Here is a 47,242-nt window from a genome sequence, read left to right on the forward strand (position 1 = left end):
TGGCGGTGGCGGTGGCGGTAATGGTGGTGGCCACGGTGGTGGCGGCAATGGCAGTGGTCATGGCGGCGGCAACAGCGCCGGCCACAGCGGCGACAATGGCGGCGGTGACGGCGATGGCAATGGTCACGGCAACGGCAAGGGCAAAGGCGCTCTTGGCCATACGAGTGCCCCGTCCGACGGTACCTCCGGCATCCGTGGTGCGAAGCGCAATGGCAAGGTCGAAGGTATCGACCATGCTGGCAAGGCCACCCGCGACCACGGCGTGAGCGGCAAGCACAGCGGCACTGCCAGGAACGACAGCAAAGGGCATGGCGCGACGACTGCGTCCGTAGCTCATTCGAAGGATACCCGTGGCCTCTCCAAGGCAACGGCGATCTCCGATACCACACCGGGAACCCACAATACCAAGGGCCTGGACAACGCGGCGGATTCGTCCTCCAAGAACGATCGCTGATCTGCTGCCTTAGCGCACCGAAAGGGCCGGCCTGAACAGGCTGGCCCTTTTTATTCGCCCTCCGAATCGGCAATCGCTTCGCGAACTCCTTTCGTGCACTGGCGATCCACACAGAATTCATAACCCCGCGTACTCGCCCTGCAATTCGTCCGCAGTTGACGAACGACTCCCCTCACCCATGCATTTATCGTAAACAGGACTACGCTCCTCCCATTCCAACCTGGAGCACCCGCGATGATCCGAGCCCTGCTGATCGCATCCCTGCTGTCTGTCGTCAGTCTCCCAGCGCTTGCCGACGTGACGCCGTTTCCGGCGTCGTTCAAGACGCAGGACATCGCGGTCGAAGGCGCCAAAATCCATGTGCGTGTGGGTGGCAAGGGCCCCGCCGTTGTGCTGCTGCACGGGTTCGGCGACACCGGCGACATGTGGGCGCCGCTGGCCGCCGACCTGGCCAAGGATCACACCGTCGTCGTGCCTGACCTGCGCGGGCTGGGCTTGTCGTCGATGCCGGAGAGCGGCTACGACAAGAAAACCCAGGCGGGCGACGTGCATGCCGTGTTGACCGCGCTCGGCATCAAGAACGCCGTGATCATCGGCCACGACATCGGCACCATGGTCGCTTTCGCCTATGCCGCGCGTTACCCGCAACTGACCGACAAACTGGTGGTCATGGACGCCCCCGTCCCCGGCATCGCGCCGTGGAACGACATCGTGCGCTCGCCCATGTTGTGGCACTTCGACTTCGGCGGCCCGGACATCGAGCGCCTGGTGGCCGGCCGCGAACGCATCTACCTCGACCGCTTCTGGAACGAATTCGCCGGCGACCCGGCCAAGGTCGATGAAGGCATTCGCCAGCACTACGCCAAACTGTACGCCCGCCCCGGCACCATGCACGCTGCCTTCGCCCAGTTCCGCGCCATCCGCCAGGATGCGGTCGATAACGAACCGGTGATGAAGGCGAAACTGACGATGCCGGTGTTGGCCATCGGTGGGGAGAAATCGTTTGGGGCCAATGAGGCGATTGTGATGCGCAATGCCGCTGTCGATGTGAAGGAACTGGTGGTTCCTGGGGCGGGGCATTGGTTGATGGAGGAAGCGCCTGGAGTGGTGGTTGGGGCGGTTCGGGGGTTTGTTGGTAAGGGGTGAATGGCATCTTTCGGCTAGAAACGGACGTTTGGAGTGAAGAAAATAAATCCGTCCCCCTCATCCTTTACAGATTAGAGCATCCATCCGTCGGCCTAAAGTCAAAACCAAACGCACTCAAACTACGAGATCAGTCGACACTAGAGTCAAAATAAAAAACGTCCTTGTAGATCGACTCATACTGAAGCACAAGCCTAGTGCGCTTCGACAGCGTCTTTTTCACCTCATCTGGTGTTAAGTCCCCCATACAGCTTATCGTTACAATTTTTATCACAGCTCCAACAGGTATAAATGACCCAACTGCGACTACGTGATGACCAAAATTACCACGAGGAAGACTGGGAAAAATCTCAACAACCATGTCAGAAATCAACTTTTCAGGGGCCATCAAAACATCATCAAAATACAACTCAACCGATTTAAGTATCGCCGGCCCCACGCCATTATTGGTTATCGTGTACACATAGGAATTTTGTTGTACATCCTCATGAGTAACCCCATCAAGATTTGGAGTCACCATCAATCTATTGTGCCTTCGCTGCTGCATAACTTGGTAGATCGTAAAGCAAACCGCCGCTAAGGCAATTACCGTCGCCGCATAATCAGTCCAATCCTTTTCGGGCGAGACACCGTAAATTATGTACTCAATATATTGTTCCACGGACATCACCTGATGCACGATGGCATTAGACTCTCCTGTACGAGTGAAGCAACCATCGCTTCGTTCGTATATCAAGAGTGGACTTAAATTGCAGGTTGTCAAAAAAATCTGCCTAAAATCAAACAGAAAAACTCGACTCGAACGTATGCAGAAAACGCAATTTCCTAGGGTGCTACAGGTCGTTGATGACCGACTGTCTCTCTTTATAAAACACAAGATTGACCGCTTTTGGCCGTTTGCTACCAGTCAAGATCGACCCAAGACCGCCCCCCCCCACAAGTCCGCCTCCCCTCGCCTCCATCCTCCTCAATACAACAAAGCCCTGATCACTCAGGGCTTTGTATTGTCTGGCACGCTGAAAACCTCTCACCTAGCCAAATCTGCAAACCTACAGTTCGTCACCCTCCTCAGCCCCCCTCACAAACACCCTCGAATCGCCTCAGCCCTACGGTCGCGCCGCGTTTCGAAGACGTTCGCCACGAAGTAAACCTTAACCTCGGAGCCCGAAGCCGTCGGGATGAAATCAGCGAACTCTGGTTGTCCGACACTGACAATCGTTTTACCGCCACCCTGAAGCGGCTGGATAGTGACTTCATGAATCACCCCCGCCCACTTCTGGCTCTGCCAGGCGAAAAGCGAGCATTCGGCGACGGTCGCTGCGTCCTTGTTGCTCGTGAAACTGCGCGCCGGCCCTTCTGCTCGCTTTTCTTCCATCGTCGAACAACCGGTCAACAACAGCGCGCCCACTACTCCTAACAGAATTCGCATGTTTCACTCCCTATGAAAGAGCGAACTGTAGCGCCTTCCTCACGCCGATGTCGAAGCCTCCGGCAACTTCGCGATCACCTTGATCTCAAAATCAAACCCATACAGCCATGTCACCCCCACCGCCGTCAGCGTCGGATGGGGTGCCTGGCCCCAGTACTCGGGCACGACTTCCCAGATGGCTTCGAACTTGTGTTCGGGGTCGACGATGAAGACGGTCACGTCGATCACATCGTCGAAGGTGCAACCCGCCGCTGCTAGAATCGCATTCAGGTTGGCGAACGCGCGGTGGACCTGGGCTTGCAGGTCAGGCTCGGGCGTGCCGTCCTCGCGGCTGCCCACCTGCCCCGAGACGAACAGCAAGCCATTGCTGCGGATCGCCGGCGAGTAGCGGTTGCGCTCGTACAGCGCCTGGCGGCCGGCGGGGAAAACTACATTGCGTGTTGCCATCGACTTTCTCCATCAAGGGGCCGGTGCGACCCCGGTTTCAACGATGGGGCAACGTTACGGTGGCGCCTTCGGCGGATAAACGGGCAATCTAGGCCATCACTGTTTTCAGATTCCAAACAATCCACCGGAGCCCCCATGGACCGTTTTGATGCGATGCAAGCGTTCGTGCGCGTGGTGGACACCGGCAGCTTCACCAAGGCTGCGGAAACGCTGCACATGAGCAGGACCAGCGTGACGCAGTTGGTTCAGCAGTTGGAGGCGCGGCTGCGCGTCCGGCTGATCAACCGCACCACGCGCAAGCTCAACGTGACCGCCGACGGCGCCGCCTACTACGAGCGCGCGGTGCGGTTGCTGGCCGACCTGGACGACGCCGAAACCAGCCTGTCCACCGCCTCCGCATCGCCCAGGGGCCGGCTGCGGATCGACGTCCCCAGCCCCCTGGCCCGCATGATCCTGGTGCCTGCGCTTCCGCAGTTCCACGCGCAGTACCCCGATATCCAGATCGACTTGGGCGTCAGCGACCGGATCGTCGACCTGATCGATGAAAACGTGGACTGCGTGATACGCGGCGGCGAACTCACCGATCAATCGCTGATTGCCCGGCGGGTCGGCGACCTGCAGTTGGGGGTGTTCGCGGCACCGGGCTATCTGGAGCGCGTCGGCGTGCCGGGGCATCCGCTTGAGCTGGAAGACGCTCGCCACCGCATCGTGGGGTTCATCTGGGCCCGCAAGGGCAAGGTCGTGCCCTACGCGCTGCGCCGTGGCGACGAGTCCGTCGAGGTGCACGGCCACTACGCGCTGGCGGTCGACGACGGCAATGCCTATCTGGCGGCGGGGCTGGCCGGCATGGGCGTGCTGTGGTTGCCGCACTACATGTCCCAGGCCCATCACGCACGCGGCGAATTGGTCCAACTGTTCACCGACTGGACACTCGACCCCATGCCGCTGTACCTGGCGTTCCCGCCGAACCGGCACGTGAGCACCAAGCTGCGCGTGTTCATCGACTGGGCCGTCGAGCTGATGGCCCGGCACGCGCCTGTCGCCGCTCCGTCCGTGTGACGCCATAACGAAGAGGTTGACGCCCTGCATGAAGCCCTTGGACCTGACGCGTTTCGATCTCAACCTGCTGGTCGTGCTGGAGGCGCTGTGGGCCGAAAGGCATGTGGGCCGCGCCGCCGAACGGTTGAACCTGTCCCAGTCCGCCACCAGCCACGCCTTGTCGAGGTTGCGCGGCGCGTTTGACGATCAGCTGTTCATCCGCAACCCCCGCGGCATGGCGCCGACGCCGCTGACCATCGAGCTGATGCCGAGGGTGCTGGCGGTGCTTGAATCGATCAGGCTGGTGGCCAGCCCACGGGGGCCGTTCGATCCCGGCCGTTTGCAGGCGACCCTGTCCGTGGCGGCGACCGATCACGCGGTCGTGACCGTCATCGCCCCGGCCCTGGAGAGGATTCAGGCTGCGGCGCCGCACCTCGTGCTGAAGCTTCGGCCGGCGGACGCCGAATCCGCCCTGCGCCTGCTGGACGCCGGCGAGGCCGACATCGTGCTGGGCTCGGGCTCCTTTGCCCAGCGTCCGCAGCGCTTCGATTGCCGGCGGGTCCGTCAGGAGCGCTTCGTCGGCATCGCGCGCCAGGGGCACCCTGCGCTGGTCAAGCGCGGCAAGACGCTGCGGATGGAACTGGAGGACTTTGTCCGCCTGCCGCACATCCTGGTCTCGCCACGGGGCGATGCGCGCGGCGCGGTCGACGAGGCGTTGGAGCTTCTGGGCCACACCCGCCAGGTGAGCGTCACCTGCCCGAACTTTTTGGCGGTGCCGTTCTTGGTCGGTGCTTCGCAGTCGATTGCCGTGGTGGCCGAGCAGGTCGCCTTGCAGATGCAGGAGGCGGCGCAACTGAGCCTGTTCGAGTTGCCTGTGACGCTGCCCGCTTGGGAGGTGTTCGTCATTCGGGCGCAAGGGCGCGCCAACGAGCCGGCCATCGAGTGGCTGACCGAGATGCTGACCGCCGGTTGAGCCTCGCCGGCGTGATGCATCCCGTGCATCGAGTTGCTGCGCCGATGCCATTGGATCGCAGGCCTCGGTTCTCCTAGAGTCCGGTTGCCGTTCATTCAACCGCCTGGAGTGCCCCATGAACACCGCGCCCACCCTGGTCATGATCCCTTGTTTCGCCGGAGCTCCGTGGCAACTGGACCAGTTGAGCGGCTTGCAGGATCGCCCCATGCGCACCCTTCGGTTGCCGGACGACGTGCGCGAACTGGAGACACTGGCCGACTTCATCATCGACCAGGTGAAGGACCTCAAGAGTTACGTGCTGGTGGGCGATTCCTACGGCGCGGTCTCATCGATTGCGGTGGCGACGCGCCGCCCGAAAGGCCTCAAGGGCCTGGTGCTGTCGGGCGGATTTGCCAAGAGCCCGATCACCTCGCCCCTGCTCAAGGCGCTGGCGGCGTTGGCGCCGTTCTTCCCCGGGCCCTTTTACCGGCAGACGACCCTGCGGATTCACGCCGCCCAACTGGCGTCGTCGTTCGACAAGGAGGGGGAGATTCCCTGGTCGGCCCGAAAGAGCCGCGCGTTCTTCCTCAAGGAGACCCCCCACAAGGCTTACGTCAACCGCATACGCTCCATCGAACAGGTGAACTACACGGCCAAACTGAAGAACATCGACGTGCCCACGCTGATCCTGACGCCCGAGGAAGACAAGCTGATCGGCGAGGAAGCCGCCGGGATCCTGCTCAAGGGCATACAGGGCTCGCAGGAAGTCATCCTGCCGCGCAGCGGCCACATGTTCAGGTTCTCGCACCCCGGCGCCTACTCGCGCGAGATCAGCAGGTTTCTGGATCAGGCCTCGCTTTGAGCGGGCCCGTCCCTGCCCTGCTCCCTAATTGACCTCGTCCGTGTGATCAAAGAATGCACGAAGCAAAGCCTGTCTCTTTTCGTCATCGGAATCGTAGCCGCGCGGCCCCGCCAGGGAGCGTTCCATGCGGGAGACGATTTCGGCGTTCAGGCTCCGCTGGTTCTGCTTCGCGATGCGTTTCAGCGTCTGGCGCAGGCCTTCGGGCAACCGCAGCACGAATCTGTCGACTGTCTCAGCCACCCGCCACCTCCGCAAAACCTGCCTTTGGATCGTTGATCTGGGTCATGTTTCCCTCACTGGATCGAGGTGGTCAGCGGTGCCGCGGGCGATGCCAGCAGCCCTTTGACGGCGGCCGAAAAGCACTCCACCTGCAACGGATATTCCTGCCCCATCAACCGCCCCTTGCCGTACCAGACGATGCCGCCCTGACTCAGGATCAGGCCGTTGCGGCCGAACTCGAAGACACTGCCCACCGAGCTGCTGAACACAAAGCGGTTGTCGTCCATCTGCAGCAGTTTGTACTGGGTGTTCGCCGGCGGCAGCTGTTCCTTGATGCGTTGCAGGTACGTCGGGGCCAGGCGGACAAACAGCTGCCCGGCCTGTTCGCGGTACTGCGGGATCGTCAGGCCAGGGCTGCGCTGCAGCTCCACGGCGATCAAGGCGAAGACATCGGCATTGGCCCGCGCCACTGCCAGTTTCACCGCCAGCGTCGAGGTCAGCAGCGCGTTGTCTATCTGCAGCGACGACTTCTCAGGCTGGCCGTTGGCGGCCGGCACGGTGACGGGGCGCATGAACTCGGCCACGTTGACGGTCGACAGCACCGTCGTCGCCAGGTACGCCGCGCAAGCCGAGGCCTGTCCGGCCCGGTCGCCGTTGATCAGCAACGAGAGCGGGCTGCCCTGCCGGGGCAACGTCTGCGCGTCGATCCCCTGCTGCGTGAGGAACGCGTTGACCTGTTCCTGTTTCGCCTCGCCGCGCGCCAGCCCGCAAAGCTGCTCCATCATCAGGGTTTGGCGCGGCTCGTCGAACCTGGGCGACAGCTGGAAGACCGCCTCCTGGATCACCGGCAGCGCCGGCGTGCGCAACCAGATGCGCGGCGCGTCGGCCGGCTTGCCGCTGAGGAACTTGTCGTAGCCGGCCAGGGCCACGAGCAGGATCAGAATGGCGACGAAAACGGATTTCATGTTCATGGTTGTTGCCTCAAGAGTTTGATCATGACCTGCACAAGACCCATCTGCGGGTCACCACTGATAACCGATGCCCACCGCCACCCCGACCTTGCGCTGGGTGTCGGTGCTGCCCTGCAGCTTCGTCACCCAGCGGCCGTTGGCGGACATATGCGATACGCCGAAGGCCAGCGACGACTGGCCGCGATAAGTGCCCGCAGCGGCCACCGTCATGCTGGAACCCGGCGAATACGACTGCGGCAGGCTGGCCATCGCCATCGCACCGGCGATGCCCGCGCTGAGGATTTCGTCCTGCTGCTTGAGGTCGTTCTTCAGTTCCATGTAGCGCGAGTCGGTGTAGGCATTGGCATTGGCGGTGATGTCCGCCACGCTGCTGTTGAGCTGGTCGAGGTTCACCGCATCCGTGCCGCGGGTGCCCGCCGCGAGGTTGGTGAGCTGGCGCTCGTTGCCGCTGCTGCCGAGCGAAACGCTGTTGTCGCGGTCCGCCACCGAGTTGGCGCCCAGCGCCGTGGCATTTCTGGCCGACGCTTTGGCGCCGTTGCCCAGTGCCACCGAGTTCTCCCCGCTGGCTTGGGACCGCGTGCCGACCGCCGCGCTGTTCTTGCCGGACGCCACCGCCCCCGCGCCCCCGGCGAGAGAATCGGCGCCGGTGGCTTTGGGTTTGGCTGCCGCACTGCCGTTGCTCACCTGGAACATGCCGTCGGTGCCGTTCTTGATGTTGGCGACATCCCCCTCCACCGAGGTGATGCGGCCGTCCTGCTGACCGGCGTTGGCCCCCAGGTTGGCGATGGAGTCGTCGGTGTATTGCTTGGCTTCGGCCACCGCGCCGTCGAGTTGGCGCACGTTGACCGCATCGTTGGCGTTCTTGCCGTCGGCGACGTTGCTGACCGTGCGGGTCTCGCCGGTCGCGGCATTGCCCACCGATACGGTGCCCGACGTCACGTTGTTCGCCCCGGAATACTGACCGCTGTAGGTTTCGGCACCGCGTCCGCCATCGCTGGCGCCGCTGCCGAGGGCAACGCTGCCGGCGGCGGTCGCCGTGGCGCCGCTGCCCGCCGCCACCGAGCCGGTGCCCGACGCCTGGGCCTGGGCGCCCAACGCCATGGCGTCGGTGCCCGTGGCGCTGGAGTCTGCCCGGGTCGAGTTGACGTGCAGGTACTTGATGCCGCCTCCCGCGCCGATCAGGGTTTCAAGCCCGCCGACTCGTCCGCCCAGGTTCGTGATGTCCGTGGTGTTCTGGTCGACCTGGTCGCCGACCGCTTTGAGTTGGGCCACGTTGACCGCGTCGTTGTCCTGCGTGCCGGCCGCCAGCCCGGTGATCTTGCGGCTGCCCAGGGCCGTGCCGATGCCGACCTCGCCGACCGATGTCTGCGGGCCGGCCAGCCGATAGGCGCTGTAGCCCGTCTCGGCACCGACCGTGGTGAGCGAGCTCGAACCCAACGCCACGCTCATGGCATGGCTGGCATTGGCGCCGGCGCCCAGCGCCACCGCCTGCTCCGCCGCCGCCTGAGCCGCGCTGCCCACCGCAATGCCGGACGCCAGCAGCACCTGCGTGTTACGGCCGATGGCGATGCCGCCGGCGGCGGCCTGACTGACATTGGCCTGGTTGCCGAGCCCGATGCCGTTGTCACCGTTGACCACGGTGCCGGGACCGACGGCGACCGATTCCGCGCCGCTGGCGAGCGAGTCCGTGGGGTTGGTCGAATTGGCGTGGAAGTACAGCGTACCGGTCGAACTCAGCGAGCCCATCGCGCCGGTCAGCTGGCGCAGGGTCACGGCGTCGTGGTCTTCGGTGGCGTCCGCCACGTTGGTGATCTGCCGGTAGCTGCCGGCCTTGCCCACCGACACCGAGCCCAGCAAGGTGGCATCCGAGGTGTCGTAGATGATCGTCCCGGCGCCGGCGGCAATCGAGCCGGTGGTCGGTGCCAGGACCCGGTCGGCGACCGAACCTTCGCCCAGCGCGATACCGCCCGCCACCTGCGCCTGGCTCAGACGGCCCAGCGCGAGAGCACCGTCCGCGCTCGCGCTGGCGCCGGAACCGGCCGCGAATGAATTGACGCCGGCGGCGATGGATTGCGGCCCGATCGCGATGCTGTCCTGACCGTTGGCTTGCGCGTCGGCCAGGGTCGAGTTGCTGTGGAAGTACTTGATGCCGGCGCCGTTGTTCACCAGGTTGTCGACGGTCTGGTTGGTCGCGAACAGTTGCGAGCCGTTCACCGCGTCGGTGCTGGTGGCGTTCAGGGCGCCGGCTGCGACGTTGGTCAGCTTCACCGCCGTGCCGGCCGGGTTGAAGGTCACCTGGGTCTTGGTCGCGGCATCGTCGTACTTAACCGCTACGGCGGCCGTGTTGGTCACGCTGGTGTTGAGGTTGGTCAGCGCTGCGCCAACGTTGTTGCTGACCAATGGGCCAGTGTTGGCGCCCGTGGTGCTGATGCTGTTGGTGGAGTAGCTCGGTGCCGTCCATGCACCGGTGTTCGCATCCAACGCTGCGCCGCCGCCCAGTGCGGTCGCGGTGTCCTGCCCTGCCTTGTTCAGTTGGCTGACGTTGACGGCATCGGTGGCGCTGGAGCCGGCGGCAAGGCCGGTGAGGCGACGGCCATCGGCACCGTTGGCGATGTTCACTTCGCCGCCCGCCGTCGCCGTCCCGCCGACGCCATAGGCGGCGTTGCCCAGCGTGGAACCTGTCGCCGACGAGCCTGCGCCCAAGGCGATGCTGTTGGCGAAGCTGGCGGTGGCGCCATTGCCTAACGCAATGCTGTTGATGCCGCCGGAGATGGCGCCCGGGCCCATCGCCACGCTGTCCTGGCCGTTGGCTTGCGCGTCGGCCAGGGTCGAGTTGCTGTGGAAGTATTTGATGCCGGCGCCGTTGTTGACCAGGTTGTCGACGGTTTGGTTGGTTGCGAACAGCTGCGAGCCGTTCACCGCATCGGTGCTGGTGGCGTTCAGGGCGCCGGCTGCGACGTTGGTCAATTTCACCGCCGTGCCGGCCGGGTTGAAGGTCACTTGGGTCTTGGTCGCGGCATCGTCGTACTTCACGGCCACAGCGGCGGTGTTGGTTACGCTGGTGTTGAGGTTGGTCAGCGCTGCGCCGACGTTGGTGCTGACCAGCGGGCCGGTGTTGGTGCCTGTGGCGCTGATGCTGTTGGTGGAGTAGCTCGGTGCCGTCCATGCACCGGTGTTCGCATCCAACGCTGCGCCGCCGCCCAGTGCGGTCGCGGTGTCCTGCCCTGCCTTGTTCAGTTGGCTGACGTTGATAGCATCGGTTGCGCTGGAGCCGGCGGCGAGGCCGGTGATGCGGCGGCCGTCGGCGCCATTGGCGATGTTCACTTCGCCGCCCGCCGTTGCCGTCCCGCCGACGCCATAAGCGGCGTTGCCCAATGTCGCGCCCGTGGCGGACGAGTTGGAGCCCAGTGCCACACCGTTGGCAAGGGTCGCACTCGCCAGCGGCCCGATAGCCACGCTGTCCTGGCCGGTCGCGCTGCTGTCAGCGAGGGTCGAGTTGCTGTGGAAGTATTTGATGCCCGCGCCGTTGTTGACGAGGTTGTCGACGGTCTGGTTGGTCGCGAACAGTTGCGAGCCGTTCACGGCGTCGGTGCTGGTGGCGTTCAGGGCGCCAGCTGCGACGTTGGTCAGCTTCACCGCTGTGCCGGCCGGGTTGAAGGTCACTTGGGTCTTGGTTGCGGCATCGTCGTATTTCACCGCCACGGCGGCGGTGTTGGTCACGCTGGTGTTGAGGTTGCTCAGCGCGGCGCCCACGTCACTGCTGGTCAGCGGGCCGGTATTGGCGCCCGTCACGCTGATGCTGTTGGTGGAATAGCTCGGCGCTGTCCACGCACCGGTAGTCGCGTTGACCGCCGCGCCACCGCCCAAGGCCGACGCCGTGTTCTGGCTGTCGGCGAACAACTGCGAACCGTTCACCGCATCGGTGCTGGTGGCGTTCAGGGCGCCGGCTGCGACGTTGGTCAGCTTCACCGCTGTGCCGGCCGGGTTGAAGGTCACTTGGGTCTTGGTCACGGGATCGTCGTACTTCACGGCCACGGCGGCGGTGTTGGTCACGCTGGTGTTGAGGTTGGTCAGCGCTGCGCCGACGTTGTTGCTGAGCAACGGGCCGGTGTTGGCGCCCGTGGCGCTGATGCTGTTGGTCGAGTAGCTCGGCGCTGTCCAGGTTCCGGTATTCGCATCCAGCGTTGCGCCGCCGCCCAACGCGGTCGCGGTGTCCTGCCCTACCTTGTTCAGTTGGCTGACGTTGACAGCATCGGTTGCGCTGGAGCCGGCGGCGAGGCCGGTGATGCGACGGCCGTCGGCGCCATTGGCGATGTTCACTTCGCCGCCCGCCGTTGCCGTCCCACCGACGCCATAAGCCGCGTTGCCCAACGTCGCGCCCGTGGCGGACGAGTTGGAGCCCAGCGCCACACCATTGGCAAGGGTCGCGCTCGCCAGCGGCCCGATAGCGACGCTGTCCTGGCCGGTCGCGCTGCTGTCAGCCAGAGTCGAGTTGCTGTGGAAGTACTTGATGCCCGCGCCGTTGTTGACGAGGTTGTCGACGGTCTGGTTGGTCGCGAACAGCTGCGAACCGTTCACCGCATCGGTGCTGGTGGCGTTCAGCGCGCCGGCTGCGACGTTGGTCAGCTTCACCGCAGTTCCGGCCGGGTTGAAGGTCACCTGGGTCTTGGTCGCGGCATCGTCGTACTTCACCGCCACGGCGGCGGTGTTGGTCACGCTGGTGTTGAGGTTGCTCAGCGCGGCGCCAACATCACTGCTGACCAGCGGCCCGGTGTTGGCCCCCGTCACGCTGATGCTGTTGGTGGAATAGCTAGGCGCCGTCCACGCGCCGGTGGTCGCGTTGACCGCCGCCCCGCCGCCCAAGGCAGACGCCGTGTTCTGGCTGTTGGCGAACAACTGCGAGCCGTTCACGGCGTCGGTGCTGGTGCCGTTCAAGGCGCCGGCCGCGACGTTGGTCAACTTCACAGAGGTGCCCGCCGGGTTGAAGGTCACCTGAGTCTTGGTCACGGGATCGTCGTACTTCACGGCCACGGCGGCGGTGTTGGTCACGCTGGTGTTGAGGTTGGTCAGCGCTGCGCCGACGTTGGTGCTGACCAGCGGGCCGGTGTTGGCCCCTGTGGTGCTGATGCTGTTGGTGGAATAGCTCGGCGCCGTCCACGCACCGGTTGCCGCATTGACCGCCGCGCCGCCGCCCAAGGCAGACGCCGTGTTCTGGCTGTTGGCGAACAACTGCGAGCCGTTCACGGCGTCGGTGCTGGTGCCGTTCAAGGCGCCGGCCGCGACGTTGGTCAACTTCACAGAGGTGCCCGCCGGGTTGAAGGTCACCTGAGTCTTGGTCACGGGATCGTCGTACTTCACGGCCACGGCGGCGGTGTTGGTCACGCTGGTGTTGAGGTTGGTCAGCGCTGCGCCGACGTTGGTGCTGACCAGCGGGCCGGTGTTGGCCCCTGTGGTGCTGATGCTGTTGGTGGAATAGCTCGGCGCCGTCCACGCACCGGTTGCCGCATTGACCGCCGCGCCGCCGCCCAAGGCAGACGCCGTGTTCTGGCTGTTGGCGAACAACTGCGAGCCGTTCACGGCGTCGGTGCTGGTGCCGTTCAAGGCGCCGGCCGCGACGTTGGTCAACCTCACAGAGGTGCCCGCCGGGTTGAAGGTCACCTGAGTCTTGGTCACGGCATCGTCGTACTTCACGGCCACGGCGGCGGTGTTGGTCACGCTGGTGTTGAGGTTGGTCAGGGCTGCGCCGACGTTGGTGCTGACCAATGGGCCGGTGTTGGCACCCGTGGCACTGATGCTGTTGGTGGAATAGCTTGGCGCCGTCCAGGCACCAGTTGCCGCGTTGACCGCCGCACCACCGCCCAGGGCCGACGCTGTGTTCTGGCTGTTGGCAAACAACTGCGAACCGTTCACCGCATCGGTGCTGGTGGCGTTCAGTGCACCGATAGCGATGTTGGTCAACTTGACCGCCGCACCCGCCGGGTTGAAGGTCACCTGGGTCTTGGTCGCGACATCGTCGTACTTCACCGCCACGGCGGCGGTGTTGGTCACGCTGGTGTTGAGGTTGGTCAACGCTGCGCCGACGTTGGTGCTGACCAATGGGCCGGTATTGGCGCCCGTGGCGCTGATGCTGTTGGTCGAGTAGCTCGGCGCCGTCCATGCACCGGTGGTCGCGTTGAGTGCGGCGCCGCCGCCCAGGGCCGTCGCCGTATCCTGGCCGACCTTGTTCAGTTGGTTGACGTTGACGGCATCCGTTCCGCTGGAGCCGGCGGCCAGGCCGGTGATGCGGCGGCCGTTGGATCCGTTGTTGATGTTCACCTCACCGCCCGTCGCCGTGCCGCCGACACCGTAAGCCGCATTCGTCAGTGTCGAGCCCGTGGCGGACGAGTTGGAGCCCAACGCCACGCCGTTGGCGGAAGTCACCGAGGCAGCGGAACCCAGCGCCAGGCCGGCTGTGCCCGCCGATGTTATCGATGCATTCACACCCAAGGCCGTCGCGTCCGTGGCAGACACGCCAACGCCCCAACCGATACCGGTGGCGTTGTTGCCCGTGACGTTGATTTGTCGTCCAAGCGCGATGGAGTTGCTTCCCGTTGCCTTGGCGGCATCGCCTATCGCGATACTGATGTTACTGGCGGTGGTGATCGATCCCCCGCTGATCGCAATGGAGTTGTCGGCTGCGCTGGAACCGCCACCCAGGTTGGCGGCGGCCATTACGCCAGGGCTGAGGGTGCCCGACGACAATGCGACCACCACAGCGGCCATTGTCGCTCGCTGAGGTGCCGGACCGCTTCGTGTCTTCTTGTCAGCCAGTTCCGACGCCACTACCCAGCAGCGCAACGAGGTATTCCAGACCACCGAAAATATTCTGTTCATCACTGAACTGGCCTCAAGCCAGCCTCCGAAACCCGCGTCATCCATGGCGTGATGACTTCCGCCTTCAACTCGATTGCGGATACGGAGCTTTGCCGACAAACATCGAATCTCGTCATTGGCCGACGGGAATTCAAACTTCGTTTGACATAGCGAACAGGCATCACAATGGAATCAAGTGAATGTATTGTCTCGACTCGCCCCGCGGATTCAGTTAGGAAATTTCCTGCTGTTTGTAGGAAATTTCCCAAGTAACAAACATCAACAAACTCATTTAAACGCCCATAAAAAAACGCCAAAGAACATGAATAACTGTCTTTGGCGTTTTGCACTTGCAAATGAATTTACACATACATTCAACCACTGGCCTCAATCCCCCGCTGAAGGTCCAGCCAGTTCAACAGACTGGCGGCCGACATCGGCCGCGCGCACAAATAACCCTGCCCTTGGGTACACCCCAGTTCCAGCAGCACGCTGCGTTGCTCTTCGGTTTCGATCCCTTCGACCACCACCGACATGCCCAATGCCTCACCCAACGCGAGGGTGCTGCTGATCACGGCCCGGCGACGCGGCTCATGCCTGAGCCCGCGCACGAACTCGCCGTCCAGTTTGATTTCGTTGAACGGCAACTGACACAGCCGCTGCAGCGAAGAGAACCCCGCGCCGAAGTCGTCGATGGACAGACTGCAGCCCATCATCCGCAGGCGCACCAGGCTTTCCAGGCTGATCGCCGGGGCTTCGAGCAGGCCTGTTTCGGTCAGTTCGAAAGTCAGCCCGGAACCGGGCAAACCGTGCGCCGCCAACATCGCCTGAATCCGGCCGGTCAGCACCGGATTGACCAGTTGCCCGGCGTGCAGGTTGAACGCGACATTCAGGGCGACGCCCTGATCGAGGGCCTGGCGCTGGAGCCTCAGCCCCTGTTCCAGTTGCAGGAACAGCAATTCGTCCAGCAGCCCGCAACGCTCGATGACCGGCATGAACACCGAGGGCGGCAAGACGCCTTTGAAAGGATGGTGCCAGCGGGCCAGCGCTTCGATGCTGCACACGTCACCGGTCTGCAAATTGAACTTGGGCTGAAAGTAGGTGTGCAACTGATGGTCGGCGAGCGCCTGGCGAACCTCTTCCTCGGAGGCCGGCACGACAGGCAGCGCATCCGCTTCGTTGTCGAGGTCGCTCAGGTGCCTGGCCAGCAGCAGCTGCAACGCCTGCGGTTGCGACAGCTTGCCGGCATCCTCCTGCAGCGCCATGCCCAGCAGCGAAATCAGTTGCCCCGCCACACTGCCCGCCTCGGCCGCCAGGCCATCGCTGATGATGATCGCCCCTCCCTGCCCGAAACGTCCCAGGGTCTGCAACAGACCCGGAACATCCGGCCGCCCCTGGCTCAGCACGCACAGCGTCACGTCCACCGGGCCGAACTGTTCGAGGTCCGCGAACGCCTGACGGTCATCCGCGACCACCAGGATCTCCCGACATCCGCCCTGGCGCAGCCTGTTGGCCACCCTCAACGTGCGGGAAGCGTTGTCGCCGATAACCAAGACGCGAAGTGGGAGCATGGGCATGGAAGCAGCTCACTCTGGAAGGAATGGGCCCATTGTCCGGCGTTGATCCACCGGTATCTCTAGGAAACGTCCTTTTGAATGTAGGAAATTTCCGAAAACCGATAGGGCATCCAAACTGCTCACGACAGAGGACTCAAGACTCCACCGTGCCCGGATCGCCGATCCGGTGCTCCAGCGTGTGCGCCAGGCGCTCCATCGCCTGCTGCAACGCATCCACCGCCTCGGTCAGGGCGGCCGCATCGGCCCCCATGCAGATGGCCTCCAACTGCTCGCAGCATTGAATCAGGCCGCCCGCCTTGATGATCCGCGCCCCGCCCTTGACCCGGTGGGCTAGGTCGGAAAGCCCCGACAGGTCGTGTTCGCCGAACAGCTTGATGAGCCGCAACATGTCCTCTTCGTTGCTGCTGGCCAGATCCCCCAACAGTTTCCTGACGGCGCCCTGATCGCCCCGGGTCAACTGCTGCAGGCTGTTCAGGTTGATGTCGCCTTCCGCCGCAGGGCTCACGGCACCCTGCGCGGGTGACTGCGCCGCGGACTGCACCGACGCCAGCCGGGTGCTCAGGTCACCCAGGCTGATCGGTTTGAAGAGGCAGTCGTCCATCCCCTCCGCCAGGCAGCGGTCTTTTTCCTCCGGCTGGGCATTGGCGGTCAGTCCGAGGATCAAGCAGGGCCCGGCCCCCGTGGATCGCTCTTCGTCGCGGATGGCCCGCGTCAATTCATAGCCGTTCATCACCGGCATGTTGCAGTCGGTGATCACCACATCGAAACGGCCGTTGCGCCAGGCGCGCAGGCCATGGGCGCCGTCCTCGGCGTCGCTGACGCTGTGGCCCAGGTAGGACAGCTGCTGGGAAAGCAGCAAGCGGTTGGCCGGGTAGTCGTCGATCACCAGGATGTTCAGCACGCTTGCCTGGTCCGTGAGCTCGGCCGCCGGCAGCTCGGTGGCCGGCACCGGTTGCAGGATCAAAAGATCGAGGCAGATGTCGATCTGCGTGCCCTTGCCGGGGGCACTGGTCAGGTGCAGCTCCCCGTCCATCATTTCGCACAGGGTGCGGCTGATGACCAGGCCCAGGCCCGAACCGCCCCGCGCCGACTGATGATTGTTGCGGGCCTGGCCGAACGGGTTGAAAAGCAGCGCCTGGTCTTCGGGCGAAATGCCGATGCCGGAGTCCTTCACCTGAACGTGGATCCTCAGGCGTTCGCCGCACGCGCCCAGCACCGCCTGAACGCTCAGGCGCACTTCGCCTTCGTCGGTGAACTTGATGGCGTTGCTCAGCAGGTTGGACAGGATCTGCTTGAAGCGCAGGGGGTCGATCAGCACGTCGCGACTGGCCTTGAGGTCGAAGTCCAGCAGCAGCCTCAAGCCCTTCTGCCGGGCCACGCCTTCGAACATGCGCACCACCGACTCGACCAGCTCGCGCAGGCTGGCCCGTTGCGGGGTCAGGGACAGCCGGCCGGACTCGATCCGCGCGATGTCGAGGATGTCGCCGATCAGGTCCAGCAAGCCCCTCGCCGCCCCCGAGGCGACCTCGATGGCGAAGCGGTCCATGACGCCTTGGTCAGCCTTCTTCATCGCCAGTTCGAGCATGCCGATCACGGCATTCATCGGCGTGCGGATCTCGTGGCTCATGGTCGCCAGGAAGGTGGTTTTCGCCCGGTTGGCGTCATCCGCGCTTTTCTTGGCGCTCTGCAGCTGGTCCATCAGGCGCTGACGGTCGCTGATGTCGATCCAGCCGGCGATGATGCCCATCACCACGCCTTCGCTGGTGTGGTACGGCAGCATCCAGTGATACACCGTGTGCACCACGCCGTCGCTGTGGATGTAGGTGCGGTCCTGGATCCAACGCGTGCCGCTCTCCATGACCTTGATGTATTCGGCCTGGAAGGTCTGGGCGTCGGAATGCCCGACCACCGAGCTGTCGGTCAGCCGCTTGCCCATCACGGCTTCGCGCGGCAAGCCCAAGGCGTCGAGGTAGGCCGAGTTGCAGCTGATCAGCCGGCCCTCGCGGTCGCGCACGTAGATCGCGTGGGGCGTGCCGTCGATCAAGGCGCGCATGAATTCCATCTGGTCGTTGAGCGCCCGCTCGGCCTTTTCCCGGGTGGACACCAGTTTGCGCAGATGAATGATCCAGACCGCCGCCAGCATCAGCAACAGCGCAAAGATGACAAACCCCTGAATGACCGCCGAACGGTGGTGCAGCCAGCTGTCGTTATCGATCACCACGTCGTGGCGCCAGCGGCTCATCAGTTCGTCCAGCTCTTCCGGGGGAATGCTTTGCAGGGCCTTGTCCAGGATCGAGTACAGCTCCAAAGCCCCGCGGTCGGTGGCGAACCCGGTCGGCGCCGACAGCGGGCCGACGACTGCGGCCACCCGCAGGCGGTCGCGGTACTGGCGCAGGATCATGTAGCGTCCGTTGATCAGCGAATTGAGCGCACCGTCCGCGTCGCCCTTGTCCACCAGCGCCAAGGCCTCGGCCGACGTCGTGGTCTCGATGAGCTGGATGCCCGGAAAGGACTCGCGGAGGTAGTCTTGCAGCGCATTGCCGCGGCGCATCGCCAGCCGTTTGCCGACCATGCCTTGCAGCGATTGCGCCCTGTCCGGCAGGTCCCGAGTGATCAGCACGAACGGGCTGGTCAGGTACGGCCGGGTGAAGCGCAGCTCGCCTTCTCGGGCCGTGCTGGGGGTGAAGGCCGCGATCAGGTCCGCCTTGCCGGCCCGAATCTGCTCGATCAGCTTTTCCATCGAACTGCTGCGCACCACATCGAACTTCAGCCCCGTGCGCTGGCTGACCTTGGCCAGCACCTCGGCGCCGATGCCCCGGAACTCGCCCTGCCCGTCAAAGAAGGAGACCGGCGGAAGGCCGTCGTTGACGGCCACGGTCAGGCGCGGATGGCTTTGCATCCAGCGCTGTTCGGCGGCGGTGAACGGGAGCGGATCCAGGCCGGCGACATTGAGATCCCCCGCCCCCCAGCGACGCAGGATCGCCATCCGGTCGCTGATCGGGATCACCTCCAGCGCGGCATTGAGAATGTGCAGCAGCTGACTGTTGCGCTGGTTCAGGGCGAAGGAGAAATGCGTGCTGAGCACACCCGACAACGTCGTCAGGTAGACATCGTTGAGGAAGTACTTGCCCACCAGATAATGGGTGCTGACGGCATCGCCCAGGTAAGCGTCCGCCTGATTGAACGCCACGGCGCCGATGGCGTTCTGGGCCGACGTGTGGAACTGAAGCACCGATTTGGGGTAGTTCGCGACGACCGCATCCGTCGGCTGGAGGTGATCGACGATAGCGAGCCGTTCGCCGGCCAGGTCCGGCGCCAGCGCCTTGCTGGCGCCGCTGCGCGTCACCAGCACCGACGGGGCCTGCACATAGGCCGTGGTGAGCGCAAGCTCAGGGTCGGTGCCGTCGAAACTGTTGACGGCGCCCACCAGGTCCACCTCGCCGTCCCTGAGCGCCTGCATCGCTTCGTTCCGGGAATCGTAACGAAACACATCGATCCTGATGTGCAGCATGCCGGCCAGCAGCGCGGCATAGTCGGCCGTGATGCCCTCGTAGTCCTGGCCCCCGGTGATCATGCCGAAGGGCGCATTGTCCGGCAGCGCAGCCCCCAGGCGCAGCGAGCCCTTGTTGCGCAGCCAGCGCCAGTCCGCCTCCTCCAGCACGACCGCCGGCAGTTCGCCGGTCGAGCGGCCGAACAGGTTCAGGGCCTGCACCGCCGCCTGCGCCGGCGAAACGCTCCCCCACTGGCCGAGCAGACAGACAGCCAGTGCGCAGCAACGCAGAAGAGTCTTCATCTAGATGAGGTTGTTGCGCTTGGCGAAGTCGGCCAGGTACACCACCGACTTCACATTGAGCTTTTCGATGAGGCGGGTCTTGTAGGTGCTGACCGTCTTGTTGCTCAACAGCATGGCGTCACCGATCTCCTTGTTGCTCAGGCCCCGGGCGAGCTGCTGCAGAATGACCAGCTCCCGGTCCGACAGGCCGCGGATCATCTCAAGCTCAGTGGAGTCGATGTCGCTGCGGCGTACGGAGTTTCCGGCAAGGTTGGGAAAAAAGGTATAGCCGGCCATCAATGCCTTGATGGCCTTGCTCAGTTCGCTCAGTTCATCGGTTTTCGAGATGTAGCCCGCCGCGCCCGCCTTCATGCAGCGCATGGCGTAGAACGCCGCCGACTGAGAGGTCAGCACCAGGATCTTGCTCGACAGTTTCAGCGCACTGATCCGGTTGATGACTTCCAGGCCGTCGAGGCTGGGCATGGCGATGTCCAGCAGGATCAGCTCCGGCTGGTGCCTGCGCGCCATCTGCACGGCATCGGCGCCGTTGTCGGCCTCGGCGACGACTTCGAACTGCTCGCGTTCAAGCAGCACCTTCACTGTCGCCCGGATGAACGGATGATCGTCTACAACCAACGCTTTATGCATTTGAACCTCACTGCGGTACGCACAGGAAATACCAGTGACGAATGGGCCATGCATCACAAAAGTATGGAACAAATCACTGGCTAATGCTGCCTGCTTGATTCAGTCATCAGGCAGTTGAATCGGACAATTCATGAAGCGGGGCTGCCACGCTCAGGCGGGTGACTCCGGCGCTTGCAGCCACCGCAGCAGCCGCCCGGCCTCCATAGGGCGCGCCAAGTGGAAACCCTGGCCGAACGAACACCCCATCGCCACCAGGCCGTCGCGGATGGCGCGGCTGCCGACGCCTTCGATCACCAGGCTCATGTTCAGCGCACGCGCCAAGGCCACGGTGCTGCTGACCATCGCATGGGTGCGCGGATCGTCGATGGAGCGCACAAGCTGGCCGTCGAGCTTGAGCTGGTTGAACGGCAGCTGGCAGAGCAGCGTCAACGACGAAAAGCCCATGCCGAAATCATCGATCGACAGGCCGCAGCCCATCATGCGCAGGCGGATCAGGTTTTCCCGGGTGGTTCGCGGAACATCCAGCAAGCCGTTTTCGGCCACTTCGAACAATAACGTCGCCCCCGGGAAACCATGGACGCCCAGCAGCCGATCGATGTGATCGATCAGGTCGTTGCGCGCCAATTGCGAGGCATGGAGATTGAACGCCAGTTCCAGGCGCAGGCCGGCGTCGTGCAAGGCATGCAACAGCGCCATGCCTTGCTCCAGCAGTTGGCGGAGCATTTCATCGATCAGGTCGTAGGCCAGCACGGCGGCCAGGAAGTCCTTGGGCAACAGCAGCCCCTTGTCGGGATGCTGCCAGCGCACCAGGGCCTCCGCCCCGGCCAGCTCGGCGGTCTTCAGATCGAACTTGGGCTGGAACCAGGCCTTGAACTCACCCTGGGCCAGACCCCGGCGCACGTCCTCTTCGCTCGGCAGCCTGGCGGGCGGCACCGGCTCGGCTTCGGCGGCCAGCCACCGACGGGTGTAGCGATTGAGGATTTCCTGCAACGCGTACAGTTGCGTGGGCTTGCTCAGGACGCCCAGCATCTGCATCCCCGACAGGCAGGTCATCTGCTCGACCGCACGGCGCAGCTCCGGCCGCAGGTCGCTGCACAGCGCCACCGCCCGCGCCAATCCGCCTTCGCCGACCCGGGTCAAGAACTCCAGACCGTTGATGGCCGAATGGCTCAGGTCGCACAGCACGATGTCGACGCCCCCCACCCGGCTGATCTGCACCATCGCCTGTTCGCTGTCGCTCGCCTGCAGAATGTCGTTGACGCCCAGATACTGGAGAGCCTTCACCAACGTGCCACGCTGAAACGATTGACCCTCCAAAACCAAAACGCTGGGTACACACATCTCGTCAACTACTCGCAATGACTTGAGGTGAAAATTCTCGCAAGTGCGTTTAACCGGCAGCGAAGGATTTATCTCGGCGATTTGTAGGAAATTTCCTAAAGCCGATCCGCAAGCCGTGCCTGTCATGGGCGAGGCGACAGGTCGGCGCGTTCTCACTGTTTCTGTGCCTTTGCCTTGATCCTTCCCGCCCCTGACCTACACTCCCCCACACTGACCGTAGGGTCATATCCGTGTTTTCCCGGATGCCCCGTTCCACCACATGCAGGGGCGCACGGAAAACCTTCAGGACATGGATGCCGGAAACCATTGAATAGACGGGGCGAACTCCGAAAAGCCAGACGAGTAGGAACTTAAATATGGAGATTTAATTCATGACAGCTCAAGCACATCTCGTTGGTGGATGGACTCCGTACCACAAACTGACGCCGAAGGATCAGGAAGTGTTCAAGGAAGCCCTGGCCGGATTCGTCGGCGTGAACTACGCGCCCGAAGAGGTTTCGACCCAGGTCGTCAACGGCACCAACTACCGTTATCTGTCGAAAGCCACGCTGCCTGGCTCGCCAGGCAGCTGGCAAGCGATCGTGGAGATCTACGCGCCGATCAACGGCAAGCCGCACATCACCCAGATCCACCGGATCTAGTCTGAACCCTCGCATCCGGAGGCTGTAGGGGGCCGGCCGCGTCTGCTGTGGCCGGCCGCCCTCACGCGATCTACACAACGATACACAACCCCCCCCTGCGCGACACATCCCCAATACATGCCGCTGCCAGAGTGTGCCCCATCGAAGCCGACCGGCTTCGACTCACACAGAGGCGAACATCCCATGACCCATTCCAACGACACCGTGCTGTACACCGGCAAGACCCGCACCACCGGCGGCCGTGACGGCGCCGCGCGCAGCAGCGACGGCAACCTCGACATCAAGCTCTCGCCTCCGGGTTCCGGCGGCGCCGGCACCAACCCCGAGCAGTTGCTGGCGGCCGGCTGGTCGGCCTGCTTCATCGGGGCAATGGGCAAGGCTGCGGCAGCGCTGAAGGTTCGTCTGCCGGCCGATGTGGCGGTCGACACCGAAATCGACCTTTGCAAGGAGGAAAACGCCTTCTTCCTGCAGGCCCGCCTGAACGTGAGCCTGCCGGGGCTGGATCCGGCGGTGGCCCGCGCCGTGGTGGACACCGCCCACCAGACCTGCCCGTACTCCAAGGCGACCCGGGGCAACATCGCGGTCACGATCAATCTGGTCTGACCCGAGCGACCATGAAAAGGCCTGCCGCCATGGCAGGCCTTTTCGTGTTTCAGGCGCCGGGGCTCACTCTTTGAGGATCAGCAGCGGCTCGCCCTTCTTGACGATATAGGTCGCCAGTTCCGAGCCCTTGTCGGTGCCGATGTTCTTGGCGATGTGCGCCACCCCGGCAGGGATGAACAGCGAATCGCCGGCCTTGAGCGTGACCGGATCCCGGCCTTCGAGTCGGTACTCGAACGTGCCGCTGATCACGTAGGCCACTTCGACGCCGGGGTGCGCGTGCCGGGGCGAGGTGATGCCCGGCGCAAAATCCACCCGGGCCTGGATGACTTCGCGGTCGGCGGTGCCCAGGTCCTGGCGCACCAGGTCCGTGCGGCTCAGGCCTTGCTGCCAGTTCTGCGGGGCGGGTGCCGGTTGCGCGGCTTGCGCCAGACCGGCCACGCAGGCCAGTGCAACAGCAGAAAGCGTATTCAGATGACGTCGCATGGTGTGTCCTCTTCAAAGCAGTGGTTGACCCCTCCTACCTTGAACCGGCCATGTATTGCCGATGTGTCGGGCAATGGCTGTTCGTCAAGCCAATGTATCGATCGGCGCCCTGGATACAGGCGCATACAAAGTCCGTCTCAGAGCGGCGCCACGACGGGCTGTTCGCCGCTCTGCACCAGGTCGATCAGCCAGGTGCGGAACGCCACGACCTTTTTCGAGTCGGCGATCTCCAGCGGCGTCACCAGGTAGAAGCCCAGGTCGGACTTGAGCTTGAGGTTGAACGGCGCCACCAGCTTGCCGGCCTTCAGGTCGTCGTCCACGTAGGTGGAGCGGCCGATGCACACGCCCAGCCCGTCGATGGCGGCCTGCACCGCCATCATGGCCAGGTCGAAGGTGAGCCGCGTACCCTCGGCCAGCTTCTTCGGCTGCCCTGCCGCGCTCAGCCACATGTTCCAGTCGTTGCTGGTCATGCCGCTGACTTGCAGCAAGGTGTGGTTGGCCAGGTCGACGGGGCTTTTCAGGGCCTTGGGCCCGGTCAGCAGCTTGGGGCTGCACACCGGAAAGATCTCGTCCGACATGAGCCAGTCGGCCCGCAGGCCTTTCCAGTCACCGAACCCGTAGCGGATCGCCGCGTCGATGCCGCCCTTGCGAAAGTCCACCAGTTCGGTGGAAGCGGTGACGCGCACATCGATATTGGGGAACGCATCCTGGAAGGACGCCAGGCGCGGCAACAACCATTTGGACGCCAGCGAGACCAGCGTGCTGATGGTCAACGCGCTGTTGTTGCAGGACTCACGCAGCATTTCGGTGGAATAGCGCAGTTCATGGAAGGCCGAGCGGATGCCGGGCAGATAGGCGTGGCCTTCGGTGGTCAGTGCCAGGCCGTCCTTGAGGCGCAGGAACAGGCGGATGCCCAGTTCGTCCTCCAGCCGGCGGATCTGATGGCTGATGGCCGTCTGAGTGACGTTCAGTTCCTCGGCGGCCTTGGTGAAACTCATATGGCGAGCGGCAGACTCGAACGCTCTCAATCCATTGAGGGAGGGAATTCTGGCGACCATTAGCTTTGTTAATGCTCATGAGATTTTGTCATAAGGTAGCACCCAAGAAGTCCTTTGCAAAATGTTTCGGCGGTCGAGGATCCTAGCGTCGCTTTCAGGCCACAACGGCCTGAAAACGCCCACTCATAGGATGAGATCGCCGTGAACAAGACAGTTGAAATCAACAACAGCCCGGACGAAAAAGCTCCACAACTGAAAGCGCGCAATGCCTCCCGAATGGCCGAAATCAGCCGCCCACATTTCGACGCCGCGTACGAAAAAGGCCTGATGGGGGTTTCCTGCCGCGTGCTTGACAACCGCCGCATCGAAATCGCCACCAGCGGCAAGGAAGTGATCGACTACACCCGCTGCGGCTACCTCAACCTGGACGCCCACCCCAAAGTGCTCGCCGCCGCCAAGGCGTCGATGGACGAAGTGCCTTCGGTGCACTTCTCCGTGGCCCGCACCCGTCTCTCCGCCGAGCCGCTGGCGCGCCTGGAGCACACGCTGGCCAAGCTGTTCGACGTCAACGGCGTGGTGGTCTTCCCGACCGTGGCCGCCGCCAACATGGGCGCCCTGCCCCTGCTGGCCGCCGGCCTGTTCACCGGCGGCGAGAAACCGCTGATCGCCTTCGACCGCTTCGCCCACGTGACCCTGCAGTACCACATTCCGGTGCTGCGCGAGGAAACCGACGTGATCGTCATCGAACACAACGACCTCGAACACCTGGAGCGCCTGTGCCAGAGCGGCCGCAAGGTGGCCTACGTCGGTGACGGCGCCTACTCGATGGGCGGCGCGGCGCCGGTGCGCGAACTGCGCGCCCTGCAGGACAAGTACGGCCTGTTCGTCTACCTGGACGACGCCCACGGGATCTCGGTGGTCGGCCACCACGGTGAAGGTTTCGTGCGTTCGCAGTTGGACGGCCTGGACGGCAACACCATCGTCGCCGCCTCCCTGGGCAAAGGCTACGGCGCGGCGGGCGGCCTGCTGATGCTGGGCACACGTGACATCGAAAACTCGATCCGCCGCTACGCGCCGACCTACGGCTTCTCCTGCGCGCCGAACATGGCGGCGGTGGGCGCCGCGCTGGCATCGGCCGAGATCCACGCCACGCCGGAACTGCACAAGCTGCAGCATGCGCTGCGCAACAACATGAAGCTGTTCGACCACCTGATCCCGACCGAAACCAGCGGCAGCGAACTGCCGATCCGGATCGTGCGCATCGGCAACGAACAGGAAGCCATCGCCAAGGGCGAGTACCTGCTGCAACAGGGCCACTACACCTCCGTGGTGTTCTTCCCGACCGTTCCGCGCGGTCAGGCGGCGCTGCGCATGTCGGTCACCTCGGCGCACAACCCGTCCGACATCCTCGACCTGAGCCTGATGCTCAAGAGCAGCGAATCGAACACGGACACCGCAGCCGCCGGCCGGCAACCGGCCGCCCTGGCCGTTTGACCGACGTCGCCGCAGGAGAAACCAACGTGAAGCGAACGGATCTGGCAGACAGTTTCGTCACGGCAGTGACGGACTTCGATATCAACACGGCCTCCCTGGGCGAGATTCGCGCCCTTCAGGAACTGGTCTATGAACGCAAAGTGGTCGCGGTGAAGAACCAGACGCTGACCCGTGAGGGCTACCAGCAGTTCGCGGCGTGTTTCGGTGAGCTCGAACAGTTCAAGCTCAAGAGTTACCACGACCCGGCCTACCCGAACATCCTGGTGATCAACAACCGCAACGGCGCGGGCGCCGTCGGCGCGCGCAAGCTGGGCAACATGTGGCACAGCGACTCCAGCTACCTGGCCGAGCCGTTGCCGTTGACCATGCTGCACGCCCGGCAACTGCCCGAGACCGGCGGCGACACCCTGTTCGTCGACATGCAATCGGTCTACGACGACCTGCCGCGTGAGCTGTACGAACGGGTGCGCAACCGTCAGGCCGTGCATGACGTGCGCTGGACCTACAAGGTCAAGGAAGACGATGTCGGCGAGTCGATCCAGGAGATCTTCAGCCGCCTGGAGCAACACTTCCCGGCCAGCACCCACCCGACCGTCGCGGTGCACCCGCGCACCGGCCGCGAAAGCCTGTACGTCAACCCCGGCTACACCACGCGCATCAGCGGCTATGCGCAGGAGCAAAGCCGCGCGCTGCTCGACGAGCTGACCGCGTTTGCCCTGACGCCGGAACGGATCTTCCATTACCGGTGGGAACCCAACGACCTGCTGATCTGGGACAACCGCTCGGTGTGGCACTGCGCCACGGAGCTGCCGCGGGAGGCCGAGCGGGTGATGTACCGCATCGGCGTCAACGACGGCGAGTTCTTCGCCCGTGACGCCGGAAAGGAGCACGTCGCATGAGCAAGAAGCGCGTACTGGTCGCCCACATCCTGGGGGACGAAGGCAAGCGCATGCTGCGCGAGCGCGACGACATCGAAGTGGTGGAATTCCACAACATCATCGAGCAGGGCCGCTTCCAGGCCCTGCTCGAAAGCTTCGATGCCGTGCATGGCGTGATCCTGGGCCTGACCAAGTTCGGCGCCGCCGAACTGGAGCGGGCGCGGGGGCTGCAGGTGGTCTCGCGGATCGGCGTCGGGTTCGACGCGGTGGACGTGCCGGCCATGACCGCCGCCGGCGTGCCGGTGATGGTCTGCGCCAACGCCAACCACCGCGCCGTGGCCGAACACACGCTGGGGTTCATGCTGGCGCTGGCCAAGCGCACCGAGGCGCTCACCGGCCTGGTGCGCAGCGGCGACTGGCACCAGCGCTACGACTACCTGCCCACCGAGCTGGAAGGCCGTGAGGTGTTGCTGATCGGTTGCGGCCGGATCGGTGCGCGGGTCGCCGCGCTGTGCCTGGCGCTGGGCATGCGGGTCAAGGTCTATGACCCGTACCTGGCGCCGCAGTCCCTGCCGGTGGGGGCCGAGCCCGTGCCGGTGCTGGAGGCGGGACTGGCCAGCGCCGACTACGTCAGCCTGCACTGCCCGAAGACCGACGAAACGGTCGGTCTCCTGTCGGCGCAGCGCCTGGCCCTGATGAAGCCGCACGCGTACCTGATCAACACCGCCCGCGGCGGCATCGTCGACGAACAGGCGCTGTACGGCCTGCTGGCCGAGAAGCGCATCGCCGGGGCGGCCCTGGACGTGTTCCTGCCCGAACCGCCGGCCCACCTCAGCGGCCTGCCGGGCCTTGCCAACGTGATCTGTTCGCCGCACCTGGCCGGGGTCTCCCGCGAGGCGGTCAGCCGCATGGCGAAACTGGCGGCCGGCAATGTGCTGGACGTGTTCGACGATGCGCCGAACGCCGCGAACGCGGTGAACCCGCAGGTGATCGACCGGAGCACGCCGCAGGGCGTGCGCGCCCCCGCCGAAACCATCCCTTACCCAATCTGACTTGTGAGCAATGGAATGTACTTACGCTATCAGCTGTTCGATGACCAACGCGACGCCATGATCCTGATCGCCCGGATCATGATCCTGATCCTCTACGGCTATTTCGGTTTCACCTACGTCACCGACCACGGCAGCTTCGTGACTTACCTCAAGTCGGTGGACGCGCCGATCCCGGAGACCACCGCCATCGTGGCCACCATCGTCGAATTCTTCGGCGGCCTGGCGTTGCTGTTCGGCTTCTGGACCCGGCCGATCGCCGCGATCTTCGTGGTCTACACCATCGGCACCGGGATCATCGGCCATGCCTTCTGGAACGCCACCGACCCTACGGCGCACCACACGCTCTTCGTGCACTTCTTCAAGAACGTGAGCATCGCCGGCGGCTTCCTTTTCCTTTGCCTGCTGGGGCCTGGAAAGTACTCGATCGACAAGCGTTGATCCCGGTGCGGCGGGCGGAGCGATCCGCCCGCCGTTTTTTTTCCGTTCCTGCGGACATTGATGATGAAAGAATTGATTGAACCGGTTGCCGACCTTCGAGACTGGCTGGCCCGCGCCGAGCGGATCGACGAACTGCAGACCGTCTCGCAAGCCGTCGACCCCCTCGAAGAAATGAGCGCCATCACCTACCTGGTCGCCCGCCAACCCGCCTCCCCCGCCGTGCTGTTCGACCAGCCCGACTCGCCCCTGGGCCTGCGTCACCTGTGGAACATCTTCGGCCCCAGCGTCGCGCGCACTGCCATCACCCTGGAAGAGCCGCCGCACACGCCGACCATGGAACTGATCCGGCGCACCAAGGACAAGCTGCGGCACAGCATCGCCCCGCTGGAGGTGTCGGAGGAACAGGCGCCGATCTACCAGAACACCCTCACCGGCAACGACATCGACCTGACCCGCCTGCCCATCCCCAAGCATTGGCCCAGGGACGGCGGCGCCTACGCCGGCACCGCCGACGCGGTGTTCACCCGCGACCTGGAGTCGGGCTACCTGAACGTCGGCACCTACCGGATGATGATCCAGGGCCCGCGTGAAGTCGGCCTGTCGCTGGCGCCGGGCAAGGACGCGTTGCGCCACATCCACCAGGCTTGGGCCAAGGGCCAGGCGCTGCCCGTCGCAGCCGCCTGGGGCATCGACCCGCTGATGATGGTGGTCGGTTCGCAGTCGCTGCCGCCGGGCATGTCCGAGTACGACTTCGCCGGCGGCATCAAGGGCAAGCCCATCGAAGTGGTGAAGGCCAGACACTCGGACCTGCTGATTCCCGCCGCGGCGGAGATCGTCATCGAAGGCGTCATCCGCCCCGGCTCCACCCGTGAGGAGGGCCCTTTCGGCGAGTTCACCGGCTACTACGGCTACAAGGACATCGACTGCCCGCTGATCGAGGTGACCGCCCTGCATTACCGCACCCGGCCGATCCTGACCAACGCACTGATGGCCGACTTCCCCTCGAACGAGCAAAGCGCGTTCTTCTCCACGATCCGCTCGGCCAAGATCTGGAACGACCTGGACAAGCTGGGCATCCAGGGGATCAAGGGCGTGTACTGCCCTCCGGCCGCCGCCGGGGCCTTCGGCATGATCGTCATCAGCCTAGAGCAGAAATACGCCGGGCACGCCGCCCAGGCGCTGGCGCTGGCCGGCCAGGTGCCGGGCGGCGCCTACATCACCAAATGGATCGTGGCCGTGGACGAAGACGTCGACCCCACCGACATGAACCAGGTGCTGTGGGCCATGGCCACCCGGGCCACGCCCAGCGACGACATCGACATCCTGCGCAACACCCGCGGCTCGCCGCTGGATCCGGCGCAGAACCCGCCGTCCAAGCGTTTCTTCGGCTCCAAGGCGTTGATCAACGCCTGCAAGGACTACCGCGACATCCGCAACTTCCCGACCCGCACGCTGCTGCGCCCGTCGGTCTACGAGCGCGTGCGCGAACGCTGGAGTGAGCTCGGCCTGCCGGGCGAGGTTCCGGCGATCACGGCCTTCGATACGACGGTGGACGCCCATGAGTAACGGGCAACGGCGCATCGTGGTGGGCATCAGCGGCGCCAGCGGCGTGGTCTATGGTGTACGCACGCTGACGCTGCTGCGCGAGCTCGGAATCGAGACCCACCTGATCATGACCCGTTCGGCCCAGGTCACCCTGGCCCACGAGACCGACCTGAAAGTGGCGGACGTCAAGGCCCTGGCCAGCTTCGTGCACGACCCGGCGGACATCGGCGCGTCGATTTCCAGCGGCTCGTTCAAGACCCTGGGCATGGTGGTGACGCCCTGCTCGGTCAAGAGCCTGTCGGAGATCGCCAGCGGCATCACCGGCAGCCTGCTCAGCCGCGCCGCCGACGTGACCCTCAAGGAACGCCGCCCGTTGATTCTGATGGTGCGCGAAACGCCGCTGCACTTGGGCCACCTGCGCAGCATGGCCCAGGTCTGCGAAATGGGCGGCGTGCTGATGCCGCCGGTGCCGGCCTTCTATGCCCGTCCGCAGTCCATCGATGAGATGGTGGACCACACGGTGGGCCGGATGCTCGATCTGCTTGGCCTGGACAGCGGCACGGTGCGGCGCTGGGGTTGATCCCCGGCGTCGCCTGTGCCGAACGCTCTTTCACAATCTGACCCGTTAACCGCAACGTTGCCGTCGCCTGCCTGAAACCTTCGGGGCAGGCGGCGCGACGTTGTTTCATTGCAATACCCTCCGGCGCGCCTCGGCTCGCCGGTCAGCATTCACTCACCGTGTCGACTTCCACGGTGTACAAGCGCAACACCGTCAACAGCCCCGCCGCCAGAAACGCCAGGGCGATGATCGACAACGCCGCACCCGCCCGGCCCGGCCCGTCCAGGGTGGCCCCGAGCAGGGCGATGCCGGTCACTCCGCCGCACTGGCGCGCGGCGTTGAGCACCCCGGAGCCGACCCCGACCTTGCCGCTGGGCACACTGGCCAGGCACGCGCCGACGATCACCGGCAAGGTCGCGCCGCCGAGGCCGATCAACAGCCCGCCGAGCGCCAGGCCGATCCGGTCCATTCCGTACAGCGCCAGAGACGCCGCCCCGAGCGATCCGCAGAGCATCCCCGCCGCCCCGACGCTGCGCGCGCCGAAGGCATTGGACAGGCGCCCGGACAGGCTGGCCATCACGCCGGTCGCGACGGTCATCGGGATCATCGCCACACCGACCTCCACCGGCGTGCGGCCCTGGGCCTGCAACGCGAACGGCAGCGCGAACAGGCTGCCGTAGTAGGCCAGGGTCTGCAGGAAGCCGGCGCCGATGGCGGCGGAGAACGTCCGGGACGCGAACAGGTTGAGCGGCAACATCGGTTCCGGCCGGCGCTGCTGCGACACGATGAAGGCGACGGCCGACACGAGCGCCGCCAGCAGCGCACCGGCCACCCAACGGGTGCCCCAGCCCAGCACCGGCCCTTCGATCAGGGCGAACACCAGCGACACCAGCGCCAGCGCCGACAGCAGTTGCCCCGGCCAGTCGAGCGAACGCGGCTGCACGCTCAGGCGGCTGGGGCGCATCGCGCAGCCCGCCAGCGCAATCAGGCAGAACGGCACGTTCAGAAAGAAGATCGAACGCCAGTCGAACAGCTCCACCAGCGCGCCGCCCAACAAGGGCCCGGCGACCAGCGCGGTGGCCGAGATCCCGCCCCACAACGCCACTGCCTTGGCGCGCCGTCCCGTATCCGGGTAGGCCTCGACCAGCAAGGCCATGGAGCTGGGCAGCATCAACGCCGCGCCGATGCCCTGCACGGCCCGGGCGGCGATCAGCGCCGCCACCCCTTGCGCCAGGCCGCAGGCCACCGACGACAAGGTGAACACCAGCAACGCCGACATGAACACGCGCCAGGCCCCCAGCCGGTCGCTCAGCGCACCGGCGGACAGCAGCAGGCTGGCGAACACCAGGGTGTAGGCCCCGGCGATCCATTGCAGGCGATCCATGCCCGCCGCCAGGTCACGGCCGATGCTCGGCAGCGCCACGTTGAGCGCGGTGACATCCAACGCAACCATGAACGAACTCAAGGCCACGCTCACCAGCACCGGGACTGCCGAGGCGGGGCCGACCGTCACTTCCATTGACCGGGTTTTGTGCACTTTGCGACACCTCACTGTGTATTCGGGAACCGATCCTGAGGCTGCGCAGACCCTTCGTAAAATTAGAAATCGATTACCCGAACATAAGAGGAGCTACTGAAATGATGAACCTGATGCATTGGCGCCTGCTGGTCGCCGTGGCCGACGCCGAGAACGTTTCCCGCGCCGCCGAGCGGTACGGCATCACCCAGTCCGGGGCCAGCCAGGCCCTGACCCAAATGGAAGAGGCCCTGGGGGTCAAAGTGTTCGTGCGTGACCGCCGACAGACCAGCGCCACCGCCATCGGTCAGCAAATCATCGACCGCGCCCGGCGCATGCTGGCCGAGTTCGAGTCGATCCAGAACCTGGTGGACGCTTCGCGCGGTTGCCATCTGGGGCGGATCAAGCTGGCCAGTTTCCCTTCCGTGTTCGCCAACCTGCTGCCGCCGTTGCTGCAGAGCTTCAGCCGGCTGCACCCGGGCATCGAGATCGTGTCGCTGGAAGGCACGGACGAAGAGGTCGAGCAGTGGCTGGCCAACAGCAGCGTCGACCTGGGCGTGGTGATGAACCCCTGCCCTTCGCGCGGCGCGGTGCTGCTGGGCCGCGACTCCTGGGTGGCGGCCGTGCCGGCGACCCACGACCTGGCCCGCCGGTCCTCGGCCAGCACCGTGGCGCTCAAGGACCTGGTGGACGAACCCTTCATCCTCGCGACCGGCGGCTGCCACCTCAACGGCCAGTCGCTGGTCGAGCGCGAGGGCCTGAAGCTCAAGGACATCAAGATCAGCGTGCGCGACTGGACCACGGCGTTCGCGCTGATCAGCGAAGGCATGGGCATTTCCATCGTGCCGGCCTCGACCCTGCCGGTGGACCGCCGCGGCATGCGGGTCTTCGAACTGAGCAAGCCGATCTACCGCGAGTTCGGCCTGGTCTGCTCGCCGTCCGGCGAACGCACCCCTTCGGCCCAGGCGTTCCTCAACGAGATCCGCAAGTCGACCCTGGCCAGCAACATCCCGATGACGGTTCGCAGTACGGAAGCGAAAGTCGCCTGAACGACCATAAGGGCACCTAATGATGGGTGCATAGGATCGTAATTTTACCGAACGATGACATGCCACCACTATGTCTGGAACAAGGTTCACAGCCGTTCCGGAGCCGGAACGGCCACACGCCCGGGCAACCGTTGCCCGCCTATGAGGAGAGACCATGAAACTGTACTTTGCCCCGATGACTTGCTCCCTGTCGCCTCACATCGTGCTGCGCGAACTGGGCCTGCCGTTCGAGCTGATCCGGGTCAACAACAAGACCAAGGACACCGCCGACGGCCGCGATTTCCGTGACATCAACCCCAAGGGCTACGTCGCGGCCCTGGTGCTGGACAACGGCGAAGTGCTGACCGAAGGCCCGGCGATCGTCCAGTACCTGGCGGACCTGGTGCCCGGCAACACGCTGGCGCCGGCCAACGGCACCTGGGCGCGCACCCGCCTGCAGGAACTGCTGAACTTCATCACCTCGGAAATCCACGGCGGCAGCGCCCCGCTGTTCAACGGCGACCTGCCGGAACCGGTCAAGGAAATCTTCCGCCAGAAGCTGTTCAAGCGCCTGGACTACCTCAACCGCGGACTGGTGAACAAGGACTACCTGCTGGGCGCCTTCGGCCTGGCCGACGCCTACCTGTTCACCGTGCTCAAGTGGCTGCCGTTCTTCAACATCGACATCAAGAACTGGACGGAACTGGCGTCGTTCATGAACCGGATCGAAGCACGCCCGAGCGTGCAGGCCGCCATCGCCGCCGAAGAGGCCACCCAACCGGTCTGACCGCGCTCCACGGAGGCCGGCCGACGCCGGCTTCCGCCCCCTTCAACCTGGATGAAGCTCCCATGCACAACATTGAACGCGTCCCAAGCGGCCACGCAGGGCGTAGCCGTTCCAGCGCATACGCCGACCTCGTCTGGACCGTGGCGACCTCGCCGGACACCGCCCTGGACATTGCCGGCCAGACCGAACAGGCACTGGCGGCCCTGAGCGCCAACCTCGAACAACTCGGATCGCACCCTTCGCGGATGCTGTCGGCCCAGGTGCTGCTGGCGGACATGCGCGACAAGCCCCTCGTCGACGGACTCTGGGCCCGCTGGCTCGGCGAGGATCCGCAGCACTGGCCACAGCGGGCCTGCTACGGCGTGGACCTGGGCGGCAAACTGCTCATTGAAATCATCGTGACGGCGGCACGGAGATCAGGCGATGGCGCATAACGATCAGATCGACCTGGTGATCCGCACCTGCGACGCCCAGCGCAGCGCCGCCATGCTCGGCGGCCATCTGGACATTTTCAGCCACCTGTTCCACCCCGACCTGACGTACATCCACGCCAGCGGCGCCGTCGACGACCTCAAGAGCTATCTGGGGAAATGCCGCGCCAAGCAATTCGTCTATCACGCCCTCACCCACCAGATCGACAAGGTGACCCGGGTCGGCGAACTTGCCATCGCGTTCGGCGAACTGGACGCCACGGTCACCTCGTGCGGCGTCAGGAAGCACCTGCACAACCGCACGCTCACGGCATGGCAAAAGACCGGAGAGCAGTGGCAACTGCTGGTCTACCAGGCGACGCCCCTCGCGCCGCCGGCCGTCGCCGAAGACCCCGAGGCCGGCTGACCGCCCGAGGGCCTTTTGCCGCCGGCACTCAGCCCGCGCTGGCCGCCTCGTCGATCAGGGCGGCCACCTCGGCGGCCCGCGACGCCAGCGAAGCATGGCTGGCGTCCAGCGTGATGACCTTCCTGGCCCCGAGCCGGGACGACATGAACGCCTGATTGTCCGGATGGATCATGCGGTCCTGGCTGGAAATCTGATACCAGGACGGCTTGCTGCGCCACGCCGGCACGCTGATCGCATCGCCGAAGGTGCTGGCCACCGGCGCCTTCTGGGTGACGGCCATGACCAGCCCTTCCTCGGCGCTCAGATCCTGGCAGAAGCTCTCGTGGAACTTGTCGGCCTTGAGCCACAGGTAGCCGTCGCTGTCCGGCGCCAGGTTCGGCGCAGCGGCGGGCAGGTGCTGCTGGGTCAGGCCGCCGGGGCTCTCGCCGGCATCCGGCGCGAACGCGGCGATGTAGACCAGGCCGACGACATTCGGCCGGTTGCCCGCCTCGGTGATCACCGCGCCGCCGTAGGAGTGGCCGACCAGCAGCACCGGCCCGCTCTGCTGCGCGATCATCTTGCGGGTGCGCTCGGCGTCGTCGGCCAGCGAGGTCAGCGGCATCTCCACCGCGTGAAGGTCCGTGTAGCCCTTGCGTGCGAGCTCGATGATGACCTTGCCCCAGTGCGCAGCGCCGCCCCAGAACCCGTGCACCAGAATGATCGTCGGTTTGTTGCCCATGGTCGTGCTCCTCTCTTCACCCGCGTGATGTCGGAAAGATCAACAGCCGATGGAGTATGGAGCCGTTGCGCCGATCCGGCCATTGCCGCCTGCGCGGTCAGTGGCGGGACATCAGGCCGTGCAGCACGCCCAGGCGCAGGCCGGGTTCCGACGGCATCATCCGCGCGATGCCGAACACCTTGAAGGCGGCCAACATCACCGCCAGCCCGCCGGGCAGGATGCCGTGCCGATGGGGCTGCAGCCCGGCCAGCTTCAGTTGGCGCACGTTCTTGACCTCCAGCAGGCGCAGCGACAGCCGCAGCAAACCGCCGTAGGTGATGCCGCCCAAACCGTCGTCGTTGAGCCGGTTGGCCTTGAGCACCTTGGCCAGCATGCGCGCGGTGCCCGACGAGCCGATGGTCTGCTGCCAACCCTGGGCCCGGTAGCGCCGGGCGACCTTCTCGAACTGCAGGATCGCCACCCGCTCGGCCTCCAGCAGCGCCGCCGCAGACAGCTCGCCCCCGCTGAAGTAACGGGCGCCCAGGGTGCCGCTGCCGACCGCGATGCTTTCGGTGAGCAAGGGCCGGGTGCCCTGCCCCAGGATCAGTTCGGTGGAGCCGCCACCGATGTCCACCACCAGGCGCATGTCCTCGGCGCAAGGGATGGCGTGCGCGACGCCGGCATACACCAGCCGGGCCTCTTCGTGCCCGGAAATGACATCGATCGGGAACCCCAGGTGACGCTCGGCGCTGGCCAGGAACAGCGGCGCGTTGTCCGCCTCGCGCACGGCGCTGGTGGCCACCGCCCGCACCCGGCCGGCCTCGAAGCCGCGCAGTTTCTTGCCGAACCGGGCCAAGGCCTGCCAACCGCGGTCCAGGGCCATCTCGTCCAGCGCGCCGCCGTCGAACCCCTCGGCCAGGCGCACCGGCTCGCGCAGGGTCTTGACCTCCTGAATGACGAATCCCCGGCTGTGCCGGAGCGACTGCCCGATCATCATGCGAAACGCATTCGAACCCAGGTCGATGGCGGCGAACAGGGAGGCGTCTTCTTTCATGGAGGGATCCTTCAGGGTGCCCGGCGCGGGATGCGCAAACCGGTTTGCGCGCAGTGTGCCCCGGAATCGATGACAGCCTGATGACGCGGGCAGGCTGCCGGTCGGGCAACGTCTGTCATGACGCTGTCATTTTCAGGCCGCCATACTGAACCCACACCTCGCGTGCTCTTCACTTCGCTGCCGACCTGGCGGCTTTTTTTTGCCTGCCGTCGCAGCCTGTGCGACGGCGGATCGTCCTTGTGCGCGGATCAGGGTTAGAATCGCCCGGTTCGACACTCACGTTAAGGAAGATCGAGGCATGTCCACCCCCGGCATTTCCCTGCAAGACACCGCGGCACCGGAAGGCGTCTGCTACGGCTGCGGCGGCCGCAACCCCCACGGGCTGCACGTCAAGAGTTTCTGGCACGAAGACGGCGTGCACGTCATGGCCGAGCACCTGCCCGAGGCCAAGTACTGCGGCTGGCCGGAACTGGTGTACGGCGGGCTGCTCGCGATGCTGGTGGACTGCCACTCCAACTGGACGGCCATGGCCTACCATTACCGCAACGAGCGGCGCGACCCCGGCAGCCTGCCGCGCATCGATTGCGTCACCGGCAACCTGGGCCTCAAGTTCATCAAGCCGACGCCGATGGGCGTGCCGCTGACGCTCAAGGCCCGGGTGGAAGGCGACGTCGGGCGCAAGACCCGTGTCATCTGCGAGGTCTACGCCGGCGACACCCTGACCGCCGTCGGCGATTCGGTGTTCGTGCGGGTGGACACCGGGCAGCTCGCCGACGCTGCCCACGGCCGCTGAGCCCGCCGCGCCGGCCTGCGCATGCGTCGATTCCTTCGTTCACCGGGTGAGGAAACCCATACAGATCGCAGCGTAGTCCAGGGCTCCGGGGTTGTCAGACGGGCACGCCGCCGACGGCGCGGCTCGACAACCCGGCCGCAGGGTCTACCTTTACCTGACCGTTTGAACGCCACCGATGGCGCACCGGCGCCACGAGGAACGATGCATGCATGGAACCCGAGTGTGCGGTGCTCCGGCGTCCTGCCTCTGTGCCCTGCCCTGGCTGTTCGGCCTCCTGGCCACGGACGCCGTCGCCGGCGGCATCCTGATCTACGAAGCCGGCCAGGAAGGCAACGGCCTGGCCAACGCCGGGGCCGCCGCGCTGGCCAGCGACCCGAGCGTGCTGATGAGCAACCCCGCCGGGATCACTGAGCTTGCCGGCACCCAGATCAGCGCCAACGCCCAGGTGATACTCGGCGACCTGTCCTTCTCCCGCGACAGCCGCAACGGCTTCGACGGCAACGAAGGCGGCAATGCGCTGCAATGGCTGCCGGGCGCGAGCTTCTTCGTCAGCCACCAGCTCGACGACCGCTCGGCCATCGGCTTCGGCATGTACGGCAACTTCGGCCTGGCCCTGGACTACGACGATGACTGGGCCGGGCGCTATTTCACCCAGGAAGCGGCGGTGATCGGCGTGTCGTTCCAGCCCACCGTCGCCCACCGTTTCACCGACCGGCTCTCAGTGGGCATCGGCCCGCGCATCGTGTACGGCTACTACCGCACCGAAATGGCCATCGACAACAACCTGCTCGGCCTGGCGGACCGGCCCGACGGCCAACTGGAATACAAGGACACCGACGTCGGCACGGGGGTCAACCTGGGCCTGCTCTACACGCTCGACGAGCGCACCCGGATCGGCCTGGCCTACACCAGCAAGGTGCGGCTGGAGTTCAAGGACAAGCCCCATGTGCGCAACGTCAGCAACCCGATCATCAACGCTGCCCTGCGCCGCCTGGATGTCGACGACCTGGAACTGGACATGAACGTGCCGCAGACCGTGCTGCTGAGCGTGGCCCATGACCTGACCCCGCAATGGAAACTGCTGGGCAGCCTCGGCTGGCAGGACTGGAGCGACTTCGGCAACATCGGCGTGGAGGTCGACAGCGACGCCGGCGGCGTCGACCGCACCGTGGACAGGCACTACAAGGACACCTGGCACGCCTCCGTCGGCGCGCAGTACCAGGCCACCCGCCAATGGCGCTGGAACATGGGCCTGGGCTACGACAGCTCGGCCGTGGACGACAAGGACCGCACCGTCGACAACCCGATGGGCGACACTTGGCGGCTGGCGACCGGGGTGAACTATCAGGTCGACGAAGGCCTGGACGTGCACCTGGCCTACACCCTGGTCTGGCTCGGCGACATGGACGACGAACAGACCAAGCGGCGTTCCGGCACGACCCTGTCCGGCACCTTCAAGGACAGCGCCCTGCACATCATCGGCGGCGGCGCGACCTGGCGGTTCTGAGCCGCCGTACGGCAAGACCGGCGCGTTGCCCCAAGGAGTCCGACCATGCCCCTGACCCTCTACTACCATCCGTTGTCGTCGTACTGCCACAAGGTGCTGATCGCGCTCTACGAGCACGGCACCGCGTTCGAAAGGCGCATCATCGACCTGTCCGACCCGGCGGATCGGGCCGAGCTGCAAGCGCTGTGGCCGCTGACCAAGTTCCCGGTGATCCGCGACCACGACCGCCAGCGCGACGTGCCGGAGTCGAGCGTGATCATCGAGTACCTGGATCACGTTCACCGCACAGGGCCGCGCCTGATTCCCGACGGCTGGGAGGCGGCCCTTGAGGTGCGCCTGTGGGACCGCTTCTTTGATCAGTACGTGCAGACGCCCGTGCAGCAGATCGTCGGCGACCGTATACAGAACCGCAACGGCGACCTGAGCGCCCAGCGCAGCCTGCTGAACACGGCATACGGCATGCTCGAACGGCAACTGGCGCCCGGCGCCTGGGTCGCCGGCCCGGACTTCAGCCTGGCCGATTGCGCCGCCGCGCCGGCGCTGTTCTATGCCAGCACGCTGGTGGCGTTCCCTGCGCAGCACCGCCGGCTCGGCGACTACTTCGAGCGGCTGGTGCAGCGCCCCTCCGTGCGCCAGGTGCTGGAAGAAGCCAAACCATGGTTCGACTTCTATCCGTTCGCCGAGGCGATACCCCCGCGCTTTCGCTGACGCGGGTCAGGCCGGCTGGTGACTGGTCACGCAGTGGATGCCGCCGCCCCCGGCGGCGATGGCGTCGATGTTGAGCTGCACCACCTCGCGCTCCGGATACAGCTGCCTGAGCAGGTCCAGGGCCTTCTTGTCGGCCGCCTTGTCGCCGAACTCCGGGGCGATGACCGCGCCGTTGATCACGAAATAGTTGATGTAACCGGCGGCGAAGTCCGGGTTGCCCTTATTGAACTTGCTGCTGCGCGGGTTGAGCGGCGGCGACATGGTGTGGATCTGCAGCGGCCGGCCGTCGGCATCGGTGGCCTTCTTGAGGATCTCCAGGTGCGCCAGGGTGACCTTGTGGTCGTACGACTGCGGGTCGGTGTCGAGGTTGGCGATCACCACGCCGGGCTTGACGAAGCGCGCATAGAAATCGACGTGGGCATCGGTGATGTCCTTGCCCTTGATGCCCGGCAGCCAGATGATCTTGCGCAGCCCCAGGCGCGCCTTCAGTTCCGCCTCGACCTCGGCGCGGCTCCAGCCGGGGTTGCGGTTGGCGTTGACCCAGCAGCTCTCCGTCATGATCGCGGTGCCGTGGCCGTCCACCTCGATACCGCCGCCCTCGCCCACCAGTTCGCTGCGGATGTAGGTCGCCTGGGCCTCGTCGGCGACCCGCCGGGCGATCTTCGCGTCCTTGGCGTGCTGCTGCTTGTTGCCCCAGCCGCTGAAGTTGAAGTCCACGGCGCCCAGTCCGTTCTTGTCGTCGACGACGAAGTTGGCGCTGATGTCGCGCATCCAGATGTCGTCCAGGGCCGCCGTCACGTAGGTGACGTTGGAGGTGCCGCAGAACTCCTCGGCCAGGCTGCGTTCGCCCGGGCGGCAATAGACCGTCAGCGGTTCGTAGCGGGCGATGGTGCGGGCGATGCGGCCGAGGGCCTCTTGCACGTCCTCGGTGAAGTCTTCCCAGATCGCGTCCTGGGCGCCGAAGGCGATGAAGGCCCGTTCGTGCCGCTCGCCTTCGTCGGGCATGAACCAGCGGCCCTCGGCGGCGGCCAGCACAACGGAGGACGGCAGGCCGAGACCGGCCAAGGCGACGCCGGCACCGGCGACGACGGAAACCTGTTTGATGAACTCGCGACGAGTCGGCATGGGGCTGTTCCTGATGAATGGAGTTACGGAGCGGTGGCGGTCTTGAATTTGGTCCAGGTACGCATGCGGGCGCGCATGTCGGCCTGGGGGATGTCCTTGCCCGGGATCAGACGGGCGTAGGTCGCGTCGTCGAGGTAGATGTCCGGGTTGTTGCGCATCGCCGCGTCCACACTGGGCCGAGCCTTGGCGTTGGAAGTCGGGTAGCCGGTGAAATTGCTGATGGCGGCCATGTTCTCCGGACGCATCACGAAATTGATGAATGCGTAGGCGTACTCCGGGTGCTTGGCGTCCACCGGGATGGCCATGGTGTCCATCCACACCGTGGTGCCTTCGCGGGGCACGCGGTACTGGAAGGTGTTGGCCTTGCCGGCGGTGTCGGCGGTGCGCTGGGCCTGGGTCATGTCGCCGCTGTAGCCCAGCGACAGGCACAGGTTGCCGTTGACCAGGTCGGTCACCGGCTGCGACTGGAACTTGCGGATGTGCGGCCGCAGCTTGAGCAACAGGTCGCTGGCCGCCGCCAGGTCTTCGCGCTTGGCGCTGCGCGGATCGCGGCCCAGGTAGTTGAGCACCACCGCCAGCACCTCGTCGGGCGAGTCGATCATCGAGATCCCGCAGTCGGCGAACTTGCCGGCCAGCTCCGGCTTGAACAGCATGTCCAGGCTGTTGACCGGCGCATCGGGCATGCGCTGCCGGATCTGCTGCTCGTTGTAGGTCAGGCCGATGGTGCCCCAGGTGTAGGGCACGGTGGCCTTGTTCGAGTGCTCGTAGCGGCTGCGCAGTTTCTGCAGGCCCGGCTCGACGTCCCCCATCGCGGTGATTTTCGACGGATCCAGCGGCAGCAGGCTGCCGGCGCGCATCAGGCGCTCGGCCACGGTGTCGCCGGGGAAGATCAGGTCGTAGCCGCTGCCGCCGGCCAGCATCTTGGCCTCCAGGGTTTCGCTGCCGTCCATCACATCGTAGATCACCTTGATCCCGGTCTCGGCGGTGAACCGGCTCAGGGTGTCTTCGGCGAAATAGTCGGCCCAGTTGTACAGGCGCAGGGTCTTGTCTTCGGCGTGGGCCGCCGGCAGCGCGCAGGCCAACGTCAGGCACAGCGCGGCGGGCAACCATTGGGTGAGTGCAGGCATATCAGACTCCTTGAGGATTCCAGCGTGCGTGAAGGTGACGGCCGTCCTGGCTGAGCAACGCGCCGTACATCTCCGGACGGCGGTCGCGGTAGATCCCCCAGCTCAAGCGCTCTTCGCGCATGGCCGCAAGGTCCAGCGTCTGCACCAGCACGCCGGTGCTGTCGCGGTCGGCCTCGGCCAGCAGCTTGCCCTTGTGGTCGCTGATGAACGACGAGCCGTAAAAGCTCATTTGCAGGTCCGCATCGGTGGTCGCGGTTTCCCGGCCCACCCGGTTGGAGGCCACCACCGGCAGCAGGTTGGCGGCGGCGTGGCCGCGCATGGTCATCTGCCAGTGGTCGCGCGAATCCAGGTCCGCGCAGCCGGGCTCCGAGCCGATGGCGGTCGGGAACAGCAGCACCTCGGCCCCCATCAGAGCCAGGCTACGGGCGGTCTCCGGGAACCACTGGTCCCAGCAGATGCCCACGCCGAGGCGGCCGAACGCGGTGTCCCAGACCCGGAAACCGGTGTCGCCGGGGCTGAAGTATTCCTTCTCCTGATAGCCGATGGCGTTGGGGATGTGGGTCTTGCGGTACACGCCCAGCAAGCGCCCGTCGGCATCGGCCACGCTCAGGGAATTGAAGTACGCGTTGCCGGCCTTCTCGTACCAGCTCAGCGGCAGCACCACGCCCAGCTCCCGGGCCAGGGCGGCGAACCGCGCAAGGACGCGGCTGTCGCGGTATTCCTCGGCCAGCGCCATATGCTCATGGCGCTGTTCGATGCAGAAGTACGGCGTGGCGAACAGCTCTTGCAGCAGGATGACCTGCGCCCCCTGGGCCGCCGCCTCGCGCACCAGGCGTTCGGCGCGGTCAAGGTTGGCGGCGAGGTTCCAGCTGCACGGCATTTGCGTGGCGGCGATCGTCAGCGTCGTCATGGCTCAACCCTCCAACGGCCAGGCCGGCTGCTGCTGGGTGATGCAGTGCACCCCGCCGCCGCCGTGGGCCAGACGGTTGATGCGCACCGGCACCACTTCGCGGCCGGGGAACGCCCGGGCCAGGGTCTGCGCCGCCACATCGTCGGCCGCGATGCCGTAGGCCGGCATGATCACCGCGCCGTTGGCGAGGTAGAAGTTGGTGTACGAAGCGCAGAACACTTCGGCCTCGGGATCCACGGCTTCGCTGGCTTCGAACAGTTCGATCAGCTCGAACTTGCGGCCCTTCGCGTCGGTGGCCAGCTCCAGCGCACGGCGGTTCTCCCGCGCCACTTCGGCGTAGACCGAGCTGTGGTCATGGGTAGCGTCCACCAGCAGCACGCCGGGACGGGCGAATGCGCACACGCCGTCGACGTGGCCGTCGGTCATGTCGCCGGTCACGTAGTCCGGATCCCCCGGCAGCCAGATGGTTTTGGTCACGCCCAGCAGACGGGCGAAGATCTCTTCCATCTCGGCCTTGCTCACGCCGGGGTTGCGGTTGGGGTTGAGCAGCACCGACTCGGTGGTGATCAACGTGCCCTCGCCGTCCACATGGATCGCGCCGCCCTCGTTGCTCAGCGGCGTGCCGAAGCACTCGCCGCCCAGATGGTTGAGCACGCGCCGGGCCAGGCTTTCGTCCAGGTCGTGGGCCGACTTGCCGCCCCAGGCGTTGAACCGCCAGCTCACCCCGGCCAACCCGTGCTGCGGGTGGCAGACGAAGCTCGGGCCGGAGTCGCGGCACCAGCTGTCGTTGACCGCCAGCGGGATCAGTTCGATGTTCGGCCCGCACAGGGCCTGAGCGCTGGCGACTGCGGATGGGTCGACCACCATCTTCACCGGCTCGAAGCGGGCGATGGCGTTGGCCACCCCGGCGAAATCCTCCTGCACCTGGGCCAGCGTCACGCGCCAGCCCGACTCCCACAGCGCCTGGTTGTGCGGCCAGACCATCCACGTCGCCGCGTGGGGCACCCACTCCGCCGGCATCGTCCAACCGCTGTTGTTGTGTTTGTTCAGTTGCATGGTAAAAAGCCCTTTGTGTTAAGCCATTGTGTTCAGTGAAAAACAGCCTTGGCGGTGATGGCGTGAATGCTAATGGCGCCTTTAAGGGCAAACAAACGATGGATTTAGCGGACAACTGATTAGAGGAACTTATCGATCATGCTCAAACACTGGCCACCGCTCAGCGCTCTGCGTGGCTTCGAAGCGGCCGCCCGGCTGGGCAGTTTCCACAAGGCGGCCGACGAGCTGAGCCTCACCCAGTCGGCCATCAGCCAGCAGATCCGCAGCCTGGAGGCGTACCTGGAGCAGCCACTGTTCTTCCGCGCCGGGCGCAGCGTCAGCCTGACCGACGCCGGCCACGACCTGCTCAGCACCACCCAGGCGATGCTCCAGCAACTGGCGATGGGCATCCGCCGTCTGGGGCAGTACCAGAAGCCCAACCAACTGGTGCTCAACACCACGCCGGCCTTCGCCCGGCACTGGCTGCTGCCGCGCCTGGGGGATTTCCGCCGGCGCCATCCGCAGGTGGACCTGTGGATCTTCAGCACCGACGAAGTGCCGGACATGACCACTCAGACCATCGACCTGGCGGTGCGCGACGACATCAGCGCCCAGGCCGAGTGCAGCTTCCGGGTGCTGCACGCCGACCGCCTGTTCCCGGCCTGCCACCCGAGCCTTTTGGACGTGCCGCCGGCGCAGCGCACCACCCTGCACGGCGAGCGGGAGATGGACTGGAGCCACTGGGCGGTGGAGTCCGGCATCGACGTCGGCCAGCAGGCCCAGGGGCTGAACTTCTCCGATCCCGGCCTGCTGCTGGACGCCGCGTGCGGCGGCCTCGGCATCGCCCTGGTCAGCCGTCTGCTCAGCCGCCAGGCCCAGGCCAACGGGCTGTTGCAGCCCTTGGTGGAGGACACCATCCGCGGACCGAACTGGGCCCTGCTCACCCACCGCGACAGCGAAAGCTATCCCCTGTCCCGCAGCTTCACCGAGTGGCTGCTGGCGCAACTGGCCGAACCCGAGCCTGCGCCGGCGTAAAAAAAAGGGCGGCCAAACGGCCGCCCGAAGCGTGTTGCCACGAGAGTCCTAGAGCGTCAGCTGGCGCTGCTCTTCTTCGGTCAATTGCTGCCGGGCGTGGTCGTCGAGCACTCCGGCGCCCAGCACCTGCACCGGGCTGTCCGGGTTGTAGCCCGGCGCCGGCGCGCGGCTGGCGCCTTCCCGGGTCGGCGCCAATTGCTCGGAGCCGAAGCCCAGCACCTGCACGGTGAACACCGACGCCTGGTTCTGCCGCGCCGCGGCCTGCTGCTGGCGCGCCACGTCTTCGGCCGCTTGGGTCGCCGACGAGGCCGCCGAACTGGCCGAGGTGATCGCCCCGGTGTTGACCGACGCCACCACCGGCACGCCGCTGGCCTTGCCCTGCACCGCGATGTTGGCGGCGTTGACCACGGTCAGGGCGGCGATGTTGACGTTGCCCGACACCCGGATCCCCGCCTCGCCGGCATCGATGGTGCCCAGCGGCGCGATCAGGTCGATGTCCCCCGGCGCCACCTCGGCGATGGGGTTGAGGGTCGCGATCCCTGCGCCGGTGCTCGGCACCGACGGCGACAGGCTGACGTTGCCCCACGTGTCGTAGACCCGCTTGGGCGGCGTGTAGACCACGGTGGTCTTCGAGCCCCGGCCGGCGTTGATGTCGCCTTCGGCCGACCAGCCGACGATGGAGCCGCCGAAGGTGGTCATGATCCGGCTCTGGCCGAGCAGGATGCTGCCTTTGGCGTAGAGCTGGATGTCGCCCTGGCCCTGGGTGACGATGCCGGCGGTGGACGGCGGCGCCGCGCCTTCGATGCCGAACACCTGGCCGCCGCCCGGCGTGAGCATCTGGATGCCGCCGCCGAACAGGGTCTTGACCCCGGCGCCGCCGAACAAGGTGATGTCGCCGTCGTAGCGGATCGGGTTGCCGGCCACGTCGGTGCTCGGGAACAGCGCCGCGATGGCGTTGCGGCCGCGCAGGTAACTGCCCTTGCGCGGGCCGTCGGCGTCGTTGTACTCACGTCCCCCCGCCCGCAGTTCGGCGAAGTACACCTGGCGGGCGAAGATCGACTGCTCGGCCGCCGGCAACGCCGCGAAGAAGGCCTGGGCCTGGGCTTCGCCGCCGCTGAAGCCGTAACGCAGGCTGAGCCAGCTGTTCAGTTCGCCCAGGTACGTCTTGGCCACCTTGCCCGGCTGCGCGCTGAGCGGCACGTTCGGGTCGGCCAGGTTCTGCCGGTCCAGGTAGCGGGCGACGAACCGCGCGTAGTCCGGCCCCTGCGCCCCGGCCCCGGCCTGCAGCACCACGCTGGCGCCCGGACGGTTGTCGCCGACCGCCACCGGCCCGAGGCTGGTGATCGCGGCGCGGTCTTCCATCAGGATGTTGCGCCCGGCGTTGACCTCCAGGGTGCCTGGGCCGGCGATGTCGAAGCTGCTGTAGAGAATGTCGCGCCCGGCCGAGACCCGCGACACGTCCCGCGCATCGCCGTGGATGAACAGGTTGCCGGTGGACGTGATGCTTTCGGTGCCGCGTCCCAGGCCATCGCTCGGCACGGCGGTCGGCTGGCCGAGGTTGGTGCCGGACGCCACGATGTCGCGGCCCGCCAGCATCCACACCGGCCCCGCAGCCTCATACCAGGTGCGCCTGGACAGGTCGAAGCTCAGGGTCTCGCCGCTGCGCACGCCCACAAGATCCCCGGTCAGCGCATAGAAGCGCGCCGGGGCCTGCACCGCGCCGGTAGCCGCATAGGTGTCGGCGCCGAATGCGAACAGCGGGTAACGCAGGTTCTTGTTCGCGGCCACGCCGTCGCTGCCCCGGTTGGTCATCACCGGCGTGCCGCTGACGTTGTCGCCGAAGCCGTTGAACGCCGGGGCGAACGGCGTGGCGACGGACGACAGGCTGGCGCCGGAGCGGTTGATCGCATAACCGCCGGCGTAGATCGAATCCCCCGCCAACAGCTCCAGTTGCCCGGCGTTCGAAGGCGCCAGCAGCAGCGAATAGCCCTTGAGCGGATACACCCCGCCCACCGCACCGTAGGCCGCCGAGGGACCTGCGTAGATCGAGCCCTGCCCGGCCACCGCCCGCAGAACCGACGGATACACGAAGCGCCCGTCGGTCGGCGAGCTGTTGCTGCCCTCCACCGGCAGCGACGAGCTGGCGACGATCTCCGCCATTTGCGTGCTCGGCGTCAGGTTGCCGCCGGCCGAGAACAGGTCGATGGCGGTGTGGTCTGTCCACAGCGAGAACCCGCTCAGGCCGCCGCCGGCGTGCACGGTGCCGTCCGCCGTGGTGAACGGCGTGGAGTTCTGCAGGCGCACCCGGCCCGGATCGGCCGCGCCGCCGAGCACCAGGTCGCCGCGGGTGTTGATGCGCATGCCGGAGTCGCCGGGGATCAGCACCAGGCCGCCGGACGCGCTGCCCAGGGTCGAGGTGAACAGATCGAACGGACGGGTCTCGCGCGGATCCTGCTGGAACGGCGCGGAACCGTACTGCAGGTTGATCCCGCCCACCGCGCCGCCGCTCAGTTGCGCGGCGCCGCGCAGGTTGATCAGCGCGCCCTGCAGGTCATGCTGCGGGGCGGCGGTGCCGCTCTGCCCTGCCCGTGCGGCGAACGACGGGTTGAGCGCGCCGCCGATGCGGATGTCCATGTCGCCGCCGCCGGTCAGTTGCAGGCGGCCGTCGCTGCCCACCCGCCCGGTGC

Annotated in this window: 41 protein-coding genes; 21 read left to right on the plus strand and 20 right to left on the minus strand. The window is 65.6% G+C overall.

Annotation, left to right across the window (positions count from 1 at the left end):
• The coding region (locus CAG41_RS28500) for a hypothetical protein (protein WP_085658716.1) at positions 1 to 454 on the plus strand (454 nt) is incomplete at its 5' end.
• Positions 455 to 688: 234 nt separating this feature from the next.
• Positions 689 to 1,600 carry an alpha/beta fold hydrolase gene (locus CAG41_RS27180; protein WP_085582332.1) on the plus strand — a complete coding sequence of 304 codons (912 nt, stop codon included), beginning with the start codon at positions 689 to 691 and terminating at the stop codon, positions 1,598 to 1,600.
• 127 nt (positions 1,601 to 1,727) lie between these two features.
• Here the strand turns inward: CAG41_RS27180 and CAG41_RS27185 are convergent, their stop codons facing one another.
• The 3 genes from CAG41_RS27185 to CAG41_RS27195 form a co-directional block, all read right to left on the minus strand.
• The gene (locus CAG41_RS27185) at positions 1,728 to 2,258 is read right to left on the minus strand and encodes a hypothetical protein (RefSeq protein WP_139831431.1); all 531 of its coding nucleotides are present in this window, start codon (positions 2,256 to 2,258) and stop codon (positions 1,728 to 1,730) included.
• A 417-nt stretch (positions 2,259 to 2,675) separates the two neighbouring features.
• A complete protein-coding gene (locus tag CAG41_RS27190) occupies positions 2,676 to 3,026 on the minus strand; it encodes a hypothetical protein (protein ID WP_085656528.1) in 351 nt (116 codons plus the stop codon).
• A 39-nt stretch (positions 3,027 to 3,065) separates the two neighbouring features.
• Positions 3,066 to 3,473, minus strand: a complete 408-nt coding sequence (locus CAG41_RS27195; protein WP_085707724.1) for a RidA family protein — start codon at positions 3,471 to 3,473, stop codon at positions 3,066 to 3,068.
• A 135-nt stretch (positions 3,474 to 3,608) separates the two neighbouring features.
• On the opposite strand from CAG41_RS27195, the gene CAG41_RS27200 reads away from it, so the two are divergent.
• The 3 genes from CAG41_RS27200 (at position 3,609) to CAG41_RS27210 (ending at position 6,325) form a co-directional block, all read left to right on the plus strand.
• Entirely contained in the window at positions 3,609 to 4,532 is a 924-nt protein-coding gene (locus CAG41_RS27200; RefSeq protein ID WP_085582324.1) for a LysR family transcriptional regulator, read from the plus strand.
• Between the two features lie 28 nt (positions 4,533 to 4,560).
• Positions 4,561 to 5,484: a LysR family transcriptional regulator gene (locus tag CAG41_RS27205; protein ID WP_085707725.1), complete on the plus strand. Its 924-nt coding sequence runs from the start codon at positions 4,561 to 4,563 to the stop codon at positions 5,482 to 5,484.
• Positions 5,485 to 5,599: 115 nt separating this feature from the next.
• Positions 5,600 to 6,325, plus strand: a complete 726-nt coding sequence (locus CAG41_RS27210; RefSeq protein WP_085640152.1) for an alpha/beta fold hydrolase — start codon at positions 5,600 to 5,602, stop codon at positions 6,323 to 6,325.
• 24 nt (positions 6,326 to 6,349) lie between these two features.
• On the opposite strand, the gene CAG41_RS27215 is transcribed toward CAG41_RS27210, so the two are convergent.
• The 7 genes from CAG41_RS27215 to CAG41_RS27275 all read right to left on the minus strand — a co-directional run bounded on the left by CAG41_RS27215 (position 6,350) and on the right by CAG41_RS27275 (position 21,648).
• Complete coding sequence (locus tag CAG41_RS27215) at positions 6,350 to 6,565, minus strand: Arc family DNA-binding protein (protein ID WP_170930310.1); 216 nt, start codon at positions 6,563 to 6,565, stop codon at positions 6,350 to 6,352.
• Between the two features lie 53 nt (positions 6,566 to 6,618).
• Positions 6,619 to 7,515 (minus strand): hypothetical protein, encoded by an 897-nt coding sequence (locus tag CAG41_RS27220; protein WP_085582316.1) that lies wholly within the window; start codon positions 7,513 to 7,515, stop codon positions 6,619 to 6,621.
• Positions 7,516 to 7,566: 51 nt separating this feature from the next.
• Positions 7,567 to 14,433, minus strand: a complete 6,867-nt coding sequence (locus CAG41_RS28505; protein ID WP_139835003.1) for a YadA-like family protein — start codon at positions 14,431 to 14,433, stop codon at positions 7,567 to 7,569.
• 308 nt (positions 14,434 to 14,741) lie between these two features.
• Positions 14,742 to 15,944 (minus strand): EAL domain-containing protein, encoded by a 1,203-nt coding sequence (locus CAG41_RS27260; RefSeq protein ID WP_085707726.1) that lies wholly within the window; start codon positions 15,942 to 15,944, stop codon positions 14,742 to 14,744.
• 133 nt (positions 15,945 to 16,077) lie between these two features.
• Positions 16,078 to 19,737, minus strand: coding sequence for a transporter substrate-binding domain-containing protein (locus CAG41_RS27265; protein WP_085707727.1), 3,660 nt, complete (start codon positions 19,735 to 19,737; stop codon positions 16,078 to 16,080).
• Positions 19,738 to 20,364 (minus strand): response regulator transcription factor, encoded by a 627-nt coding sequence (locus CAG41_RS27270; protein WP_085582310.1) that lies wholly within the window; start codon positions 20,362 to 20,364, stop codon positions 19,738 to 19,740.
• Positions 20,365 to 20,514: 150 nt separating this feature from the next.
• Positions 20,515 to 21,648, minus strand: a complete 1,134-nt coding sequence (locus tag CAG41_RS27275; protein ID WP_256575594.1) for an EAL domain-containing protein — start codon at positions 21,646 to 21,648, stop codon at positions 20,515 to 20,517.
• 428 nt (positions 21,649 to 22,076) lie between these two features.
• Here CAG41_RS27275 and CAG41_RS27280 point away from each other — a divergent pair, with 428 nt between their 5' ends.
• A complete protein-coding gene (locus tag CAG41_RS27280) occupies positions 22,077 to 22,346 on the plus strand; it encodes a hypothetical protein (RefSeq protein WP_085582306.1) in 270 nt (89 codons plus the stop codon).
• A 183-nt stretch (positions 22,347 to 22,529) separates the two neighbouring features.
• A complete protein-coding gene (locus tag CAG41_RS27285; RefSeq protein ID WP_085582303.1) occupies positions 22,530 to 22,949 on the plus strand; it encodes an organic hydroperoxide resistance protein in 420 nt (139 codons plus the stop codon).
• A 63-nt stretch (positions 22,950 to 23,012) separates the two neighbouring features.
• Here CAG41_RS27285 and CAG41_RS27290 read toward each other — a convergent pair whose 3' ends face one another.
• Together CAG41_RS27290 and CAG41_RS27295 are read right to left on the minus strand one after the other, a co-directional pair.
• On the minus strand, positions 23,013 to 23,432 hold the full coding sequence (locus tag CAG41_RS27290) for a cupin domain-containing protein (protein WP_085582301.1): 420 nt from the start codon (positions 23,430 to 23,432) through the stop codon (positions 23,013 to 23,015).
• Between the two features lie 137 nt (positions 23,433 to 23,569).
• A complete protein-coding gene (locus CAG41_RS27295) occupies positions 23,570 to 24,490 on the minus strand; it encodes a transcriptional regulator GcvA (protein ID WP_085582299.1) in 921 nt (306 codons plus the stop codon).
• A 141-nt stretch (positions 24,491 to 24,631) separates the two neighbouring features.
• On the opposite strand from CAG41_RS27295, the gene CAG41_RS27300 reads away from it, so the two are divergent.
• From CAG41_RS27300 to CAG41_RS27325, 6 genes are all read left to right on the plus strand, one after another.
• On the plus strand, positions 24,632 to 25,924 hold the full coding sequence (locus CAG41_RS27300; RefSeq protein ID WP_218189701.1) for an aminotransferase class I/II-fold pyridoxal phosphate-dependent enzyme: 1,293 nt from the start codon (positions 24,632 to 24,634) through the stop codon (positions 25,922 to 25,924).
• 26 nt (positions 25,925 to 25,950) lie between these two features.
• The gene (locus CAG41_RS27305) at positions 25,951 to 26,823 is read left to right on the plus strand and encodes a TauD/TfdA family dioxygenase (protein WP_170930035.1); all 873 of its coding nucleotides are present in this window, start codon (positions 25,951 to 25,953) and stop codon (positions 26,821 to 26,823) included.
• Positions 26,820 to 27,854, plus strand: coding sequence for a hydroxyacid dehydrogenase (locus CAG41_RS27310; RefSeq protein ID WP_085582293.1), 1,035 nt, complete (start codon positions 26,820 to 26,822; stop codon positions 27,852 to 27,854). Before CAG41_RS27305 ends, CAG41_RS27310 begins: the two co-directional genes overlap by 4 nt.
• Before the next feature lie 15 nt (positions 27,855 to 27,869).
• Complete coding sequence (locus CAG41_RS27315) at positions 27,870 to 28,292, plus strand: DoxX family protein (protein ID WP_085582291.1); 423 nt, start codon at positions 27,870 to 27,872, stop codon at positions 28,290 to 28,292.
• A 63-nt stretch (positions 28,293 to 28,355) separates the two neighbouring features.
• On the plus strand, positions 28,356 to 29,858 hold the full coding sequence (locus tag CAG41_RS27320) for a UbiD family decarboxylase (RefSeq protein ID WP_218189836.1): 1,503 nt from the start codon (positions 28,356 to 28,358) through the stop codon (positions 29,856 to 29,858).
• Positions 29,851 to 30,417 (plus strand): UbiX family flavin prenyltransferase, encoded by a 567-nt coding sequence (locus tag CAG41_RS27325; RefSeq protein WP_085633408.1) that lies wholly within the window; start codon positions 29,851 to 29,853, stop codon positions 30,415 to 30,417. The genes CAG41_RS27320 and CAG41_RS27325 overlap by 8 nt, the downstream gene beginning before the upstream one ends.
• Positions 30,418 to 30,559: 142 nt before the next feature.
• Here the strand turns inward: CAG41_RS27325 and CAG41_RS27330 are convergent, their stop codons facing one another.
• Positions 30,560 to 31,933 carry an MFS transporter gene (locus CAG41_RS27330; RefSeq protein WP_139831480.1) on the minus strand — a complete coding sequence of 458 codons (1,374 nt, stop codon included), beginning with the start codon at positions 31,931 to 31,933 and terminating at the stop codon, positions 30,560 to 30,562.
• 101 nt (positions 31,934 to 32,034) lie between these two features.
• Here CAG41_RS27330 and CAG41_RS27335 point away from each other — a divergent pair, with 101 nt between their 5' ends.
• The 4 genes from CAG41_RS27335 to CAG41_RS27350 all read left to right on the plus strand — a co-directional run bounded on the left by CAG41_RS27335 (position 32,035) and on the right by CAG41_RS27350 (position 34,564).
• Entirely contained in the window at positions 32,035 to 32,961 is a 927-nt protein-coding gene (locus tag CAG41_RS27335) for a LysR family transcriptional regulator (protein WP_170930036.1), read from the plus strand.
• A gap of 154 nt (positions 32,962 to 33,115) precedes the next feature.
• Complete coding sequence (gene gstA, locus CAG41_RS27340) at positions 33,116 to 33,727, plus strand: glutathione transferase GstA (protein WP_085582283.1); 612 nt, start codon at positions 33,116 to 33,118, stop codon at positions 33,725 to 33,727.
• Positions 33,728 to 33,789: 62 nt separating this feature from the next.
• Positions 33,790 to 34,161, plus strand: a complete 372-nt coding sequence (locus CAG41_RS27345) for a Rid family hydrolase (RefSeq protein WP_085582281.1) — start codon at positions 33,790 to 33,792, stop codon at positions 34,159 to 34,161.
• Positions 34,151 to 34,564 carry a nuclear transport factor 2 family protein gene (locus CAG41_RS27350; protein WP_085582279.1) on the plus strand — a complete coding sequence of 138 codons (414 nt, stop codon included), beginning with the start codon at positions 34,151 to 34,153 and terminating at the stop codon, positions 34,562 to 34,564. The genes CAG41_RS27345 and CAG41_RS27350 overlap by 11 nt, the downstream gene beginning before the upstream one ends.
• A 28-nt stretch (positions 34,565 to 34,592) precedes the next feature.
• On the opposite strand, the gene CAG41_RS27355 is transcribed toward CAG41_RS27350, so the two are convergent.
• Together CAG41_RS27355 and CAG41_RS27360 are read right to left on the minus strand one after the other, a co-directional pair.
• Positions 34,593 to 35,282 (minus strand): alpha/beta hydrolase, encoded by a 690-nt coding sequence (locus CAG41_RS27355; RefSeq protein ID WP_085633404.1) that lies wholly within the window; start codon positions 35,280 to 35,282, stop codon positions 34,593 to 34,595.
• Between the two features lie 97 nt (positions 35,283 to 35,379).
• Positions 35,380 to 36,315: a phosphatase gene (locus tag CAG41_RS27360; protein WP_085582276.1), complete on the minus strand. Its 936-nt coding sequence runs from the start codon at positions 36,313 to 36,315 to the stop codon at positions 35,380 to 35,382.
• A gap of 298 nt (positions 36,316 to 36,613) precedes the next feature.
• Between CAG41_RS27360 and CAG41_RS27365 the strand changes: the two genes are divergently transcribed.
• From CAG41_RS27365 to CAG41_RS27375, 3 genes are all read left to right on the plus strand, one after another.
• Positions 36,614 to 37,108, plus strand: a complete 495-nt coding sequence (locus tag CAG41_RS27365; RefSeq protein ID WP_085582274.1) for a PaaI family thioesterase — start codon at positions 36,614 to 36,616, stop codon at positions 37,106 to 37,108.
• Positions 37,109 to 37,313: 205 nt separating this feature from the next.
• Positions 37,314 to 38,615, plus strand: coding sequence for an OmpP1/FadL family transporter (locus CAG41_RS27370; RefSeq protein ID WP_085582272.1), 1,302 nt, complete (start codon positions 37,314 to 37,316; stop codon positions 38,613 to 38,615).
• A 45-nt stretch (positions 38,616 to 38,660) separates the two neighbouring features.
• Positions 38,661 to 39,323, plus strand: coding sequence for a glutathione S-transferase family protein (locus tag CAG41_RS27375; protein ID WP_085582270.1), 663 nt, complete (start codon positions 38,661 to 38,663; stop codon positions 39,321 to 39,323).
• A gap of 6 nt (positions 39,324 to 39,329) precedes the next feature.
• Here CAG41_RS27375 and CAG41_RS27380 read toward each other — a convergent pair whose 3' ends face one another.
• The 4 genes from CAG41_RS27380 to CAG41_RS27395 are packed head-to-tail and all read right to left on the minus strand — an operon-like array spanning position 39,330 to position 43,541.
• Positions 39,330 to 40,448, minus strand: a complete 1,119-nt coding sequence (locus CAG41_RS27380; protein ID WP_085633402.1) for an agmatine/peptidylarginine deiminase — start codon at positions 40,446 to 40,448, stop codon at positions 39,330 to 39,332.
• A 23-nt stretch (positions 40,449 to 40,471) separates the two neighbouring features.
• The gene (locus CAG41_RS27385) at positions 40,472 to 41,575 is read right to left on the minus strand and encodes an extracellular solute-binding protein (protein WP_085582266.1); all 1,104 of its coding nucleotides are present in this window, start codon (positions 41,573 to 41,575) and stop codon (positions 40,472 to 40,474) included.
• Between the two features lies 1 nt (position 41,576).
• Positions 41,577 to 42,485 (minus strand): N-carbamoylputrescine amidase, encoded by a 909-nt coding sequence (aguB, locus tag CAG41_RS27390; RefSeq protein ID WP_085633400.1) that lies wholly within the window; start codon positions 42,483 to 42,485, stop codon positions 41,577 to 41,579.
• A 3-nt stretch (positions 42,486 to 42,488) separates the two neighbouring features.
• Positions 42,489 to 43,541 (minus strand): agmatine/peptidylarginine deiminase, encoded by a 1,053-nt coding sequence (locus CAG41_RS27395; protein ID WP_085582262.1) that lies wholly within the window; start codon positions 43,539 to 43,541, stop codon positions 42,489 to 42,491.
• 138 nt (positions 43,542 to 43,679) lie between these two features.
• On the opposite strand from CAG41_RS27395, the gene CAG41_RS27400 reads away from it, so the two are divergent.
• On the plus strand, positions 43,680 to 44,555 hold the full coding sequence (locus CAG41_RS27400) for a LysR substrate-binding domain-containing protein (RefSeq protein WP_085633397.1): 876 nt from the start codon (positions 43,680 to 43,682) through the stop codon (positions 44,553 to 44,555).
• 48 nt (positions 44,556 to 44,603) lie between these two features.
• On the opposite strand, the gene CAG41_RS27405 is transcribed toward CAG41_RS27400, so the two are convergent.
• A partial coding sequence (locus tag CAG41_RS27405; RefSeq protein ID WP_170930312.1) for a filamentous haemagglutinin family protein occupies positions 44,604 to 47,242 on the minus strand: 2,639 nt, incomplete at its 5' end.

This window comes from Pseudomonas sp. B35(2017), from assembly GCF_002113645.1.
Taxonomy (GTDB): Bacteria; Pseudomonadota; Gammaproteobacteria; order Pseudomonadales; family Pseudomonadaceae; genus Aquipseudomonas; species Aquipseudomonas ekonensis.

Excerpts from the sequence above, each read along its gene's own strand:
- CAG41_RS27350 (WP_085582279.1), top strand. The coding sequence starts at position 34,151 with ATGGCGCATAACGATCAGATCGACCTGGTGATCCGCACCTGCGACGCC.
- CAG41_RS27385 (WP_085582266.1), bottom strand. The coding sequence starts at position 41,575 with ATGCCTGCACTCACCCAATGGTTGCCCGCCGCGCTGTGCCTGACGTTG.
- CAG41_RS27290 (WP_085582301.1), bottom strand. The coding sequence starts at position 23,432 with ATGCGACGTCATCTGAATACGCTTTCTGCTGTTGCACTGGCCTGCGTG.
- CAG41_RS27355 (WP_085633404.1), bottom strand. The coding sequence starts at position 35,282 with ATGGGCAACAAACCGACGATCATTCTGGTGCACGGGTTCTGGGGCGGC.
- CAG41_RS27265 (WP_085707727.1), bottom strand. The coding sequence starts at position 19,737 with ATGAAGACTCTTCTGCGTTGCTGCGCACTGGCTGTCTGTCTGCTCGGC.
- CAG41_RS27395 (WP_085582262.1), bottom strand. The coding sequence starts at position 43,541 with ATGCAACTGAACAAACACAACAACAGCGGTTGGACGATGCCGGCGGAG.
- CAG41_RS27325 (WP_085633408.1), top strand. The coding sequence starts at position 29,851 with ATGAGTAACGGGCAACGGCGCATCGTGGTGGGCATCAGCGGCGCCAGC.
- CAG41_RS27365 (WP_085582274.1), top strand. The coding sequence starts at position 36,614 with ATGTCCACCCCCGGCATTTCCCTGCAAGACACCGCGGCACCGGAAGGC.
- CAG41_RS27295 (WP_085582299.1), bottom strand. The coding sequence starts at position 24,490 with ATGGTCGCCAGAATTCCCTCCCTCAATGGATTGAGAGCGTTCGAGTCT.
- CAG41_RS27260 (WP_085707726.1), bottom strand. The coding sequence starts at position 15,944 with ATGCCCATGCTCCCACTTCGCGTCTTGGTTATCGGCGACAACGCTTCC.
- CAG41_RS27180 (WP_085582332.1), top strand. The coding sequence starts at position 689 with ATGATCCGAGCCCTGCTGATCGCATCCCTGCTGTCTGTCGTCAGTCTC.
- CAG41_RS27345 (WP_085582281.1), top strand. The coding sequence starts at position 33,790 with ATGCACAACATTGAACGCGTCCCAAGCGGCCACGCAGGGCGTAGCCGT.
- CAG41_RS27195 (WP_085707724.1), bottom strand. The coding sequence starts at position 3,473 with ATGGCAACACGCAATGTAGTTTTCCCCGCCGGCCGCCAGGCGCTGTAC.
- CAG41_RS27380 (WP_085633402.1), bottom strand. The coding sequence starts at position 40,448 with ATGCCGACTCGTCGCGAGTTCATCAAACAGGTTTCCGTCGTCGCCGGT.
- CAG41_RS27210 (WP_085640152.1), top strand. The coding sequence starts at position 5,600 with ATGAACACCGCGCCCACCCTGGTCATGATCCCTTGTTTCGCCGGAGCT.
- CAG41_RS27285 (WP_085582303.1), top strand. The coding sequence starts at position 22,530 with ATGACCCATTCCAACGACACCGTGCTGTACACCGGCAAGACCCGCACC.
- CAG41_RS27205 (WP_085707725.1), top strand. The coding sequence starts at position 4,561 with ATGAAGCCCTTGGACCTGACGCGTTTCGATCTCAACCTGCTGGTCGTG.
- CAG41_RS28505 (WP_139835003.1), bottom strand. The coding sequence starts at position 14,433 with ATGGATGACGCGGGTTTCGGAGGCTGGCTTGAGGCCAGTTCAGTGATG.
- CAG41_RS27310 (WP_085582293.1), top strand. The coding sequence starts at position 26,820 with ATGAGCAAGAAGCGCGTACTGGTCGCCCACATCCTGGGGGACGAAGGC.
- CAG41_RS27375 (WP_085582270.1), top strand. The coding sequence starts at position 38,661 with ATGCCCCTGACCCTCTACTACCATCCGTTGTCGTCGTACTGCCACAAG.
- CAG41_RS27200 (WP_085582324.1), top strand. The coding sequence starts at position 3,609 with ATGGACCGTTTTGATGCGATGCAAGCGTTCGTGCGCGTGGTGGACACC.
- CAG41_RS27370 (WP_085582272.1), top strand. The coding sequence starts at position 37,314 with ATGCATGGAACCCGAGTGTGCGGTGCTCCGGCGTCCTGCCTCTGTGCC.
- CAG41_RS27190 (WP_085656528.1), bottom strand. The coding sequence starts at position 3,026 with ATGCGAATTCTGTTAGGAGTAGTGGGCGCGCTGTTGTTGACCGGTTGT.
- CAG41_RS27335 (WP_170930036.1), top strand. The coding sequence starts at position 32,035 with ATGATGAACCTGATGCATTGGCGCCTGCTGGTCGCCGTGGCCGACGCC.
- aguB (WP_085633400.1), bottom strand. The coding sequence starts at position 42,485 with ATGACGACGCTGACGATCGCCGCCACGCAAATGCCGTGCAGCTGGAAC.
- CAG41_RS27220 (WP_085582316.1), bottom strand. The coding sequence starts at position 7,515 with ATGAACATGAAATCCGTTTTCGTCGCCATTCTGATCCTGCTCGTGGCC.
- gstA (WP_085582283.1), top strand. The coding sequence starts at position 33,116 with ATGAAACTGTACTTTGCCCCGATGACTTGCTCCCTGTCGCCTCACATC.
- CAG41_RS27400 (WP_085633397.1), top strand. The coding sequence starts at position 43,680 with ATGCTCAAACACTGGCCACCGCTCAGCGCTCTGCGTGGCTTCGAAGCG.
- CAG41_RS27280 (WP_085582306.1), top strand. The coding sequence starts at position 22,077 with ATGACAGCTCAAGCACATCTCGTTGGTGGATGGACTCCGTACCACAAA.
- CAG41_RS27270 (WP_085582310.1), bottom strand. The coding sequence starts at position 20,364 with ATGCATAAAGCGTTGGTTGTAGACGATCATCCGTTCATCCGGGCGACA.
- CAG41_RS27315 (WP_085582291.1), top strand. The coding sequence starts at position 27,870 with ATGTACTTACGCTATCAGCTGTTCGATGACCAACGCGACGCCATGATC.
- CAG41_RS27320 (WP_218189836.1), top strand. The coding sequence starts at position 28,356 with ATGAAAGAATTGATTGAACCGGTTGCCGACCTTCGAGACTGGCTGGCC.
- CAG41_RS27360 (WP_085582276.1), bottom strand. The coding sequence starts at position 36,315 with ATGAAAGAAGACGCCTCCCTGTTCGCCGCCATCGACCTGGGTTCGAAT.